Annotated in this window: 42 protein-coding genes; 6 read left to right on the top strand and 36 right to left on the bottom strand. The window is 38.6% G+C overall.

What is annotated here, in order from left to right:
- From tnpA to BM398_RS15905, 21 genes are all read right to left on the bottom strand, one after another.
- On the bottom strand, positions 1-196 hold a 196-nt coding region (gene tnpA, locus BM398_RS16005), incomplete at its 3' end, for an IS66 family insertion sequence element accessory protein TnpA (protein WP_442857308.1).
- A gap of 144 nt (positions 197-340) precedes the next feature.
- Positions 341-1,423, bottom strand: a complete 1,083-nt coding sequence (locus BM398_RS16000; protein WP_092339183.1) for a RiPP maturation radical SAM C-methyltransferase — start codon at positions 1,421-1,423, stop codon at positions 341-343.
- A gap of 80 nt (positions 1,424-1,503) precedes the next feature.
- Complete coding sequence (locus BM398_RS15995) at positions 1,504-2,157, bottom strand: prolipoprotein diacylglyceryl transferase family protein (protein WP_074463460.1); 654 nt, start codon at positions 2,155-2,157, stop codon at positions 1,504-1,506.
- A gap of 81 nt (positions 2,158-2,238) precedes the next feature.
- Positions 2,239-3,381 carry a YibE/F family protein gene (locus BM398_RS15990; RefSeq protein ID WP_092339181.1) on the bottom strand — a complete coding sequence of 381 codons (1,143 nt, stop codon included), beginning with the start codon at positions 3,379-3,381 and terminating at the stop codon, positions 2,239-2,241.
- Position 3,382: 1 nt separating this feature from the next.
- Positions 3,383-10,261, bottom strand: coding sequence for a CehA/McbA family metallohydrolase (locus BM398_RS15985; RefSeq protein WP_092339179.1), 6,879 nt, complete (start codon positions 10,259-10,261; stop codon positions 3,383-3,385).
- A 160-nt stretch (positions 10,262-10,421) separates the two neighbouring features.
- The gene (gene sdaAA, locus BM398_RS15980; protein ID WP_092339177.1) at positions 10,422-11,279 is read right to left on the bottom strand and encodes an L-serine ammonia-lyase, iron-sulfur-dependent, subunit alpha; all 858 of its coding nucleotides are present in this window, start codon (positions 11,277-11,279) and stop codon (positions 10,422-10,424) included.
- 10 nt (positions 11,280-11,289) lie between these two features.
- A complete protein-coding gene (gene sdaAB / locus BM398_RS15975; protein ID WP_092339175.1) occupies positions 11,290-11,949 on the bottom strand; it encodes an L-serine ammonia-lyase, iron-sulfur-dependent subunit beta in 660 nt (219 codons plus the stop codon).
- A 9-nt stretch (positions 11,950-11,958) separates the two neighbouring features.
- Positions 11,959-13,872 (bottom strand): NAD(+) synthase, encoded by a 1,914-nt coding sequence (locus BM398_RS15970; RefSeq protein WP_092339173.1) that lies wholly within the window; start codon positions 13,870-13,872, stop codon positions 11,959-11,961.
- 302 nt (positions 13,873-14,174) lie between these two features.
- Positions 14,175-15,239, bottom strand: coding sequence for a butyrate kinase (gene buk, locus BM398_RS15965; RefSeq protein WP_092339171.1), 1,065 nt, complete (start codon positions 15,237-15,239; stop codon positions 14,175-14,177).
- Positions 15,240-15,260: 21 nt separating this feature from the next.
- Positions 15,261-16,169, bottom strand: coding sequence for a phosphate butyryltransferase (gene ptb, locus BM398_RS15960; protein ID WP_026655704.1), 909 nt, complete (start codon positions 16,167-16,169; stop codon positions 15,261-15,263).
- A 170-nt stretch (positions 16,170-16,339) separates the two neighbouring features.
- Positions 16,340-17,320 carry a hypothetical protein gene (locus BM398_RS15955; RefSeq protein WP_092339169.1) on the bottom strand — a complete coding sequence of 327 codons (981 nt, stop codon included), beginning with the start codon at positions 17,318-17,320 and terminating at the stop codon, positions 16,340-16,342.
- 17 nt (positions 17,321-17,337) lie between these two features.
- Positions 17,338-17,775, bottom strand: a complete 438-nt coding sequence (locus BM398_RS15950; protein WP_092339167.1) for a DUF4869 domain-containing protein — start codon at positions 17,773-17,775, stop codon at positions 17,338-17,340.
- 27 nt (positions 17,776-17,802) lie between these two features.
- Positions 17,803-18,246: an HI0074 family nucleotidyltransferase substrate-binding subunit gene (locus BM398_RS15945; protein ID WP_092339165.1), complete on the bottom strand. Its 444-nt coding sequence runs from the start codon at positions 18,244-18,246 to the stop codon at positions 17,803-17,805.
- Positions 18,227-19,642 (bottom strand): oligosaccharide flippase family protein, encoded by a 1,416-nt coding sequence (locus BM398_RS15940; protein ID WP_092339163.1) that lies wholly within the window; start codon positions 19,640-19,642, stop codon positions 18,227-18,229. The genes BM398_RS15945 and BM398_RS15940 overlap by 20 nt, the downstream gene beginning before the upstream one ends.
- Positions 19,626-21,902, bottom strand: coding sequence for a polysaccharide pyruvyl transferase family protein (locus BM398_RS15935; protein ID WP_092339160.1), 2,277 nt, complete (start codon positions 21,900-21,902; stop codon positions 19,626-19,628). Before BM398_RS15935 ends, BM398_RS15940 begins: the two co-directional genes overlap by 17 nt.
- 37 nt (positions 21,903-21,939) lie before the next feature.
- The gene (locus BM398_RS15930; RefSeq protein WP_092339158.1) at positions 21,940-22,764 is read right to left on the bottom strand and encodes a glycosyltransferase family 32 protein; all 825 of its coding nucleotides are present in this window, start codon (positions 22,762-22,764) and stop codon (positions 21,940-21,942) included.
- A 13-nt stretch (positions 22,765-22,777) separates the two neighbouring features.
- On the bottom strand, positions 22,778-23,908 hold the full coding sequence (locus BM398_RS15925; RefSeq protein WP_092339157.1) for an EpsG family protein: 1,131 nt from the start codon (positions 23,906-23,908) through the stop codon (positions 22,778-22,780).
- Positions 23,909-23,911: 3 nt separating this feature from the next.
- The gene (locus BM398_RS15920; protein ID WP_092339155.1) at positions 23,912-24,928 is read right to left on the bottom strand and encodes a glycosyltransferase family 2 protein; all 1,017 of its coding nucleotides are present in this window, start codon (positions 24,926-24,928) and stop codon (positions 23,912-23,914) included.
- 8 nt (positions 24,929-24,936) lie between these two features.
- The gene (locus BM398_RS15915) at positions 24,937-25,983 is read right to left on the bottom strand and encodes a glycosyltransferase (protein WP_092339153.1); all 1,047 of its coding nucleotides are present in this window, start codon (positions 25,981-25,983) and stop codon (positions 24,937-24,939) included.
- A 31-nt stretch (positions 25,984-26,014) separates the two neighbouring features.
- Positions 26,015-26,953: a radical SAM protein gene (locus tag BM398_RS15910; RefSeq protein WP_092339151.1), complete on the bottom strand. Its 939-nt coding sequence runs from the start codon at positions 26,951-26,953 to the stop codon at positions 26,015-26,017.
- 127 nt (positions 26,954-27,080) lie between these two features.
- Positions 27,081-28,388, bottom strand: coding sequence for an ATP-binding protein (locus BM398_RS15905; protein ID WP_092339149.1), 1,308 nt, complete (start codon positions 28,386-28,388; stop codon positions 27,081-27,083).
- Positions 28,389-28,705: 317 nt separating this feature from the next.
- Here BM398_RS15905 and BM398_RS15900 point away from each other — a divergent pair, with 317 nt between their 5' ends.
- On the top strand, positions 28,706-29,554 hold the full coding sequence (locus BM398_RS15900; protein ID WP_092339147.1) for an Rpn family recombination-promoting nuclease/putative transposase: 849 nt from the start codon (positions 28,706-28,708) through the stop codon (positions 29,552-29,554).
- Positions 29,555-29,631: 77 nt separating this feature from the next.
- Here BM398_RS15900 and BM398_RS15895 read toward each other — a convergent pair whose 3' ends face one another.
- The 3 genes from BM398_RS15895 to BM398_RS15885 form a co-directional block, all read right to left on the bottom strand.
- A complete protein-coding gene (locus BM398_RS15895) occupies positions 29,632-29,835 on the bottom strand; it encodes a helix-turn-helix transcriptional regulator (RefSeq protein WP_092339145.1) in 204 nt (67 codons plus the stop codon).
- A gap of 4 nt (positions 29,836-29,839) precedes the next feature.
- Positions 29,840-30,262, bottom strand: coding sequence for a hypothetical protein (locus tag BM398_RS15890; RefSeq protein ID WP_092339143.1), 423 nt, complete (start codon positions 30,260-30,262; stop codon positions 29,840-29,842).
- 157 nt (positions 30,263-30,419) lie between these two features.
- A complete protein-coding gene (locus tag BM398_RS15885) occupies positions 30,420-30,926 on the bottom strand; it encodes an acyl-CoA thioesterase (protein WP_034501062.1) in 507 nt (168 codons plus the stop codon).
- A 138-nt stretch (positions 30,927-31,064) separates the two neighbouring features.
- Between BM398_RS15885 and BM398_RS15880 the strand changes: the two genes are divergently transcribed.
- On the top strand, positions 31,065-32,093 hold the full coding sequence (locus tag BM398_RS15880) for a glycosyltransferase family 2 protein (RefSeq protein ID WP_092339141.1): 1,029 nt from the start codon (positions 31,065-31,067) through the stop codon (positions 32,091-32,093).
- Positions 32,094-32,159: 66 nt separating this feature from the next.
- Here BM398_RS15880 and BM398_RS15875 read toward each other — a convergent pair whose 3' ends face one another.
- From BM398_RS15875 to BM398_RS15865, 3 genes are all read right to left on the bottom strand, one after another.
- The gene (locus BM398_RS15875; protein WP_026667406.1) at positions 32,160-32,861 is read right to left on the bottom strand and encodes a sugar transferase; all 702 of its coding nucleotides are present in this window, start codon (positions 32,859-32,861) and stop codon (positions 32,160-32,162) included.
- Between the two features lie 231 nt (positions 32,862-33,092).
- Positions 33,093-33,785, bottom strand: a complete 693-nt coding sequence (locus BM398_RS15870; RefSeq protein ID WP_092339140.1) for a class I SAM-dependent methyltransferase — start codon at positions 33,783-33,785, stop codon at positions 33,093-33,095.
- Between the two features lie 77 nt (positions 33,786-33,862).
- Positions 33,863-34,387: a GNAT family N-acetyltransferase gene (locus tag BM398_RS15865; RefSeq protein ID WP_092339138.1), complete on the bottom strand. Its 525-nt coding sequence runs from the start codon at positions 34,385-34,387 to the stop codon at positions 33,863-33,865.
- Positions 34,388-34,871: 484 nt separating this feature from the next.
- On the opposite strand from BM398_RS15865, the gene BM398_RS15860 reads away from it, so the two are divergent.
- Positions 34,872-36,437 (top strand): flotillin family protein, encoded by a 1,566-nt coding sequence (locus BM398_RS15860; protein WP_092339136.1) that lies wholly within the window; start codon positions 34,872-34,874, stop codon positions 36,435-36,437.
- Between the two features lie 66 nt (positions 36,438-36,503).
- On the opposite strand, the gene BM398_RS15855 is transcribed toward BM398_RS15860, so the two are convergent.
- Genes BM398_RS15855 through BM398_RS15835 form a run of 5 tightly spaced genes read right to left on the bottom strand, consistent with a single transcriptional unit; the run spans position 36,504 to position 42,030 of the window.
- The gene (locus BM398_RS15855) at positions 36,504-37,526 is read right to left on the bottom strand and encodes a hypothetical protein (protein ID WP_092339134.1); all 1,023 of its coding nucleotides are present in this window, start codon (positions 37,524-37,526) and stop codon (positions 36,504-36,506) included.
- 4 nt (positions 37,527-37,530) lie between these two features.
- The gene (locus BM398_RS15850) at positions 37,531-39,069 is read right to left on the bottom strand and encodes an MBOAT family O-acyltransferase (protein ID WP_175531991.1); all 1,539 of its coding nucleotides are present in this window, start codon (positions 39,067-39,069) and stop codon (positions 37,531-37,533) included.
- Position 39,070: 1 nt separating this feature from the next.
- The gene (locus tag BM398_RS15845) at positions 39,071-40,600 is read right to left on the bottom strand and encodes an amino acid adenylation domain-containing protein (protein ID WP_092339130.1); all 1,530 of its coding nucleotides are present in this window, start codon (positions 40,598-40,600) and stop codon (positions 39,071-39,073) included.
- Positions 40,601-40,605: 5 nt separating this feature from the next.
- Entirely contained in the window at positions 40,606-40,830 is a 225-nt protein-coding gene (locus BM398_RS15840) for an acyl carrier protein (RefSeq protein ID WP_092339128.1), read from the bottom strand.
- A 33-nt stretch (positions 40,831-40,863) separates the two neighbouring features.
- Positions 40,864-42,030, bottom strand: a complete 1,167-nt coding sequence (locus BM398_RS15835) for a diaminopimelate decarboxylase family protein (RefSeq protein WP_092339126.1) — start codon at positions 42,028-42,030, stop codon at positions 40,864-40,866.
- A gap of 504 nt (positions 42,031-42,534) precedes the next feature.
- Between BM398_RS15835 and BM398_RS15825 the strand changes: the two genes are divergently transcribed.
- A complete protein-coding gene (locus BM398_RS15825) occupies positions 42,535-43,500 on the top strand; it encodes an alpha/beta fold hydrolase (RefSeq protein WP_092339122.1) in 966 nt (321 codons plus the stop codon).
- 559 nt (positions 43,501-44,059) lie between these two features.
- Here the strand turns inward: BM398_RS15825 and BM398_RS15820 are convergent.
- The 4 genes from BM398_RS15820 to BM398_RS15805 all read right to left on the bottom strand — a co-directional run bounded on the left by BM398_RS15820 (position 44,060) and on the right by BM398_RS15805 (position 46,236).
- Positions 44,060-44,725 (bottom strand): hypothetical protein, encoded by a 666-nt coding sequence (locus BM398_RS15820; RefSeq protein WP_242949837.1) that lies wholly within the window; start codon positions 44,723-44,725, stop codon positions 44,060-44,062.
- Positions 44,726-44,877: 152 nt separating this feature from the next.
- On the bottom strand, positions 44,878-45,441 hold the full coding sequence (locus tag BM398_RS15815; protein WP_092339120.1) for a GNAT family N-acetyltransferase: 564 nt from the start codon (positions 45,439-45,441) through the stop codon (positions 44,878-44,880).
- Between the two features lie 213 nt (positions 45,442-45,654).
- Entirely contained in the window at positions 45,655-45,939 is a 285-nt protein-coding gene (locus BM398_RS15810) for a hypothetical protein (protein WP_092339118.1), read from the bottom strand.
- A 12-nt stretch (positions 45,940-45,951) separates the two neighbouring features.
- A complete protein-coding gene (locus tag BM398_RS15805; protein ID WP_139233841.1) occupies positions 45,952-46,236 on the bottom strand; it encodes a hypothetical protein in 285 nt (94 codons plus the stop codon).
- 112 nt (positions 46,237-46,348) lie between these two features.
- Here BM398_RS15805 and BM398_RS15800 point away from each other — a divergent pair, with 112 nt between their 5' ends.
- Both BM398_RS15800 and BM398_RS15795 read left to right on the top strand, forming a co-directional pair.
- Entirely contained in the window at positions 46,349-46,648 is a 300-nt protein-coding gene (locus BM398_RS15800) for a transposase (protein WP_092338115.1), read from the top strand.
- Positions 46,612-47,550, top strand: coding sequence for an IS3 family transposase (locus tag BM398_RS15795; protein WP_092338113.1), 939 nt, complete (start codon positions 46,612-46,614; stop codon positions 47,548-47,550). The genes BM398_RS15800 and BM398_RS15795 overlap by 37 nt, the downstream gene beginning before the upstream one ends.
- Positions 47,551-47,598: the final 48 nt, after the last annotated feature.

Here is a 47,598-nt window from a genome sequence, read left to right as displayed (position 1 = left end):
CATGCGAGTTTCGCATCGGCTTTGGTACAGCATAAGCCTTCTGACGAAGTCGCTTGATCGCACTGTATAAAGAATACTTTTTGATGCCGTTACATAAGCACCACTGTTCATCACTAAGACCGCTCTGGCGGCATTGAGTGACGAGTTTGTACCACTCATCAAGTGTTCTACGTTGTTCTTTGCTTGAATCTGACATAATAAACCTCCGGGATGTGACACCAAAGTGTTGTCTATTAGTCTTATACATAGACCACTTAAGTGACACCAAAATGTAGTTTATAGTTCAGATTCATTATGAAGGATTAACAGGCGGTTTTATATCCGTCGAAATATTTTGCGCTTACAGTGGAACCATATCTAAAAATTCCTTCCAATCATCCGCTGAATCATTTGGAATCTCAGTCAACAGATTCCACCCAATCAACAGGCCTACGGACTTAGCATATCGCAAGAACTTAATATTTTGTTCTGCGTCAACTCCCTTATTTACCAATCTTAATAGATTTGTCGAAAGAGCTTCAATTCCTACTTGTGTATAATTTACACCAGCCATTTTTAATTTCATTACATGCTTAAAATTCAGGTCTGCTCTTTGCTCATAAAATACAGATATGCCCGGGTAGTTCTTTTTTAGTGTAAATAACAACTTATTGAAATAATTTCTAGGCATCAATGTATCAACCATTTGTATCTGTTTCACATTAGGGTGAGATTCCAACATCTCTGTTAACTCAGACAATACCTTATCTTCTGTCTTATACCTATAATGCTTGTTCCAACCATTTACTCCACAAAAAGTGCACTTATGACGCTCTCCCCACCAGCATCCTCTACTACTTTCATATAAAAAAGCCGTTTCATCCTCTTTCAGTATTTGTAAAATATTCAATTGATTGTAATAATCATAATACGTATTTTTACCGCAATGTATTTCATTGAGGTCTGTTAAAAATTCCCCCCTAATCACGCCCCTTTCAGGCATTTTATCACTCCGAAAATCACTTAGAAATTCTCTCCAACTTCTTTCACTCTCTCCAGAAAAAATATAATCAACATTTGAGCATAACGTCTTAATGCCCTCTGCCATATCGCCATCACAAGCAGATCCTCCCATGGTACATATAATATCAGGCTTTACTGCTTTTATTCTATTAATAATGGATATGGCTGCATTCGTTTGTTGATGACCTGTGGTTACTCCAACTATTTTAAAATCATATCTAAGGATTTCATCAGTCAGCTCTTTAACCCATGTATTAGCTTTCTGAGCTATATCCCTGATTTCTTCAATTGATGATAATTCCAAGAAAACATCATTAAAGTTTTCATCATATCTCCCAAAAAAATTAACACCGAGCAATGGCATATTTTCATTAGCCGCATTAGCAAATATCCTTTCACCAAGCATAGTATGCATAGACATAAGAGCAATGCGAAATGAAATACAGCGATTGACAACGCTCCCCCTGTGGCATACAGATTATCATTGATACTCTATTCCGATCATTCATCGGAATAGAGTTTTGTTGTTTTTGCTTGTCTTCTGTTTAAGAAAATAAAAAGTACAACGATAACTACGCACATTACCTGCGTAGCTGTTATGACATGATAAAGATGCGCATATCTGAGAAAATCTAAAGCAATCTTAGCTATAGCATATATGCTCGAAGCAACCAGCGGATTAAAACGCTTTTTGAAATATAAAACAATGGAAAATGCAAAAAGAAGCAGAAAAACTGCAGACTCTAACTTTTGAATCGGAAATAGATTCCCCTTGTCGGTATGGACACGCATAAATCCGTTATACGGAAGCCCTTCGCAACATCCCGCGAAAGCACATCCTATTTTTGCCACTCCGTACATCAACGGAAGGGCTACCACAAAGGATTCAAAAAATACTTCTTTATATTTGGGAGTTATCCTTGTAAATATATATGCTCCCAAAAGCATACCCAGCGCGGCACCGCTACTGTTAAGCCTGATATATTGCCCTTTTGTAAGCACAAAATTCGTTAAGAGTGAAGTGCATAAACACATTATCAATTCCAGTACAGCGAACAAAAAGACAATCTTTTTGGGAACATTTCTTTTCTGTTGCAAATATGCTATCGTGAGCAGTCCAAAGAATAATGCAGAAGCTATCATTGTCTTATACATAAATGTTCCGTCTCCTTACGTTATTATGTCATCATTTTATTGCATATACACAATTCTTTCAAATGCCGATTGTGATATTGGCTATTTGTTATTCTTATGGCCATACAAATACGCACCAATGGCTGCAACACACGGAACGGTTGATATAATGCCAACAGAGCCTGCGATTGCTCTGATAAGCTCAACAGCCACAAAGTCTGTGTTTATTAACTGGATAAAAGATACTCCATAGGAATATATAAGGATCATCATATTAAGCGCGCCGCCGACATAGGCAAGTACAAGCGTATTGGCCATTGTGCCCATGGCGTCTCTTCCGATCTTCATTCCCGATCTAAAGAGTTCTGCAAAACCTGCTTTTTCATTTGCAAGTTTAATTTCTTCTACAGCGGATGAGATTGACATCGCTATATCCATAACCGCGCCCATTGCGGCGATAAGTATTCCGCTGATGAAAAGACCTGACATCTTAAGTTCACTTGTTGATTTCACCAAAAGAAGCGCCTCAGCCTCGTCTGTCTGGAATGTCGTGACACCGCCAATCTTTGCAGCTACAGCTCCTAGAATTGCAGCTATAAGCACTCCCGCAAGCGATCCAAGTGCCGCCGACACAGTCTTTTTACCAATCCCATCAATTAGCAAAAAGCATACCGCAGAAGTTACAAATACAACCGCGATTGTGACAGGAATCGCAGAAAATCCCTTATAAACAAGCGGAAGAAGCACAAACAGAATAACAAGCACAGTATAGACAAGTCCTATAAATGCTTTTAATCCCTGCTTTCCTCCCATAAGTACCAGCACGGCAAAAAAGACTACTACAAGCCCGATTGCAAGAGGAATTCGGTTGTAGTTATAAATGCTTACGGAATACGTGTGCTCTGCCGACGTATCGATTCTTACACTGACAGTATCGCCTTCCTTTACATTAACGTTATACAGGGCGCTGAAATAGTTTGTGACTTCACAGATATCACCTTTGTAGCGGCCCGTAAGGAGCTTAACCTTAAGCTCGCTGCTGCCCTTCTTTTGATTTTCAACACTTTCATCAACGACAGTATTGTCCTCTACTACAGAAAGAACTCTGGCAGTCTCATATTCAACTCCGGAGTTCTCTGTGATAGTGTATTTAGGCCTGTCCGCATTGGCATAGATAACTACGCCAATGCTTAAGGCTATGAATACAAAGACTGATACTGCTTTTATTATCAGCTCTTTTTTCATATTATTTTTTTCCAAATAAATGTCTTAATTTTGATAACAATCCCGCAAGTTTTCCACCTGATGCAGCGGCTGCACCTGCTGCGGCCGAAGCTCCTGCTGCAGCTCCCGCAGAAACGCCTGCTGCAATATGGCTTATCACAAAGATAACCAGCGCCACAGCACCAACCGCACTGGCTCCTATTGCCACAAACTTTTTAGGTATGTTGGGCAGCTCAGGTAGCTTGAACTTTTTCTTGCCGTTATCTTCCTGCTTATCCTGCTCTGCACCGTTATCGGTCTGAGAATCTGCAGTCTGTGCAGAATCCTTGTTATCCTCATTTTCGGTGCTGCTGTTGTCTACATCTGTAGACTTAGCCTCTGTGCTGTTATCAGAAGAATCCTTCTTGTTTGAATCAGTAGCCTTTTTATCGTTGCTCTTCTTATCCGTAGCTTTATTATCGGATTTCTTCTTTTTAGCTCCGAGTACAGAATTGTCTTTCTTTGTATTGTCTGATTTCTTTTTGCCATTTACGGAATCTGACTTTTTGTTATCTGTCTTCTTGTTATCCGTATTCTTATTGTCTTTTACGGAGTCAGACTTCTTATTATCGGTCTTTTTGTTGTCTGTTTTCTTGTTATCAACTTTCTTGTTGTCTTTTGCGGAATCAGACTTCTTGTTATCTGCTTTCTTGTTGTCATTTGCAGATTCAGACTTCTTATTGTCAGTCTTCTTATTGTCCGTTTTCTTGTTATCCTTCACAGCATCAGACTTCTTGTTATTGGTCTTTTTATTATCCGTTCCCTTGTTATCCTTTACTGCGTCAGACTTTTTATTATCGTCCTTCTTATTGTCTTTTCCCTTATTGTCCTTCACTGCGTCAGATTTCTTATCATCAGTCTTATCGCCCTTCTTTGCAGAATCAGCATCAGCCTTACCTGCAAGTACGATATCGTCGCAGTTACGAACTCTGAGAACAGGTACGGAAACATCGGATTTTCCTTCCGGATGCTTATAGAGCACTCCGGCTGCGGTAACTTTGGCGTCTTTCTTTACAAACTCGCCGACAGTATTTTTGCCCGTCTTAGCGGATCTTATATAACCATCGATAAAGATTGCTGCCTCGGCTCCCGATGCATCTTTTAACCAGAACTCTGCAACCGTTCCGTCGGCATTGTAATCAACTCTTGTAACATTACCTGTTGTCTTAAGGAGCTGTCCGCCAAGCTTATCGTAATCCATTGCAGTCTTGGTATCAACCGCCTTGGGTTCCCATACTTTGGGATCAGCTTTGAGCTCTTTTGCCGAAATAACCTTAAGTTCAAGGTCGCCCTGATACTGCGCAAGATAGCCAACGATGCGCATCTTGGTACCAATCTTAAGTCCCGGTGTTGCATAAGGGAATATATCCATTCCGCCGGTCTCATCCTGAATGTAGATGGTATCAAAGAATGTTGTATTCTGATTGTCCGTTCCGGATGTAACATAGCCTTCAACCGCGAAGACTTCGTTCATCTTGCCCTTTCTGGCTTTTGCAATAGTTGTAGTCTCAAGCTCAACCGTTGAGCCTTCAAGGATATTGTTTACGATTGTATGGTTTGCATACGGAAGTGAATCATTGTTGTCCATTTCAGCTTTTACTTCAAAGTCTGAGAGGAATACACCACCCGAAACAATGATCTGACCGCCTGCCTTTGTCTTCTGACGGGCAATAAATGTTACCTTTCCGTCATTATCAAGCTTTACGCCGCTGACTTTTCCGTTCGGAAGTTTACCACCTATAGATTTTCCCGCTCCGTCTTTGCAATCAACGGAATATGTGGTTTCAAATCCGTTTACGAGCCACTCTGCCTCATCAACGAAGTTTGTAGCCTTCGCATTTGAAATATCCACAGAACATCCCGAATACTGGCTATACTTCTGACCGTCCTTTATTCCGGCAAGAAGTGCGGATTCCTTGTTGAATACGGTAGGATACATTCTGAAAACCTGTCCGCCGTTATTCGTATCATCGCAAACTTCATCGGAGCCCATACGGATTGTTGCGCCGATTGCTTCAAGAATCTTATTCTGCTCGGTTGCAGTCTGACAGTCTGTGGTATCGGAATAATCAGCAAGTCCGCATACGATCACAGATCCGCCGCCTGCCACATATTCTTTTACCATCTTGATAAAGTCATCACTGTAATGTGAAACCCTGGAACTATCTTTGTTATTCTTTCCCGGAGCTGACAATACAAGTAACTTGCAGTCTTTTAACATATCGCTTGTGAAATTGTCCTTTACTACAGTTGCACGTATGTTTTTCTTAGCGCAAAGATTTATGAACGCATTCACATTTCCGGTGTAATAACCCGAAACGTAATCATTATAGTGAGTACCGTCAATGATCACATTTGAGACCATCTTGGGAACCGCGTAATTTACGGAAATCTTATCTTTGTATATCTTTTCTATTCCGTTAAGCAAAGCGGTAACGGTAACTTCATATGTCACCTGTCCTGCTTCATTGTAAACATAGCTTGTTTTATATGATGCGGTGCCGTTTGAAGCAACCTCTGTAACTTTTGCATCTGCACCCGATACTTTGCATACAGGTACTTTTTTACCATCAACGTCGCTAAGTTCGATCGCGATGTCCTTAATCTCAAGAGGTGTCTTTTCGTTGTTGTAAAGGTCAACGTTGATATCAAAAGGCTCACCTGCTACAGGAAGTACCGTATCGGTATATAAATTGTTGATTCCGCAAGCCTCAACCTTGCCTACCCACACGGGAGCAGTTACAGCAATGTCTTTGTCATTCTGAGAAATCTTGATAAAGTAGTACGAATATGCTGAAGGCACTGTAAATGATACTGTTGCCTCGCTCTTGTCAATGTTCTGAGATGCGATCACCTTACCGCCGTTTACAATTACTTCCACTTTGCCGATTGCAGAATCCGTAGGATCCTTTATGTCAGCTTTGAGCTCGACCGTATCACCTACCGCATCCTTATCAAGGATACTACCCATCACGTTGTTATCAAGCGTGTAGTAGATTGAAAGGTCATTGTCCTCAGTCGCATATATACGATAATTTCTCATTGCATCGTATATTGCTTCTTCGCTGTTGGTATCTGCAAGCATTACGGTACGTGCAGTGTTGGCATCGCCCCAAAGTCCCTTGTGGTTATCCTGGTTGTTTGTGGGAGCCACGTGCCAGCCCTTATCAAGAGCTCTGATGTAATACTCGTATGAAGGGAAGTAACCCGAAGATCCTATCGCACCCTCACCGTTACCAACCTCTATCATTGTAATGAGTGCATCGTTCTCTTCCGAGTAATATGCAAAATCCTGGAAATCACCGAAGGTGGTACCCGGGTGATTGAACTGGCTGATAGAATCAGGAGCAGTCCTAAGCGCTGCATAGTAATTATTGAGCGCTGTTGAATATGTTGAATAATCTTTCTGTGTACGGCTCTGGAATCCCTTTGTATTAAAGGTATTCATGTGTCCGAGTCCGTTTGACCATGTCATCTCATAGCCATACGCACAGGTAAATTTATCCGTTGAATACTTCTTTACAAGATTGTGCGCATAAGTCCACTCATCATTCTCGCTTGTATCAACATTTTCCGTGATCTTTGAATTCTTTTCATTATCAATTGAATTGGAGTGATCGGTAATGATGATGAAATCAAGGTTATTAACTTTTGATGCATGAGAAAGCGCATCCTCCAAAGATCCCGCACCGTCTGAAATGTTGGTATGTGCGTGAATCTGACCGAAGTATATGTTCTCTCTTTCATTTGTACGCTTAGTAAATTTAAGCGTTGAAACCGCGCTGTCGAGGCATCCCTCTTTTACAGCCTTGACCTGAATCTGAGAAGGGAGCTCTTTTAACTCGAACGGCTGTGTATATTCTATCCAGTCGCTATGAGCTTCTTCCTTCGCTGCTTCAGCAGGCTCCTGTCCTTCTTCCGCGTTCTGCTGTTCTACAGATTCAACAACGTTTTTCTCGATTTCTTCATCTGTCATGTATCTGTAGAAAATCTTTGCGTTTTCTGTCTTTGTAGACAATGTGATCTTCTGAGTTGCCGCTATTGCTCCGCCGTTTGGAGCTGCCTTTACTGTTGCAACCTGCGCCTGAGTGTACTGATAAACGCATGTAACACTGTCTTTTAACCCCTCTTTAACCGCACGGGCACGTATTATTGCAGGAAGCTCTGTAAGTGTGATCTGATTGCCGGCGTCATACTTAACTTCTTCCGCACCGTTTATCGAATAATAAATGTCCGCACCTTCGGTTCCTGTCAAAAGAGCTATCTTAGCGCCTTTTTCAATCTCACCGCTTGCAGGATCTGCGATAACATGGCCACAGATCTTGTCTGATACTACGGGATGTCCTGTTACTATAACGGTGTCGATTCTGTTTGCTCCGCCTTTTCCTGCGTCTTTATCGCCCTTTGCAGAAAGAGTTGTCGCAGGTACAAGTCTTACATATACTTTTTCTCTGTTATTTGCACCTTCGGGAATCTTAAAGCTAAATTCCACATAGTTGGTAGGTGCCACAGAAGTCTTGGCAATACCGTCAGAAATCTGCTTACTGTCACTTACTTCTGTAGGCTTGTCGTCTCTGTAAGAAGTATATTTGTATGAATATGAACCTTCACTGAAATTCTTAAAGCTTCCATCCTCACCTGTTGTAGAATACTGAAGCTGATAAGCTCCCACTGCCGTATTTGATGAACGCATACGGAAGCTGAGATTCATGTTTGCATATCCTTCTGTAGGGAATTCCATCTGGATGTAATCGGTATTGCTTATTACACCTGTAGAACCCATATAGTAGCTTGTAGAGCCTGTTGTGCTTGACTTTGCAGATGTGTAAGGCTGAACTTTTTCGCCATTAACAACAACACTGTACTTGGCGTTTTCATCAAGCATGTCATTGGTCGAATAAAGATCGCCGTTTATGACTTTCTTGTCCGCAATTCCCGCCTCATCGTAGTTGGCATTTCCTGCCCACTGCGCAACTATAAGTTCTGTGTTGGAATCACTCTCTGTCTTTTCAACCTTCTTGCCCTCTTCGAGTGCATAGAAATTAAATTCAAAAGCTGATGTATCTGATTTGATACCATAGCTTGTAAATGCGCCACCATAATACTCAAGCGCAACCTTAAACTCTCCGTTCTTTGCCTTGTCATTTACCAGAAGGAATTTGCCGTCTTCACCTGCTTTTTGCAAATTCCAGATGCTGTATTCCTCGGCTGAATCTGCAAGTTTAAGAGCGCAAGTTGTCTTTGCGGTTATGGCATTTTTTTCAACTGTTGCAGTCAGGTATTTTCCATCTTGAGTCTTAAGTGTGCACTTTCCGTTTTCATCTACGGAAACTTTAAGAACAAGCGCATCCTTACCCGAGATATCTATTGTTCCGTCTTCTGAAGGAGCCACGTTTTCGCTTGCGAATTTGCCTGTTTTGGCACCAAGAATTGTAGTTGCCTCTTTTGCTGTCATAAGTTTCTTATCAGCCGGATAGTATATGACAACAACGTCTCCGTCATAGAACTCTCTTGTAAGGAGCTTGCCCACTGTGTTTTCTGTGAACTTGCTTCCTTTTTTCACCGTATATGCAAAAGATACTTTCTCACTGTCACCATTGTTCTTGGTGGAATATGCATTAATCGTAGTATCCTCTGTTATCTTGATAGGCTCTTTATATTCAGAGAAATTCTTTGTATCGTTCGTATTAAAATAAATCTTTGCATCTGTCGTTGCGCATGAGAGCGTAATCTCAGTGCCGATTTCAACATTTTCACCGCTCTTTACAGACGCTGTAGGAGCAAGAATAACTTCAGGTGCTTTCTTATCGGTAAGCTTGTAGAAAGCAAGAGTCTGGTCTTTTATATTATCAGCAATGGTGCCGTCACTTTTCTTAGTATAAGCTCTGAAGTCAGTTCCGCTATATACTCCCAAATATCTTACAGCGTTTTTGGAATCTTCTGTGCAAAGATATCCGTCATCAATCTTCCACTTCGCACCGACATCGTTATCAGGCTTGGAGTCTGAAATTCTAACGCCGTTATTGGCTGCGTTTGTATATAAGTAATTGTTTCCTGAAGAAATTGTATAGTATTCTTCTACAGTTGAATTTTCTTTGTCAGTAGAACCGGAAGGTTCTTCCTTCTTTGTCCCTTCATCTGTTGGAATTGCATTCTTTGCTTTATCTGCGGGCTCTGTACCTGTTTTAGCCGCATTTTCAGTCGGTGTTACATCAGTTTTTCCAACACCGTCATTATTGTCGGCTGATAACTGCTCACTGCTTTTTGCCGGTTCATCGTTGTTTCCCTTCGAACCGGTTACAGTCTTTGTGCTGTTATCCACTATATTTGCAGGTTGCTCTTCGACAGCCTTTGTATTTGTGGCTTTAGGCTTATCGTTTCCATTATTTTCTGATTCGCCGTTATCAACATTAGAAACGTCCGAATCGATTACATCAGCCTTTGCATCAGAATTCTTTGACGTATTATCTTCCGCTTTACCAGCATCCGGCTCGGCACCAGTTTCTTCCATATCCTTGGACTTTACTTCAATAGTCTTTTGAGTAATATTCCAAGCATATCCATCGTCTTCGCCTTCAGGAATGCTGAGCATATCGCCGACAACATTGGCAAGCTTTGCCTTGGGACCGCCATCTGTAGTCTTTGCATTTGGAAGCACGTATGTACCTTTATCGCTAGTCATTGTAATTGCTATGGAATCACCCGCCGATATCTCATTAAATTCGACTTTAGTCCATAAATGATTGGTTTTCGCCGAGTTATCCGCTGCATAGGACGCAATGGAAAGATCGGACACACCAACAGATAGTGCCATGTAGACAGACAGCACTAAAGAAAGCGCTTTGCGACCCGCTTTTCTCATTTCTTTTTCCTCCAACAAAAAATTCCCCTGGTTATTAATTCATCCCCTACTTATAAGCCAATCGCACAACGACAGACTACCATTTATGACACTGCCCGTCAACGTGTTTATTTCCCGATAATTTCCGCATTTATTTTCATTTTCAGATGGCAAAAAAAGCTCATTTTACCAGCATTTTTTTCGCCGACTCAGTTACAGCCAATCCTCCCTTTCCCGTCTCTTTGACATCTGCAGGCATCTCATTTCCGATTCGTCTCATGCTGTCTATGACATCATCGGGCGAAATAGCGCTCTTTATCCCTGCAAGAGCAAGCTGTGCGGACGCAGCCGCATTTACAGCTCCGTGAGAGTTTCTTTTTATACAGGGAACTTCCACAAGTCCTCCCACAGGATCACAGGTAAGCCCCAGCATATTCTTAAGAGAAAGCGCGGCTGCATTTGCAATGGCTTCATTATCACCGCCTTGCAGGTACACAAGCGCCCCCGATGCCATCGCCGAAGCCGTTCCGATCTCAGCCTGGCATCCGCCATAAGCTCCCGAAATACTCGCGTTTTCACCGATAACTTTGCCGATTCCCGCCGCTACATAGAGAGCGTGAATCAGTTTTTCTTTTGTCACGTCAAAATAATCTTTATAGCTTAGAAGCACAGCCGGCACAACTCCGCACGATCCCGCTGTCGGAGCGGCAACTATACGTCTCATGCATGCATTGGATTCGCCCATCTTGATTGCGCGCTCCATGACTTTTCCAAGAAAATCTCCGCATATGTTTTTCCCCGAAAGATTATATTCTTCCAGTAGCTTTCCATCACCGCCGCTCATTTTGCTCTGCGACCTCAGATTACCGTCGTACTTTGAATCGGCGTCCTCCATTGCTTCAAGCATCTGCTCCATTGTCCGCATGGATTCCTCCATACTTACGCACCTGCTCTCCATATCAGTTTCAAGGACAATTTCCCAGAATTCTTTATCTTTCTCTTTTGCCTGGCTTAATATATCTTCAATAGATTTATACATAACAATCTCCTTACGCGCCTTCAAAATATGTCACTTTCAGAACTCCCTCTATCTTGGTGAGCCACTTTAAGCCGTCATCGGGAATTTTCTGATCGCACTCAACGACCATAACAGCCCTTCCGCCTCTAAACGAACGGTAAAGCTGCATCGTTGCTATATTTACAAGCTTATGCGACAGCATTGATGTTACTTCGGACACATGCCCGGGCTGATCGAGGTTATGAACGATAAGCGTCGGATATTCACCCGAAAAGTTCGTATCTATGCCGTCTATCTGTGCAATGTTGATCTTACCACCGCCTATTGACTGTGCAACGATGTCTATAGATGCGCCGTCCACACCGTGAAGCACAAGCTCTACAGAATTGGGATGCGCATCAACAAGTCTGGCTTCGCCGAATGTTATCTTTATATTTTTCTCTTTTGCAATATTAAAGCTCTCCGAAATCTGGTAATCATCCGGCCTCATTCCAAGAAGTCCCGCAACAAGCGCCTTATCAGTACCATGGCCTTTTCCGGTATCTTTGAACGAACCGTATAGCAATATCTCTGCCTCTTTAATCTCCTCGCCAAGAAGCTTCCTCGCAACATACCCTATTCGCACCGCTCCCGCTGTGTGCGAACTTGAAGGTCCGACCATAACGGGACCTATAATGTCAAAAATCTCCATAAATGCACCTCATCCTAATGTTTCCAGCTCTTTTAACCACAAAGTCGCGCAAGCATCGCTAGGCATCCTAAGGTCTCCCCTCGGTGATACAGCGACTGAACCGACCTTCGGACCGTCAGGCAGACAGCTTCTCTTAAAGTGCTGGGCAAAAAATCTTTTGTAAAAAACCTTTTCCCATTTCAAAATTTCTTCGGAAGTATAGCTTCCCGCAAAAGCTATGCCTGCAAGGCGGTATATCTTTGCAGGGCTCTGCACAAGTCGCAACATGTGGTACAAAAAGAAATCGTGAAGCTCATAAGGTCCCACAAGATCTTCCGTTTTCTGCGAGATTGTGCCATTCTCAGGCGGCAAAAGCTCGGGTGATACCGGCGTATCAAGAATGTCGCGAAGTACTTCGCTTAATTTCTCATCACTGCTAGTATCCGCATAATAATCGACAAGGTGTCGAACCAACGTCTTTGGAACCGACGCATTTACGGCATACATTGACATGTGATCGCCGTTATATGTCGCCCATCCAAGCGCAAGCTCCGACAGATCTCCCGTTCCAATAACTATTCCGTTCACCTGATTGGCAATGTCCATAAGAATCTGCGTGCGCTCTCTCGCCTGGCTGTTTTCGTAGGTCACATCGTGGTTTTCGGGATCGTGAGCAATGTCTGCAAAATGTCTTTTGACCGCTTCTCCGATATTGATCTCTCTAAGCGTCGCTCCCGTCTCCTTTATGAGGCTGAGCGCATTGTCATAAGTCCTATCCGTCGTTCCAAATCCCGGCATGGTGACTGCAACGATTCCCTGCCTATCCAATTTGAGGTAATCAAATGCTTTTATGATCACAAGAAGCGCCAGCGTCGAATCAAGACCTCCCGAGATGCCGATGACGACCTTCTTGCATCCGATATGTTCAAGACGTTTTTTGAGTCCCATCGCCTGAATCGTCAAAATCTCCTCGCATCGCTCATTTCTCTCTGTTTTTGCTGACGGAACAAATGGCTTAGGCGCAATGTATCTTGAAACGCTTGTCTCCTCACTTTTTATGTTAAAAGAAATCTTTTTATACGCTTCCGTCTGTTTCGCACTGTACGTAGTCATGCGTCTTCGCTCAGCTTCGATGTATTTCAAATCAAACTCTGAAACAATCATGCCTTCGGAAAAAAGCTCCGACTCCGCTACGATACTTCCGTTTTCCGCCATAATATTGTGCCCCGAAAACACTACATCCTGCGTTGATTCATTAGGGCCTGCAGAGGCATAAATGTAGGCGCAGACAAGACTTGCTGACTGTCCGCTCACAAGATTCCTTCTATATCTGCTCTTTCCGATTATTTCATTTGATGCCGACAGATTTACCATCACTGTCGCACCAGCAAGGCAATGCTCTGTGCTTGGCGGATTCGGAACCCACAGATCCTCACAAATTTCCGCACCAATCCTGAGCGCAGGCATTTCATCGCACGTAAAAATAATCCTGCTGCCCACAGGAACTTCTTTACCTTCGATATTTATCGCCGTATTCAGCTCTTTTCCCGAATAAAAATGCCTTGCCTCATAGAATTCATTGTAGTTCGGAAGATGAATCTTAGACACAATCCCAAGAATCTTTCCCCTGTTCATCGCCGCCGCGACGTTATAGAGCTTTCCTTCTATCGCAATCGGAAGCCCAACGAAGATCATAGCGTCGATCTCTTCGGTGTACTTTTTTATCTCAATAAGCGCAGCCATTGCGCTTTCCAACAGTTCGTCCTGTAAAAAAAGATCCTGACAGCTGTAGCCTGTTATACACAGCTCCGGAAACACAATTATCTTTGCGCTTTCTTTTTCAGCTTCTTTGATCCATTTCTTAATCTCACCAATGTTATATTGGACATCGGCCACTCTCAAATTCGGCGTGATCGCCGCCACTTTAATAAATCCGTCTTTCATGTATTCACCTGTATTTCATAAGTTCCTGCTCCATAGCGGAGCAATTTTTATCTGATAGGATTTCCTATCATCAAACAAAAAAAATGCAGGCAACAGTGTTTTGTCTGACACCCTCGTCTGCATTTAATTATAATTATAATTAACTTCTTCTATGCGTCAATGAAAATCATGAATTCTTCCCTTCAAAAAATCTTAAGAAAATTCGACGGTAAATCTTAAGATTTCCTATTTATAGCACGAACCCCCGATGCCAATATAAGCATCGGGGGCTCTTATTATAATTGCCAAAGCAATTGTTTAAATCAATATTTCTTAGCTTCCTCTTCGCCGTTCATAACACGGATAGCGCCCTGTGCAAGTGCAAGAAGCTCATCCTCTCCGGGATATACGGTTACAGGAGCAATCCAGTCAACACGTTCTTTGATCTTGTCTGTGATAACCTGACCGTATGCAATACCGCCTGTAAGAATGATCTGATCAACCTTACCCTTAAGAACTGTAGCGCAAGCGCCAATGTTCTTGCAGATCTGATAGATGAATGCGTCACGGATAAGATTTGCCTTCTCATCGCCTTCTTCGCACATCTTGTTAACTTCTCTCATATCGTTGGTTCCAAGGTATGCGTTAAGTCCGCCGCCACCAACGATTTTCTTTTTCATCTCATCATATGTGAACTTGCCTGAGAAGCAAAGATCAACGAGTGCCTTAGCAGGAATACCGTTAGCTCTCTCAGGTGAGAATGCACCGTCACCGTTAAGCGCTGCGAATACGTCAACCATCTTACCGTTCTTATGAACACCTGTTGATGTGCCGCCGCCCATGTGAACTACGATCACGCTGATCTCATCATATTTTTTACCGATCTCTTTTGCATATCTTCTGGCAACAGCCTTCTGGTTAAGAGGATGATCGATTGAAACACGCTCAACTTCAGGAATACCTGAGATACGTGCAACAGGATCCATCTCGTCTACAACAACGGGATCAACGATGTATGAAGGAACACCGATCTCATCACCGATCTCTCTTGCAAGAATACCGCCGAGGTTAGATGCATGCTGTCCCTGAACACCAACCTTAAGGTCTGCAAGAAGCGCATCTGTACACTCATATGTGCCACCCGGAATAGGTCTTAAAAGTCCGCCTCTTCCTACGATTACGTTGAAAGATTTGATGTCGATGTTTTCTTTTTTAAGGAAATCAAGAATGATGTTCTTACGAAAATCCTTCTGATCGATGATTGTAGCATACTGATTGATTTCTTCAGTGCTGTGTCTTAAAGTTTCCTCTTTTACAAGTGTCTCATCCTCAAAGATGCCGACTTTTGTAGAAGTTGAACCGGGATTTATAATCAAACTCTTTATCATGGTATTTTTCCTTTCCGAAGCTTATTTATTAGCTACAACAGCTGCGAGTGCGATTGAGTTAACCTTTACCTCAACACTGTCAGATCTTGATGTAAGGATAACAGGTGCCTTTGTTCCTGTAAGGATGTTACCGTTCTTAACCTTTGCAAGACGAACGATTGTCTTGTATGTAAGGTTTCCTGCGTGGATATCAGGGAAAAGAAGGATATCGGCATCACCGACGATCTTTCTGTCAAGAGCGCCTGCCTTGTGCTGAGCAGCCTCAGGATCGATAGCAAGATCCATTGAAAGAGGTCCGTCAACGATGCAGTTCTTGATCTCGCCTGCTTCGTTCATCTTTGTGAGCTCTGCTGCCTCAACTGTAACGGGCATCTTAGGGTTAACAACTTCTACTGCTGCAAGAGGAGCAACCTTAGGGCAATCAACACCGCAAGCTCTTGCTACGTCTACTGTATATTCAATGATGACTTTTTTATCCTCAAGTGTGGGATATGGCATAAATGCAACGTCTGTAAGGAAAAGAAGACGATCGATTCCGGGAATCTCAAACACACAAACGTGTGAAAGAGGACGACCTGTACGAAGTCCAACTTCCTTATCAAGAACGCTCTTAAGGAAATCTCTTGACTCCAAAGCGCCCTTCATGTAAATATCAGCCTTTCCGTCGTGTACGAGAGAAACTGCTGTACGAGCTGCCTCGATGGTATCCTTTACATCGATGATCTCGTAGTCTGCAAGGTTCATTCCAACCTCTGCTGCCTTCTTCTCGATCTCATCCTTGTCACCAACGAGGATAGAATCAACGATTCCTCTCTCCTTAGCAACCTTTACAGCCTCGAGTACGTGTGTGTCCTGTGCAACTGCAACAGACATCTTCTTTTTCTCAGCTGTCTTAAGCTTTGCCAAAATGTCATCAAAATTCTTACTCATTTTAAAAAACCTCCAAAAATATTTATCTTAGATTAAAATATCCAAAAGCCATATGACAAAATTTTAACACTCAGCACCCATAAATGCAAGAATCGGGGCGGGTAATCTACGTAGATGTCTTATTAAAAATGACTAATTCCGAATCAGATTCGGAATTAGTCAAAACGATATTATTTTTCAAATAATTCTCGTATACTTTCGGGAAGAACTCCTATTATTGAATCTCTATTCTTTCCCTCAAGATAATATGGCTTCAGTCTGCTCTTATCATACTTTTTTACATCACTGTCCGAAGTCGATTCAATTAACAGTTGAGTAAAATATCTTTCCCAACTAAAAAATTCTCTGCTTTCGATATATCTTTCCGGTTCAGCAAGTATATCATCAATGTCCTTTATATTTATAACTCCCGCTTTCAAAATCATCCATTCAAACGATTCCGGAAAATACATTGATACATCTTTTCGGACCTTAGCCACCCCCATCACTTTTGCAATATATGCACCAAATGCAGCTCCATCAGCGATAACAACAACCTGTTTATCTTTATCTACGCTTTCAATTTTGCTGACAAAGTTTGAATTTCCGTCAACGCTTAAGCAAGCATCTTTTTCACATATCGCAGAAAAAAACTGATACCCGGATTTAGAATCCTCTACCATGACAATCACATCTTTTGGACTCTTCTCTTCCGTGTCTCCATATATCCTGTAAAACTCATTATAGATTTTCTCAGGGTAATGATATTTTCCTGTAGTCCTGATTCCATATATCTCCTGCACACTGTATGGCAAGTAGTATAATGGCTGTCTGGTGATCAAAACATAATAATTTGATGTTCCCTGTATAACATCAGCAAACTCTTTTGAATAAATGAATGAGTAATCCTCATCAATAAAAACTATGCTGTCCCGATATGTTTCCACAGCAACTTTCCAAAGACCGGCATCTCCACCAAATACAACACACTGAACATCTGACTGAAGGCGTACTCCACTATCTTTTCCATACCTTGAATATGTCTCCAGAAGTTGAACAAGCGTTGTCTTTCCTGTTGCACTGTCGCCTTGAATAACAGTGATATTTCTTCTTATATCAAATTCATATTTTAGCCGCTCTGTCTCGACAATAATATGATGTTTATTCTTCATATTCAGATTCCTCTATATCAAACATATTTCAAAGCTGTATGCACGTAATCCTTAATATTATCAATAGTTTTATCCTCATTGATAATTCTGACTTTAAAATCTCCGCAATTGTCAAAAGGCATATAGTACCTTAAATTCACAGAGACATCTATTCTTTTTCCTATCTCCAAAAGCCACTTAGCGCAGTTTTCACCACAACTGGTAGCATTAAACATGAGATCAGGTCTTTTATATATACAAATAAGCGTCTGCAAACCGCCTGACAATCTTTCCGGCGGAATCGGGCCAAGTACATCACTCTCAATCAGCTGCCCACCCTTATAATGCGATTTATCAATATCTTCCATCATCTCAGCAACAAGCGGATCTCCAAACCACTCTTCCTGAAAATTAAATCTGAACCACGACGGTCCATGCATCGCTCCTTCTGTTTCTCCAAAATAAATATTCAACATATTATTCGTCCTCAGAAAATTAAATAATCAATACCGATGGCCTCTGACAAATTCCGAATCAGAATCGGAATTTGTCAAAAACAGTTTTTTCTCCAGTATTTCCGCAAGCTTCTTGAATTTAGATACAAAACAATCCTTAATCATAACTACAAACTCTTTTTTTACTTCATCATCACAAAAGTAGATATCCTGGCTTCTCTTCTCTATCATCAGTTGCCAACTATCTGCATCTGCAATATATCCATTATCACAACCAAGCTTAATAATCTCTCTTGGAGTTGCAATCTCCGCTCCATCAACGTTACCAAATCTTAAGACTTCCTGAAGAGCTTTACATGCAAGTTCAAAAGTCTGATTAAATTTGCAGAGTACTCCCATCCTGTATATTTCATCTCTACACGCTTTATTGAAATCTGCTTGCTCAAGAGCATTTAAGCAAGTAACAAAACTATCATATTTTATTATTATCATATACCTTTACCAATAATGATTTTGCAACCGATACAATATTATGTCTTATCAAATAGATAATTGCTATTATAGGAATCCACTGCCATATATAAGCATTAAGAAACAATAATATTACTTGTACAGCTAAAAACAAATATATAGCAATTTGCTTTCCCCAATATATTGTCATTGTGATTATTCTTTTTAAACTTATTGTCCTTATTAACCATATGAAAAAATATCCTGCAGCTGTTGCAATTGCCGCTCCATATGCACTATATCGCGGAATCAACACTATATTCAAGCCGGTATTAATAATTGCACCTATAATAGTTGTTTTTGAAACCTCTTTTGTCTTCTTTGCCGCCGTAAATAGACAACCTTCAAATAACGCAAGCCCATTAAATACCGTCCCAAATATCAAAAACGGGACATATTTATATGCATCAAAAAAATCTTTTGCATACATAAGTCTAGCCAGAGGTATATCTAACGCTAATATTACAGTCGCTACAAAAACTGATACTGCACTATAGTTATCATATACCTTCCCAATAAATCCATCCGTATCATCCTTATCAAACTCTTTTATAGCCGAAACAGACCACGCGTTATAAAAAATAGCTTGTATAGTCGACAGAATGACCGGAATTTTATACGCAATGGAATATACTCCGTTTACAGCTGCTCCGCAAAACATGATTATAAAAAATCTATCACTCAAATTGTTAATCCACCATGCCAATGCATTCACAATAAGTGGTGAACTAAACTTAACCATCGATTCAAGTAGCCTTATATCAGCTATTGGATTACTTATCCTAAATTTTTTTCCAAAACAGCAAAATATTATTAAAGATATTCCCAAACCCAGAGTATATGAAATAAGATACCCATTAAAACCAAAATGAAATATCAGAAGAAATACAATATTTGAAATTGCCGAAGCAACTGCCCCAGCCAAACCGCCAACAACTATTGTTCTTACTTGTTCGCATGCTTTTAAATACATTGTAAAAATCTCATTCAAAGCACTGATAAAGCAAAGCAATACAACCCATAATAAAAATATATTGTCCTTACTTATAAATCGGAACATTTTTAAAGATACTATTATTACAATCAAAAAAAAATGTCCACACAATATAATTCCTAAACCTGTAGATAATACTTTATCCCTTTGAAGAGATTCATCAAAAGCAAATCTAAGTACTGCATCTTTTATATTTAAAGTAATAATCGGCACAATTATTAAGGACAGCGAAATAATATAATCTGCCATCCCATATTCCTTAGTACTAAGCACTGCTGTATAAAGTGGAATGAACAGAAAAGAAATAATCTTTGTCCCTATACTACTGATAGTAAATAGAACGGTATTCCCCATCAATTCCTTAACTTTACTTTTTCTTTCCATATATTCTTAATACCTTGTCGTAAAAGCTATTTTTTCTACAAACGGGATCTGCATATTTTTTTACTATCTTTTCCAAGTTACAATCCTCTTTTTGTAGTCCGTCTATAATTTCTTCATAATGTAATGGCTTCTTCAAATTGTAAACCTGCTGTGAACGATAATAATCCGATATATCTTGCTCTAAAAATATTTTCTTTTCTTCATAGTTCTTCAACATCGTTACAATCTCTTCCCCTTTAACCGAATTAGGGATTACCATACTCACACCTAATTTATCTTTACGAAATTTGCCTCCCCAGAAATCACCCAACCTCAAGTCAGCAGAGCTTTTCTCTCTCCATCTGCACTCATAACATGCACCACTATAACAAACTCCACTAATGAACATTTTAAAAAATGGATCCTTTGTATTAATGCCATGGTAAAATTTCCCATCGCTCTTAATATACATATCAGTACTCCACCCTCTTTTTTTATCTCGAAAACTAATCTTTTCAATTTCTCCAATAACTTTTTTGTTTTCTCGCAAATAATTAAGATATTTATTAAAAAGATTGTATGTAGGCACACCATGGCAAATTAATTCTATATATATAATATTCTCACGTTCAGGAAATGACTTTTTCACCGCACTTACCTGACATGGTGTACCAAACACCACAATAGGTTCATTATTCAATCCTATATACTCAAAAACATCCGCAAAGAAACTTTGAATGTATTTTGAACCTTTTAGCAGGCTTATTTTTTTTTCTTCTCTTACAACTATATGCTTAGCAATATTTCCATCGTAGTCATAGGTGCATCCTATTATAGTATATCCACGCCTTAATAATATTTCCGATATCCTATACGCTGCACCACCACTACTTGTACTTTCTAGTGTTTCATCACAATCTTGGTACGCATACAATTTATTTTTCACTAAACTATTTGCTCCAACAGCTCCAGTAAAAGGGCATACTTCAATACATTTATTACAATGGATACATTTTTCTTGATTTAATTCCGCTCTAAAAAAACCATCGTTTTCTAGCTTAATATTTATAGCATTTGTTGGGCAATTATATAAACAAGCCCCACATCCTATGCATGTACTTTTACAATCTCTGATGGAAAACTCCTTTTTTTCATTAACAATATTGCCAGCAATCTCTGACAATGAACTAAATAGAAAACTTTTTGACTGTCCAATTTTTTGCAATAAATATTCTTTTTTCTTAGAATAATCTATTTTTGAAATCTCAATATTAATATTTCCTTGAACTATTCTATCCGTCAGCATAATCGAATTTAATAAATCATAAATTCGATTATTTTGATTTAAATAATGTTTCCCCTTAAACCTCTCAAAAGCTAAGAAATCTTTTTCAAAGATTATAGAAAAAATAATTCCATGAAACGAATCCGTGCATACCAACGATGCATTTTTTATCAATTCCATAAATTTTTTCGGATCCACTTTCTTTTCTACATCCACTTTTCGCCCAAAGTCTTTTTTATATGCAGGAATTACTTTTATTTTTAGATTCTTTTTTCTAGCAAGCTCATATGCCGTTTTCCACGACTTGTTGTTTCTTCCTAAAAAAAACAGCAAAGCGTAGGATTTTTCATGAGTATCAGATTCCTTTAAGCAAAATGTATCCTCCCATACTTTTGAAGACAATAATAGTGTAGGATCTACCACTCTTATAATTTCTTTTTCAAATGCTTTTAAAAGTCGTGTACTACTTTCTTCCCTTACAGAAACATAATCAATATTATGTACCAGTTTTTTTATCTTCTCTTCATAAATATAATTTTTGAAACATCCTGCCCCCATACTCGGAGCATATGAAATAGTTTTTTTTCTCTTTTCTACAAAATCCAAAAAATAATGCGAATCAAAATTTTCTTGTGTCCATATCTGATCACTTCCACATATAAAAACATCATATTCATTAACAACATTTTTCAGATCCGACAAGTTTTCACATTCTTTTGTAAACGTTAAGAACTTATCCGCAAACGGCTCAAACAACTCATCATATCTATCATTTAATATTTGTGGATTAATAATATTCTGAACTTCTTTATAACTTCTATCTAATATCTTTAGGAAAAGCCCTCTGTCATCCGCATCTACTGCCGGCTTTTTAGGATAATATCGTATTATGTCAGCAGTATGCCCTTCGTCCTTTAATACCTGAGAAAGCGCATATGCTTGAAGTAGCGTTCCATAATTTCCATAGCTAAACCAAGTCATAATTGCAATTTTCATATATCACTTTCCTCGTATCCACTACATTCTTGTAAAATTAAAATAGTTCTTTTTTGTATAACTTGTTATACAACTTATTTCTTATATACCTACATACACCGTAGATTCCACCGTTTTTAGCTTCTTTACCAATATAAAATACATTTTTAGTGACCATAGCAGGAATTCTTCCAAACTTTTTTTCAACTACAGCTACTTTATCCATAATTCTTCGTTCATCTTTATCCAACCATGATGCACTGTAATGATGAATAGATCTCGTTTTTTCTGTAATAACAACTTCATTTGTAAAACAATTGATTGGACAAAAATATTCAGGAGGATATATGCTGATATTTCTTACCTTTTCTATCTCTCCACTTCCAACAAACCCCTCATTCCTCAGAATTTTTGTTACGCGGTCAACTACCGTATGTAGATTCATATTCCCATCCTCAATAAAATTCTGGCTCTTATAATATTCAATTATCTCTTTATATAATTCATCCCCCTTAGAAGTTCCAATTCCTAAACCAGGTGCTATTTCCATTTTTATGCCAGGTTGACACCCCATAAATGCCCCATTTGCAACGATATCATCTATTGGCTTAATCAACTCAACATCCGTATCAAAATATATTCCACCATTTTCATATAAAATAACAAACCGTGCATAATCACTAACAAAAGCCCACTTTTTCATGCTGTATGCCTGAGTCGCATATCTACAATCTGAAAAGTCAAAATTATCCTCATCCCATCGTACTATTTCATAATCCGGACAAAACTTTTTCCATGATTCAATACATTTTTGGGCTTCATCAGTTAATTCAGACTTCCCAAACCAACAATAATGAATTTTCTTTTCTATTTCATTCATCATATTGTATTTATCCTTATTTCATATTAAATAAATATGAATAATACTCCCCCGTACCTGCTATTCCCTGTTGTAATTGATAATATGTAAATGCAATTAATGGAACCAGGAAAATATACATAATAGGTTTATGTCTTCCATCAAGATTAGCCAGAACATTGGATAATAGCACAATTATAAACAAGAACAAAATACTAGCCATCCTGTTGAACATAATAACTTTTGAGTAGAACATATATAACATTGTTGCTATCGAAACGATAACCATCATTCTTTGCATTATTTGCAACGAATGATCATCTATTTCATTCTTGCTTTTTATTTCTTCTCCAAATACAACCAGCCGTATTTTCTTATACTTCCAAAAAATCCAATACATTCCAAGAATAATCGTCACTTCTCCATAGAGACTGTATAACATAGATGATCTTCCTTTAGAAGAGTAGCTGGCACTAAATAAATACTTCCTTATCCATTCATATTGTGGCAAAATTCTTACAAATATACTAACTGCTATCGGAACTATAATATTTAAGAAATGAATTCCCAATGTTGTAAAGAGCGTTAATTGAGGTGTCCATTTTATTACTGAAACTACAACGCATAATGCAACACATGGTAATGCAGCGCTGTGAACTCCAACTGCTAATGCCCCGATAATCATCGCAAAAAAATATTTTTTTATATCAAAAAGATAAAAGAATATCAAAGTTAGTGACATTGCCAAGTACTGTCTTGCCGTATTTAATGAATTAAAATAAAAATACAAAAACACAAACAGCCAAATACTTAAATAGTAATTTTTTGAGTATTTATAAATAAAAAAAGCCACCATAACTAATAGCGGAACTGATGTAACTACTACATATCCATTAATACCAGGTAAAATTTTAGTACAAGCTTTAAGATATGCTATAAATGCCTTTGAATTACTCATTGCATGCCAATACAATCTAGAGTGACCGGCTAAATATTTGTAAGCTTTTGCATAATAAAATGTATCCGTTCCAACATTCACACTTCTAAAAGCACTTACAAGTATTAAGTGTATCGTTGCCAGGATTAAAAAAGTCTTTTCCCTTCCTCGCATTCTTGCTATAACTAAATAAGCAATAAAAAAATAAAAGTTTAATATCCAAAAAAACATATTTCATCCCCATCTCATAACGCTTATTCTCATCTTCATTTTTTTAATTGCGGAAAATGTCAATAACACACTGCGGAAAAATCCTTCCCCTCCATATGACATCAATGCCAATATTCTTTCATATACATTCACATTTCTATTCTTAATTACACTTTTTCTATATTTCGATATATATACATATATTTTTTTTGAATAATCTGATTGAAAAGGAGTTTGCGCATAAATTATTCTATTAATTCTGAATATGCTACAAAAAACTGCATTTTTTATACTTTCATCAGCATATAAAAAGTCCTGTTCCATCTGCTTTGAAATCCATATACAATCCATTTTTCTTTCATTAAACTTCTGATTCATAATACTATTTGAGCGAATTCTATATGCATAATATTTATCTTTTACAAAAGCAATTACATTTGCAGCTTGCATAAATTTATAAGTTGTTGCAAGATCTTCAAAATACCTTGCCTCAGGGAATTCAATATTATCAAATAAGTTCTTTCTATATAACTTTAAATACGCTCCGGTAAATGATGGTTTCTGATAGAACAGCCTTAACAATGCCTCCTTTCTATCTGCTATTCGATATTTTGGAGAATCATGCCCCATACGATTTATTATTTTTTGAGCTTTATCATCATCTCCGTCAACAAAAGAAAATGATTCGCTACATACATAATCTGCATCTGTTCTTTCAGCAACTATTAAAAAATGCTCTATAAGATTATCTGCAATAAAGTCGTCTCCATCAACAAAGAAAACATACTCCCCATTACACTTTTTTATTCCTAAATTCCTTGCACTGGATAATCCACCATTTAATTTATTTAAAACTCGTATCCTACTATCCTTATCTGCATATGCATCCAGTATCTTACTGCTATTATCAGTACTTCCGTCATTTACAATAATTATTTCTATGTTTTTATATGTCTGCCTACAAATACTATCAATACATCTATCAATATATTGCTCGACGTTGTAAACAGGAATTATTACACTTACCAATCTTTTTGACATATAATTATTTACCCATATATACTTTTATACTTTCTACACATTACAGCTAACGAATACTCATCGTTTATTACTATTTTCGCACTATTCCCAAATGTTTTTTCAGCACTTATTGCACTATAAGCAGCTTCTATATTTTTGTATAGATACCCTGTCTCTCCATCTTTTATAAGCTCATTATTCCCTTCAACATCGGAAACAACACACTTCTTTCCCATATACATGGCTTCCATAAGTGCTATGGGAAGACCTTCCCACAAACTGGTAGACAGATAGCAATCGTAGTTCTTCGCTCTCTTTATAACATCTCTCCTGCTTAACAGCCCCGTCACCTCGATGTTTGTACTTGTAAGAAGGTTTCTATCCTCACCTTCTCCAATCCACACAAACTTGTAATCAGGCAGATTAGAAGCAATTTCATTAAACAGCTTGGGATTCTTTTGAGGTCCTATTCTGCCGGCCGTATAAACAGTATACTTATGTTCTTTTTCTTCTTTTAATTCTTCCTCAGCCAGTGCTTTATCCACAAATTCTGTATCCAATCCGTTTTCTATCAACACGGCTTTTGTGGAAATCTTTTTTGCAACTTCATATTCATACTTTCCACAAGCTATAATTCCATCGCACATCTTGGCCAGCGTCTTTTCCATTGTTTTTAAGATAAAACGCTTAATGTTATTTTGATCTTTTCTCAAAAAGCAGAATCCATGCGGTGTATAGTATTTAGTCACTTTACATCCAAGTAGTCCGACTCTTGCGTCAATGCCTGCCTTTGTTGAATGGATATGTATTATATCCGGCTTCTCATCCTTTACACATCGTCTTATTTCTTTTATCGCTGACAGATCATCTTTTAATGACATCTTGAGCTTTAATGATGGCAAATAGATAAGCTTCACTCTAGAATCAAAAATCTCATTCAAATTCTTAGGAACATCATCTCTATCCCCATAAATAACAACGAATCTGTACATATCACACAATCCGTTGCAAATACCTGATATTACCGGAAGCACTCCGCCTGAAAGAACTTCCGTTACATGTAGTATTGTCTTCATCTGTATCCTCAATACATTCAAAAAACTGCTCTTATTGCTTTCCTATATTTTCTCTCCATTTTTCAACCTGATTCCTATCCCGTATCTGCTCTGCAGGCGGAATCGGTCTGTATTCATCGGTTCCTTCATCGCAGTAATTACATGCAAGAAATCCTTTGCGTTGATTTAATTCATAAATCTGTTTTCGCAATTCGTTTTTATCCGCTGAGCAGGTAAAGTCAACATAGTCTTTTGGTGGATTCGGAATTCCAAGAAGTGTTCCAAATGATGCTCTTGGGCAAAAATATAGTTTTCCATTCTGAAAACTTCGACATATTCCCGCACATCTTTTCAACTGAGTTTTTATATTCGCTGCAACCTTACCTCTGAAATGCAGATCCCCGGCGCTAAACCAGTTCTTATCCGCCATACTTCGAATTACACATTTTATCCCACGCTCCTCGCACGCTTTCTGTAATTCATTTTTCTTATACGAAATATCTCCGTAATCACTAATCTGGACTGTCAATCTGGGATTTTTCAAAGCATCCATTACTTTATCTGATGGAACCAACGTTCCGTTTGTGACAACATCAACAGTCTTTACCTTATTACACGCCAATGCCTTACTGATTATTTTATCCAACTCTTTATATACAAAAGGCTCTCCACCCAGTATTCGAAAAATTTGAATCGTATCAACACATTCAAACAGCCTGTCCATATATGTAAGCAGATTATCAACTTCGTAGTCTTTTGGATGTTCAAAATATGGCATCATAAAACTACAATCTTTACATTTAAGTGTGCATCTTTGAGTAACAGGAATTTCCACATGATATAGATAGACTTGCTTAAAGATTTTATATTCAACGCGACAAAATAAGCGATATAAAGGAAAAAAGCCTGCTTTTAGCTTTTCTCTGTTTATACCTATCTTTTTCCCTTTTTCCGCAACAAAAAAAATAGCTTCCTGAAAAACTTTTTTCATCTCCCCAAACCCATACAATCAGCATTAACTGCATATTTTTTCACTGTTATTATAACCTATATATAGTATTTTGTCATAGAAAAAGACGCAGATTTTGTGGCAATCTGCGCCTAAATTCTATCTATATTTACTTTATAAACCTAAGCAAGAAATCCGTTATACCAATAATTGTAAATCCGCGCTCGTCGCGAGTCTCCTTTATCGGTTTGTTGACCACAATAACTTTCTGAATCTGATCGTTAATCAAGATATATGGTCTTATCTCTCTTTCCTTGGTCGTTTCATTGGAAATATCCGCTGTCACCTGGATGTAATATGAGCGGATGCCCTTTGTTGCGTAGAAATCCACTTCATTGTTTTTCCTAACAGATTTCCCTGCTTTATTCTTTTCAACTGTATCAAAAGTACCGACGTTTACGGAATATCCGTTGTAGCGTAGCTCATTATACACGATGTTTTCCAACATCTGACCTTCATCGGGAAATGCAAAATTTAATCTGGCATTTCTAAGCCCTGTATCTGCAAAGTAATACTTTCTCAGTGCTCCGATTTCTTTTCTTCCCTTAATGTCGAACCTACGAGCCTCTCTAAGAAGAAACGCATCTATAAAGTAACCTATGTAGTTCTCAATTGTAGACTTGTCTATTTTTAATTTCCTAACACTTAGAAATGTATTTGCTATCTTTTCGGAATTAAGAAGCTCCCCGGTAAAAGAACTTATGATATTGCAGAGTTCTTCAAGTTCCTCACCTCTCCTTAATCTGTTTCTTTCAAGAATATCGCTAAAATATGTTGTCTCAAATAATCCCTTGAGATACTCTTTTTTATCATCATCCTTTTTCAAAACAGCAAGCGGCATTCCGCCATACTGCATATATTCGTACAGTGCTTCTGTTTCATATCCTCCCACATATACATAAAATTCCTCAAATGAAAGCGGAGCCAGATTTATGTTCGTCGCCTTATCTCTAAACTCAGTCACTATGTCCGATGAAAGCATTTTTGAGTTGGAACCGGTCACATACAGATCAATATTTTTTTCGCAAGATAAACCCAAAACTACGTCCACAAACGATACCGTATCTGTGTCTTTCTTTTTGGCAGGAACATGCTTACCACCTGTCAGATTCGGATTCTTTATCGTATACACTTTCTGAATCTCATCCACAAAAACATAATGCTTTTCTGAATCCGTGCAGATTCCCCGAACATATTCGCCAAGCTTTATCGGATCTCTGTACTCTATGTTCCTATCGTCATCAAGCTCAATAACATGAATATGAGAATAGTCAACGCCCTCATCAAGCAAATAGCCTTTATAAATTTCTTTTAGTAAAAAAGATTTTCCGCATCGTCTTATTCCGGTAATAACCTTAGGAAAACCGTTTTCTCTTGCTTCGAGTAATTGATTTAAATATTTATCTCTTTTTATCATTTCTATTCTCCAAAAGTGTAGAATTCTACATTTTTTCTTGTTAAATTTTACCACTAACCCTCATTTTAATCAACAAAAGTGTAGAATTCTACATTTTTTCTTATTAAAAAAGCGCAGATTTTGTACCTTCCTTTGTACTTACCCTGCGTTCTTGATATTTCTTTTCCATACTACAAAAAATCTTAAGATTTTTCGACGGTATTTCTTAAGATTTATCTGATATCATAAGACAAGTCAGCAGTCTTTCAACGACAATTCCAAGCTGATTAATGGCAAATTGCCAATTCTATTTTTTCTATTAGAAAGGAAATATCTAAATGACCAAGTCAAAAGACAAATCTAAAAAGCTCACCTACGAAACTGCGACAGGTGAAATCGAATTTACTCTTATGAGCGACATGATGTTCCATTACGTCATGCAGCAATCCGAAAAAGCATTAACAGGTCTTGTTTGTGCCCTAAAAGGGCTTTCACCTGATGATGTACAAGACATCCATGTCGAAAATCCAATTGATCTTAACAGCGCAGGTAAGGAAACAATCATGGATATTAAGCTCACTCTCAACAGCAATGAGATTCTCAACATCGAGCTCCAAGTATATCCCGATAAGTATTGGATATCACGCTCAATACTCTATCTATGCAGAGTATATGACAACATTGGCAGCGGTGATAATTATTCTCTCATCAAACCTACAACGCTATTCTGCATCACGGATCAGACCCTCATCCCAAAAGCAGCAAAAGAATTCTATGCCAGATACCGTCTTACCAATATAAAAAGCCACCACTTATATACTGATAAATTCGGTATAAATGTGCTACAATTAAACCACACAGACCTTGCTACACAAGAAGATATCAACCACAATCTTGTGTACTGGGCGAGTCTTTTTAAAGCAACCACTTGGGAAGAATTTAAAAATCTTGCCAAGAATCATCCTGATATCGAGGAGGTGGGAAATTTGATCTTCGAACTTAATTATGACAATCAGGCTAAAGAGCTTCTTGAAGGCCAGCGCCGTTACAGAGAACAAATGAATTCTCAGTATACAGCCGGCTATACTGATGCAGAAGAAAAATATGAATCCGAACTTGCCAAAAAGGATGCCACCATTGCAGAATTACAAGCAGAACTTGAAAAATACAAAAACATAAAGAAATGAAATTCTACATTTTTTCTATATAAAAACAAAGACGCAGATTTACATCAATCTGCGCCTTTCTCTTCTCTATTCTCTTATCAATCTTCCGTAAATTCGAACAGTTCCTCAACGGTGGTGCCAAATACCTTGGCTATATCCATCGCAAGCTTAAGTGACGGGTTGTATTTGCCGTTCTCGAGGTGGACGATTGTTTCGCGTCTTGCGCCGACCATCTCGGCGAGCTCGCTCTGCTTGTAGCCGGCTTTTTCACGGTATTCTTTTACCTTAGTGATAAGTGCCATGGGCTTATTCTCCTTTTTTATCGATGGCAGAATACAGGATTACTCTCACGATTGAAACAACTACAAGTGAGATTACGAGGATCCAGCCGATAACATCCGTTCCAAAAGATTCGGTATGTCCTACTATTGCAGCCGCAAAAGCAAGTGCAACCATAATAACTGCCATAATCTTGTAGCAAATAGCATTGCATTTATTTAAGTTTCTCTCAGCAAGCTCATCAAAGCATTCCTTTTTATACTTTCTTTCTCTTGAATAAAGCATGTAATAAAAAACTGCAAGAAAAGCGCCGACAGAACTTTGAATCATAGAGTACGACTCCTTATAATCTGTTCTTGCCCACATCCAGAAATATACCGCAATAGCAATATTTCTAACTACCTTTGAAACCAAAATGTCCTTTAATGTTACCTTCTTGTCCTTGTTCATCTTCATGCCTCCATAATGTCTGAAATCAAAAGTGATATATTTATAACTTGATTTGATGTTATAAATATATCACTCGTATTTTCTCATGTCAATATAAAAAGTGAAAAATATATCACATTAATTTTTCGACCACTATGAAGCGCATAAATCCACTCTATCAGAATCCTTCCATCCTGCGCTTTTTCCTAAGTATTATCCTCTTCTCCGCGCCTTCCCACTCAGCGCGCTCATTCTCTGTTTTGATATTGATCCCGTAAGGAACCAGAACCGGAGTGTCATCATCGTCGATGCACACTTCTGTCAGGTACGCTCTGTTAAGGACGTGCCGCATACCGTTACGCCTGTCCTCAACGTAAGTATCAACCCGTATTTCCATCGAGGTCCTGCCAACATACGTTATCTTTCCGATTATAACAAGTATATCATCGAGCTTCGCGCCCTGTTTGAACTGCATGTTGTCGACAGCCGCTGTGATCACGGGATTGCCGGAATGCCGCAGCGCAACTGTTCGCGCAACTTCATCTATCCACGACATAAGTTTGCCGCCAAAAAGCCTTTTTTCGCTGTTAATATCACTGTATTCAACTACTTTGGTCCACTCTGTGACCGAATCTTCTACATTCTTCTTATCTATCTGATGATCTACATGAAAAACTTTACCCATACGCCCTTTCCTCCTAGATTTTTTGTTACTATTAATTTTACCTCAAATACACTGACGTTTCTATCACATTTTGACACGCACACTCAGTCGCTGATAAGATAGTTTGTAGAATTTAATTCAATTCAGAAGGGAAAAGAAATGTCACAACCCAAGATCAGTGTAATCATCCCGGTTTATAACACCTCCAAATATATGGACGAGTGCCTTGAAAGCGTACTCACACAGACTTTCAAGGAGTTTGAGGTAATCCTCGTTGACGACGGTTCCACAGACGGCGTAAGTCCTGCAAAGTGCGACGAATATGCCGCAAAAGACGATCGCGTCATCGCAGTCCACAAGCCTAACGGCGGCCTCATATCCGCCTGGACGGAAGGGGTAAAAAGAGCCTGCGCAGACTATCTTTGCTTCCTCGACAGCGACGACTGGGTTGATACCGATATGCTTGAGAAGCTCTACGCTCTCACCGATCCGTCTTTTTCCGACAGTGAGATAATCTCAGGAAACTATATCGTTGAAAAAAATAACGAAAGAAGGAAAGAAACTCAGGGACTTACCCCCGGCATCTACACCGGCGATTCCCTTGATAAGATAAAGGAAAACATCCTTGGAAACGAAGTCCGTCCCATTACCATGTCAAGATGCATGAAGCTCACATCCAGAAAGCTTCTTCTTGATAACATCAAATACTGCGACACTTCGATCGTAATGGCTGAGGACGTAAACATAATGCTTCCCACCATCTGCGACGCCAAAAGACTCGTAATCGCCAAAGACAGCTATTTCTACCACTACAGGCTCGTCGGCGATTCCATGGCTCACGGCTACAACAAGAAGCTCTTGTCGAACCTTGAGCTCAACGACAAGACTTTCAGGGCAATCCTTAGGGATAAAAAAATATCCACCTCAGAAACGCAGATGGACCGTGAATTTGTCATTATGCTCTTTGTCGTTATGAAGAGCGAGCTTCGCTATAATGCTCCGAACGTAACATCAAGAGTACGCTCTATTTTCCTACGGGATGATATCCGCAAAAAAATAATGTCCACTCATGTAGACATTTCTTCAAAAGCTAACAAGCTCTTATATTTTTGCATGAAGCACCCTGTTTTCCCTGTAGTCTGGGCTACGCGCTTCATTCTTTTATCCTATGACAAAAAAACCAACTAAACTCGCCAAGTGCTCTGTTCAAAGAAAAGCTGCCACCTTCAACTCTGAAAGTGACAGCTTTGATTTTTAATATGCTCCGTCCTGTCCGAATACCGCGGGGAATGTTCTGATGATAAGCTCTATATCTTTCTTTATACTCATGTCCTGAATATATTTAAGATCAAGCTCTACCCATTGATCCCACTTAATCTTGGCTCTGCCGCACACCTGCCAATAACAGGTAAGACCGGGCTTAACGATGAGCCTCTGCTTTTCATAAGCGTTGCACTCTTCCATCTGCTCGTAGAGAATCGGCCTTGGGCCTACAACACTCATATCGCCCTTGATTATATTAAACAGCTGAGGCAACTCATCGATTGAATATCTTCTTATGAATTTTCCAACGTGAGTTACTCTCGGATCGTCTTTAATCTTAAAAGCATGTCCCGTCTGCTCGTTCTGTTCCTGCATCTTCTCAAACAAATCTTCTGCATTCTTGTACATACTTCTAAATTTATAAATCGTAAAGCTCTTCATATCTTTACCTGCTCTTTGCTGGGTAAAGAAAATCGGACCTCCGTCTTCAACGAAAATAGCAATTGCAGTTAAAAGGAAAACCGGAGACAGTAAAATAAGCGCCACGCATGCAGCTACCACATCAAAAGCTCTTTTGACCCACTTATAGATATTTGCTTTGTGATCGTAAATCTCCCAATAGTTTAGCTCAATAATCTTTCTGCCTTTGAAATTTACGACTCTGTCAGCCGTAACTACATTAGTTCTCGCCATATCGTCCCCTCTCGTGACTTTGTTTATAAGGAACAATTACCATCAGTATATGTACCCAATTGATGTATCGGCATAAAGGCATAATTATTTTATAGAAAATTTGCGTATTTTTTAAATAATTTTAGCACAGTAGTCGTTGTTACCTTTATCATCAACAACTTTATTATAAACTAAATAATGCACATTGTCACAAGAAAGCGCAGAAATAAGTGCTTTTTTATAAAAGTTTTATTACTTCTTCCTGCAAATATACAGAAGATGCGTCGAACTTCCAAGAAGTTCTCTTTTCTCCGAAAACGCCAGATACCACTTTTTAAGCGACTCAAAGTCCTCATCTGACATTTCAAATTCAGAGCTCTTCTCCATAGCAAGAATAAATCCGTCAACTCCGGTTGTCGTGATATATTCTGTTTTCTTTCCGGTAAAAAGATCTTCAAACTCCGTAACATCATAGCCCGTAAACATCTGCTCTTTAAAATGCCTTACTTTATAGTCCTCCGTAAAGTTCTCTTTTTCCCCGTTCTTCCAGTTTCCGTCCAGGTGGTTTGCATACGCGAACGCAAAAACCGAAATAAAGGCAAACATTATTGTTCCGCCGGGCTTTGTTACCCTGATTGCCTCATCTATAGCTTTGTCCACATCTTCCCTGTCGTACAGATGATACATAGGTCCGAGAATCATCGTCACATCAAAGCTGTCATCTTCAAGATCTGTAAGTTTAGTCGCATCGCCAAGCATAGGATGAATGTTTTTGATTCCCTCGCTGTTTTTCTTTAATATCTCAATGTTCTTTTCAACAAGATCTACAGCTGTAACATCAAAGCCTTCTTTTGCAAGTGCTATTGAATATCTTCCCGTTGCCGCGCCGACTTCAAGAATCTTAGACTTTTTATCTAAATCCGCAAATCTGTGAATATAGTGCATTGTTGTCGCATACTCAAGCTGTCCGTGTCTTGTTTCATCAAGCCTGCCATCCTCATCTGTCTGGTTGTAATAGTCACTTACAATTTTTCCCTGCTGTCAGACTCGCTTATCGCATTTATCCTTGTGAAATACTGAGTATCATCCTCATGGTGAATATATGCCCCGTTATTCAGCTGTGCCTTTAAACTTCCGATGTTATCCTTGTTTACAGAAAGATAAGCTTCATGAATCCCGAATTCTCTCGCCTTTCCAAGTGCAAGTTTAAGCCCTGCCGTAGCATATCCTTTTCTTCTATATTTCTTGGATATGCCATAGCCGATGTGGCCCGGACCGTTTCTTAGGAAGTCATTCAGATAATGCCTTAAGTTAAAGACGCCGACATACTCCCCGTCAACCGAAAGCACAAAAGCTGTATCAGCCACATAGCCTTCTGGAAGCTCTTTGCCCAGCGACCAGTTTCTTTTCATCTCGATCCATTCAAGAAACCTGTCATAATCATAGCCGTAAACGCTGTTGACAAAGCCGTTCTCATCCTCATCGAAAGTCATATACAGCTCATACGCCTTCCTGTAATCCGAATCCTGCACTCTTATTAGTTCCATAACAATTCTCCTCCTTTTTTGTAAAAAAATAGAACCTCACCAAGTTTTTCCAGCTTGATGAGGCTCTTATTATCTCTTTAATTTCTTTTTTTATTTCAGATATGACTTATCCGAAAAACCTCATCAAATATAACACTAATAGTCCCCTGATTATTGGTCACGGGATTGGGGTTGGTATTAGTATTATTATTGATGAGCATAAATTCTCTCATATCCATATCTTCTTTCTGAAAATTATTAGTACTGATTATAATTGTCGAATTTTTCTGTGTCAACAACAAATCTTCAATCCCGTAAAATTTCTAATTCGCTTTTTTTACAAAATAGACGGTAATATTCCCTCAAAGTCAGCATTTATCAGGGATGCGCCATAGATTATATTAAATGCATAACAAATCAATCACGTACATCAGACAAACGAATATCGTTTAAAACAAAGGATGTACCCGCGACTGAGCATTCTCAGTCAGAATGGAGGAGAACTATGACAGCTATTATTGGCGCTGCAATTACAGCTTTGGTTGTAATACTTATTTTTGCTATGGGTTATGTGAAGGCTCCTCCGGATCAGGCATTTATCATTTCCGGTCTTCGCAAAGAACCCAGAATCCTTATAGGAAGAGCCGGGGTTAAGATTCCTTTCTTCGAAAGAGTCGATAAACTCTACCTCGGACAGATGACCGTAGATATAAAAACTGAACAATCCGTTCCTACAAACGACTTTATCAATGTTGACGTTGACGCCGTTGCAAAGGTTCGTATCGCAACAGACAGGATCATCAACATCGGTACTGAGGACTCACCTGTAAAGGTAAAAGGAATCCTTCTTGCTTCAAAGAACTTCCTTAACAAGGCTCCCGCGCAGATTGCACAGGAACTTAAAGATTCCCTTCAGGGTAACATGCGTGAGATCATCGGTACTCTCGATCTTCGCACGATCAACACCGACAGAGATTCATTCTCAGATCAGGTTATGCTCAAAGCTTCAAAGGACATGGATAAGCTCGGTATCGAGATTATATCCTGCAACATCCAGAACGTAACCGATGAGAACGGCCTTATCAGAGATCTCGGTGCTGACAACACAGCAAGGATCAAAAAAGATGCTGCTATCGCAAAGGCACAGGCCGACAGAGACGTAGCAATCGCTCAGGCAGAAGCCGACAGAGCATCCAACGATGCAAAAGTTGCCGCTCAGACCGAGATTGCACAGAAGAACAACGAACTTGACATAAAGAAAGCCGCTCTTAAGAAGCAGGCCGACACAGCACAGGCTGAAGCCGATGCTGCATATGAGATTCAGAATCAGGAACAGCAAAAGACAATCCAGGCAGCCACAGTTAATGCTGAGATTGCCAAGGTTGAACGCGAAGCTGAACTTAAGCAGAAAGAAGTTCTTGTAAAACAGCAGGAACTTGCCGCTGAGATTGAGAAAAAAGCCGATGCCGACAAGTATCGTGCAGAGAAAGACGCTGAAGCAAAGCTCATCCAGAGACAGCGCGAAGCTGAGGCTCGTAAGTACGAGCAGGAAAAAGAAGCTGAGGCTCAGAAAGCAAAAGCTGAAGCAATGAAGTACGCTGCCGAGCAGGAAGCTGCAGGTATCAAGGCTAAGTACGACGCAGAAGCCGCAGGTATCGCCGCAAAAGGTAGAGCCGAAGCTGAAAGCATCAAGGCACAAGGTCTTGCCGAAGCCGAAGCAATGGAGAAAAAAGCTGAAGCCTACAAGAAGTACAACGGCGCTGCTATGGCTGAAATGATGATCAAGATCATGCCTCAGATGGCTGCTGAAATTGCTAAGCCTCTTTCACAGATTGACAAGATCAACATCTACGGAACAGGCGACGGATCAAACGGCGCAAGCCAGATTTCCGGCAACATGCCCGTAGTAATGAAGCAGGTTTTTGACACAATGTCAGAAGCAACAGGCGTTGATTTCTCAGAGATCATGAAAGCCGGTACATATGATGCCAAAGTCAATAAGAACGTAAACATCACCGGACTTAACGATGTCGAAATTAAGGCAACACCTAAGAAAGACAGCGATAAGTAATATATAAAAAGTGGGCAGGTTATGTCATCTACATAATCTGCCCACAAATCTATTTAGCTATATGCTTTATTCCTCTTCTTCCTCTTTCACAGTCATAGGAACTCCGTCATTTTCAGCTCTATACTCTTCATAAAAAGTATCCCATTCCTTATAAGACGCATCTCCCGCATGACTTTTGAGGTCATAGTTACTCATAAGGTATTCCCCTATATAATGAGTCAGCTTGGTTGCCCCTTGTATGTTCGCATGATCTGCATCCGACAGGTCTGTTGCATAATCAACCACAGAATCTTTCATAACAGTAAAATCAATAAAAGGAACATTGTATTTCTCAGCTGTAACAGATGCCGCATTTATCCTTGCCTGCTTCTCTTCGGTGTTTACTTCAGGTGAATGAACAAATACTACCTGTATACCTTTTTCCTGAAGTTCCTCCACAGTTTTTTCCAAGTACATAACACCTTCCGTCTTCGGAGCAGCTTCGTCTATACGAAATTCATATTCAGGCCTCTCAAAAGCTGTATACTCATGACTTGTGGCATATCCCATAGATTTTGAATAATCTTTTGAAAAATCTGCCGGCGTCAACTCTTTCCATCTGTCATGATAAAGAATCATATCAAATAAAAGTTCATATCTCGGATCCGAAGGACTAAGTACATCATAAACCGCTTTTATTTTTGTTAAAGAAATCGGAAATCTGTCCCACGCAAGATGTACACTGTACATATCTTTATATTTTTCCTCTTGTCCATATTGGCTGATTTCAATGACAACCACTTTGGGACTTGTATATTCAAGCGCGTTCTTTATTGTCCAATATGTCACAGGTAATCTTTCGGAAGTATTTCCAAAATTGTACGAAGTAATACCACACTCATTCCATAGTTGAAGCGGATTCACCATAAGCTGCATGTTACTGCTTCCAAAAAATAAAACATCAAAATCATTTTTCTCTCTGAAAAAAGCTTCATACTTTACATAAGCGTCTTTTCTCTCGAGAACCTTTGATGCATATAAGACCATCATCGCAAATAGCAGTACTCCCACCACTACTTGTACAAAAGTCTTTAACGATTTTGATTTCATATTTTTAAAAACCTCCATAAATGAAGTCAGCAGCATTATATGATGATCCGTAAACTCCAAAGATCAAAGTTATCATTATAACACCTGCGGTGAGCAAATATCTGAAAAGCCAAGGCTGAGCAGCGATATGCTCGCGTATCTGCATACCTTCTTCCTGTCTTACGCTGACTACATACCAAATGATCACGCCAATGCCAACCACAAAAAAGTCTTTGTAAGTAAGGCTGTACATCTCAATATCTGTAACGATCCTATACCAGTTAAAATTATGAAAGATCTGATAAACGAGCCTTAGGAAGCCCGAGAATGAACCGGTGATAGTAAACATCTCACCAATTGAAATTATTATCCAGGTACGAGCTCTTCCAAACAGCTTCATGGCATAGCTTTCTCTGTTCAAAGAAAAGCAACGATTCAAAAAGCTAAAGAACGGCTCAAAAATCTGCGCGCTCGCCATGACAAAACCATGCCAAAGTCCATACGCAATATAAGCAATACTGAATTCATGCCAAAGTCCAATCAGCAAAAATGTAAATACGGAAACCATTCCCGCCGGAACTGTTTTTCCAAAATGCGTATTTCTTTTTGAAAGCTTTGAAGAAAAACTTGCATATCTTTTAGAAAGTGCTATCGGATAAAAAACATAATCTCTTATCCAGTTACTGAGAGATATATGCCATCTATGCCAATATTCACCAATTGTCGTAGCAAAAAAAGGTCTCTTAAAATTCTCTGCCAATGTTATTCCAAAGATTTCAGAGATACCGCGAACCATATCTATTCCACCCGAGAAATCGGCATACAATTCAATATTAAACAAAAATATCGCCGTAACCACGATGGAACCTGCCGGAGCATCGGTATGCTCAGTGACCATATTTACAAATAAAGCCAGCCTGTCCGCTATCACAAGTTTTTTAAAGAGTCCCCACAAAAAGAGCCACAGGCCCGATCTTATCTGTGCAAAATCAAAATCATGCCTCTCAAAAAACTGATGATGTAATTTATCAAATCTGTTAATGGGTCCCTGAATAATCTGCGGAAAATACGACACAAAAAGTGCGTAGTGCAAGAAGTTTCGTTCTGATTTTACATCTCCCCTGTAGACGTCAATAAGATAACCAATTGACTGGAATGTATAGAAAGACATACCAAGAGGAAGGATCAACCAACTGAAAGGAAGAAATTTTTTGCACTTAAATACCATCAGCATTCCAAAAGCAACGATGGCAATTAAGGTTAAAAGAAGTCTTTTCTTTTTTGAAACAGTTGCTTTAAAGGCCTTTTTCTCTTCCTTTGTCCATTTCTCTTTATTCTCTTTTATGCTACTCTTCTGAAAATCTGCAAGTTGTTCCAACTTTATTGCACCAAAAAAAGTCATAACGGTTGTAACAACCAGAAATACCGAAAAACGCAGGTCTGTATACAAATAAAAAGCCAGACTGCCTATCAGAAGCACAATCCACTGATGATTCCTAAATATAAAGTAGTACGCAAAAAATAGCACGGTTACGAACAACAAAAAAGAAAAGGAATAAACCATTTTAAAAAATCTCCTGTTCCGCGAGTTTTTTTCTGTCAATCTTAGCATGCGCATTCATCGGAAGCTCATGCATATAAATGAACTTATTGGGAAGCATATAGGCAGGCAGGAACTTTCTGATCTGTTTGATTATGATATCATCGCATTCTGAATCGGCGCTGTAAAAGAGACATATCATCTCCTTTTCCTCTTTGTATACAGCACACGCCATTTTTATCTCATCGATAGCATTAACCACTGTTTCTATCTCGCCCATTTCGATACGATGACCCATATGCTTGATCTGATGATCTTTTCGACCGGCATAATAGAAATTACCGGATTCATCACAATATCCGATATCTCCCGTCCTGTACATCAAATCTTTGTATGCGGTCACTTCCGGGTCCTGTACAAAAGCTTTATCTGTTTGCTCAGGATTCCTATAATAACCAAGCGCAAGGCAAGATCCCTTGACACATATCTCACCTTTTTCGCCCGCTTTGCGTATTCTTTTCATTGTATCGGGATCTATCAGGAACATCTCCGTATTGGCAAAGCTTTTTCCAATGGGAATACTGTCTGTATCTTCCAAACGATCCTTTATTATATAACTACTGCAGTTACAGGTAATCTCCGTAGGTCCGTACAAGTTTACAAAGGTTGCCTCTTTCCAGTAATCCATCAGGTAATTGAGACATTTTACCGGCATAATCTCCCCCGAAAACATTACAAGAGAAATACTATCCGGCACGCATGCGTCGAACAGCTTAAAATTCTGAACAATTCTGAGTGCCGAAACCGCCCATATAAGAACATTAACCTTGTTCTCCTGTAAATAAGGGAACAAAGCCGCCGGCATAACAAAATAACTCTTAGGTACAATAACTACGGTACCGCCAAGATTCAGACTGTTATATATATCTTTTACAGAAACATCGAAATCAAACGGAGCCTGATTTGCCATAACCGGCTGATCAGGAAAAGGAAAACTCTCTGCAAATCTATGCACAAGATCAATGACACTTCTGTGACTTACAATAACACTTTTGGGAATTCCGGTTGTTCCGGATGTAAAGATTGCGTATACGGGATCTGTATCAATCGCAAATTCTCTGATTCTTTTAACTGATTCACAATAAGATTCGTCTATCTGCTCTGCCTGTTCAAGCAAAGAGTCAAAAGATTCTGCCTCAATCGGAAGTTTTCTTTTTGTAGCAGATATGCAACATACAGGCTGAAGCGTATCCAACATAGCCTGCATTCTTTCAACAGGAAGTGTCGGATCGATAGGCACATAAAAATTTCCACTATATACAACCGAAAGAAAAAGCTGCAAACTCCTTATATTTCTGTCAATAAAAACAGCAACGGGTCTGTTCTTTTCAAACGGCTCCATATGCGCATTTTTGCGTATAACAAAAGAAATCTTTTGACTTCTTAACAAAAGATCCTTATAGTTTATAGATTCATCCTTATCCTTAAAAGCTACTCGATCAGGATATTTTGCAGCGCTGCTCTCCAAAAAATCTAATACATTATACTCATTCATACATATTATTCCTGCATATTCTGGATCATTTCCCACATTGCTTTCGCACTGTTGAAATTCTCAGGCTTTAACTGAGATACATTTACCTCAATATCAAATGCTTCGTTTATGGCATTTACAATATAAATGATATCAAACGAAACAAGTATTCCGTCATCAATAAGTGCTTCTTCATTTTCAAAATCAACATCAGGTCTTGCGCCTTTTAATATTTCCATTAATTCATCCATCTTCAAATTTCTCCTCGTATTACATTTTATATACTATTTACTCAGGCAATTCGTTTCATAAGTCGGATTATCGTTTCTGAGCATCTTGCATTGTCCGTCTTCTTCCTTAGCATACACCGCCGGAAGATCTCTGCTTAAGAAAAGATATATACCCTCTGTGATTGAATATGCGCCTATATTCTTAAAAATAAGCCTGTCTCCAATCTTTGGGCTTGGTACCATAACCGCTCTGGCAATCATATCGTTAAATGAACATAAAGATCCATAAAGGTCGCAAGGAACCTCGTCATTTTCACCCTTACACTCTGACTCTATCACAGGAGTTTTCATTACCATATTCTGTCCGTAATAGCTTATATGATTTCTACCACCGTCAAGTATAAGAATCGGTGCATCAGGTGTACCTTTTACATCAGCAACAGATGTAACGTATTCACCACATGATGCAGCAAAAAATCTTCCCATTTCAAGGTTTACATGATAACTGTATTTTGCAGAAGCAATGTAGCTTACCATCTCTTCATACACAGAATAATAGTTATCAAAATCATCCCCGATAAAATAGGGCACTCCAAGTCCCGGTCCGTACTCAAGCAATTCCGGCTCAAACCCATATTTGCTCTTTAATTCGGAAAAAAACTCTTCTAACAACTTAAGCTCAGACTCAATCTTACTGAACTTCTTTTTCTGTGTACCTGTAAAATAGTGGATGCCGATAATCTTAACACCCGCACGTTTGGAACTATCGCTTATGATTTCCTCAATACAACGCTTATCCATTCCAAATTGTGCCCCATTGGATAACCTTGGAAGCAGTTGAATGTTGGTATTTGTCTCTTCGACCTGCTTCACAATCTCATTATATTGATTAACTGATTCAGCAGTAAAAAATCTTACTCCGTATTCAAGAGCATCTGCTATCATCCCCGGTTCTTTATTGACACCGGACAAAATAATTTTTTCCGGATTAACGCCGTACTGCCTGCATATTTTCAACTCGCCCCAAGAGCAAACTTCAAAATAATCTACATCTTTATCTATATACGGAACAAGAAAGGAATTCGCTTTAATAGCATAACAAAAACTCAGATCATCACTCGAGTATTTATCCCTTATTGCCTTCATCTCAGCAATGTGCCTGTGCAATATACTTGCATCAAAACAATAATATGGTGTTTTTAACTCATTATTATGTGTCAATTTAACTCCTTAAAACACTTTAAGAGTGTCGCAAATTCAACATCCTACTAAAAAAATCGCCAAGCATAGTCCCTATCCTTGGCGCTCAAAACATTATATCATTATCGTATATTTTTGTCATTATATCCGCACTTCCATCTCACCATTTGCGAATAATCGCAAAATTAATGCTTATTTCGATTTGCTTCATCATATATTTTTTTATAAATAAAAAATGGCTCTTTCCAATTTTCATAAAATTTCATTATCGAACTCATAGATGGCAATCCATTCTTAGTCAGATCTTTAAACTTAGGAATATCTTTTGCAAATTTTGACGTCGGCAAATTATTCTCCGCTTTAAGATCTTTTTCAGTTAACTTACCCTTCTTTTTTACAAAAGCTTTTCCAGCTTCAAGTACAAAGTATTGACATACCATATATACCGTAGTAATATACTACGATAGATATAGTACTACGACACACATAGTATGACAGATATAGTAAAGGAATGGAGAAAAAATCATGAAAATATTAAAAATGATAGGTAAAGTTCTTGCAATACTTCTTGGAGTCGTGATTGTTCTTTTATCGCTCACATCTATTCACTACAGGTTTAAAGTTCATAACATAATGAACCAGTTGAAAAAAAACGGATATTGTAATTTGGTATCCGCAGGAGACTATAAACTAAACACATTAAAAGTTGGAAACGAAAACGGTAAGCACAAAATAGTATGCTGTTCGGGATTGTATGACGGTACCATGAATTTTTCCTGGAGAAAAATGACAAAAAGTATCGAAGAGGATAACCAGCTTATCTTTATAGACAGAGCCGGCTATGGATTCAGTGAGGACACAAAAACTGATCGTACCGTAGAACAGATCGTGGAAGATTATAGAACGGTTCTCAAAAATATGGGAGAAGAAGGTCCTTATATTTTGCTTGCCCACTCAATCAGTGGACTTTATGTCTCTTATTGGCAGAACAAATATCCAGATGAGATTGAAAGTGTAATAATTATGGACGGAACGCTTTATGTTGACGAAGAAAGAGGAAACCATTCAAATAATCGATCACTCATATTTTATGTAGCAGAAAAAGTTGGTCTTGAATCAATTTTTATGAAATCAGTATATGGAGCTCTTGCTGATATTGATAGTATGACCAATAAAGAACTTGATATGAATGTCTATATGTTTTCAAAAACAACCGGCACTCATGCAATTATGTCTGAATCAAATTTAATATACCAAAATGCAAAAAATGTTATAGATAATTTGAAGCCAAACGATATTCCAAAAATATATATTGATGCTATAAATGCCTTCGATGAAAACCCTGAAAAAAAAGAAAAAGAATGGATTCCATATGAAGAAAAAATTGGAAATTGTGAGCTTGTTCCTTTATATGGTAAACATGCAATATACATGGATCGTACAGAAGAATGCGCAAAAATCATAAAAGACCATATTGATAGTCTAAAATAACTCAAAAAAATAAGTGTCTTCAGAATATATGTACCCTCTTTACCGGTTCATCCATTAAAGAGGGTATATATATCACTGGACTAATCATATCCTGATGCATCTCAAGCCTTCATTATGCCACCATGAAAAAAGCATTCATAAACTCTTATATTATACAATAGATTTCCTCATACCCTTGAAACCAACGAATATCTCCGGTTACATTACACTTGTATGTGTACTCGCCGATTTGCTATTTCCTTTAATAACTTTCCATATAATTATTTTATTATAACAACAAAAAGAAGCATCTCTGCTTCTCTCTAATGCCGGCGACCGGGATCGAACTTTCATTCATCTCGTAAAGCCACAAAGAAAGGAGCTTCGCCGCCACGCCATTTTTAATGGAACTCTTTATGGAACTCTTTCTAATTGGTAGTGTTATGCAAAAAAATGAATAATCACCCCTATTATTTCATTTTATCTAAATGAAAAAGAGACCCTGTGTAATTCAGAATCTCTTTTGATTAACTATTTTATTAAAATAGCTTGGTAATATAAAGGCAACTACATTATTTAGTTATGCAAGACTATCAAACATAGGCTTGTCTTCCAAATAGTCCGGTAAATCTCTCAATTCTTTAATTTCTTTTTGAGCATTTTTTACAGCACTATTATAAATAGCATAGAATTCAGCCTTTTCCTTCAATTCCGCAGGAGTCATTTCATATCCCCATCCGTAATCATCTCCTGCCAATAGTTTCACTCCGCCTCTTTCAATAACTGCTCCGTATCCACCTGTTGTCAGAATTGGACATGTAAGCGTAGCTCCACCTGCAAGTGAAAAACTTTTATCTGACAAATTTTGAGATTTGTCAGCATGCTCTAAAAAATAGAGTAATGACATTTCCCCAACTCCATGCTTTATACCTTTTGTATTTTTGCTCTGAAATTTAATAGCCTTCTCTGCTTGCTGATATAATCCCTTCCTATCAGGAGAAACATCAGATAGATAATCAGCTCGAAGTTTTAAAACCTCTCGATTTAACTGTTCTGTTTCTTTTCCATTATTAGCTTGCGCTACTCTATTTGCAAGATCTTTTATTTCAGATACCAATTGTTCCTTTGTTTTTTTGCATCTTCCTGCTGATGGAATATATGTCCAATTTGGAGTGTCATTATTCATTGGTATTGCCGTTTTGTAACTATTGACATTTCCTACTCCTAACAGTAAACCATTTAACATGTTTTATCTCCTTTGCACTTTAAAATGAAAACAGATAAATCTCTTTTAGTAATTTTATATTTCACTGTAGATAGTTCCAAATGCTCTAATATGTATATCGACACATTACGATTTCACAATTACATCTTCTATGACAAAATGAATCTACATAATTATTTCTTTATACTCCAGTATCCATTATATGCATAATGATCATTGGTTCCAATTAAAAGCCTGTCAGATTGTTCAAAACCGAACTGCTGAAGAGCCTTAATTCTTTCTACTGCATAAATCGGTGCTTTCGTGATGATTGTATCGCACTCAAATAATTCATATGCAGGTTTTATAATAAATGAAAGAATTTCTTCTAGTATTTCAGCTTTCTCATGATGACTTCCCACATCCAATCTGAGGACACCAACACCATTAAAATCATCATCTGCCACTCTATGAAACAACTCTATTGTGCCAATTGCTTTTGACGATTCTTTATCGATTATGGCCCAACGCACAAACCACTTTGTTTCGTAAGAACTTAACCAAAAGTCAATTGCCTTTTCCATACGCTCTATTGACGAATAATAAAAATTATCGCCATCACAGTTATCACTGTTAAAAAATGGCAAGGCCTGCTTATCACTGTATACCTTTAGCAAATCGCTTGCATCATCCTTTTTCACAAACCTAAGTAAATACTTATCATTCTCTAATACTGGACAATTCTCATATACACTCATAAAAATGCTCCTCACCATATAATATTTTTTTCAGCTACTTAAGTCTTTCTTACTAACAAATATCATAAAAAGCGTCTTTTTCGAACGCATGTTCTTTATTATATCAAATAAAAAAGAGGAGCACAATATATGCTTCTCTTTACATTACTGCCGGCGACCGTGATTGAACTTTCCTGCGTCCCGCAAACATTGATGGAAAGGAGTCTGGCGTTCTCACTTATTATGAGAATTTTCTCTATCCTTCTTCATTTCCAAATATTTCTTTTTAATATCTTCCGGAACATCTAGATCTAGATCAATAAAATTCTCCATTATATAATCTTCTAATTTCTGAAATTCATCATCACTTCGAGTATCTGTCCCCAAAACGTACAATGCTATTCCAAGTTCTTTTGCGCGTTGTTCTCTTCGTTCTGTGAACTGTTTAAGTTCATCTGGGATTCTTAGAGGAGACTTATATGAACTTGTAGGTTTTGGCTTATCAACTATATTAACCATAACGAACCTCCTTTATATTTCACTGTGTACGATTCCAAAAGCTTTAATCTGCTCAATCACAGTGTCATAACTAATAAAATCTTTTTTCCAATCTAGTAATGTTTTTCTTGCTGATATAATTTCATTTGGCAAAAGATCTCTCGTCTTCTCTAATATGTATATCGCTCCATTATTGCCCAGAACAATAAGTATTGACATATTTACTGCATCAACAAATGTTTTTATATCTTTCTCAGAAAAATGAGAATTACTCGGGTGATTATGCATTACAAGAAATGCATAATCTGTACCTTTCATCTGATCAACAAGATAATCAATATCAACTCTATGTAGTGCTAGCATCTAATTAGTACATTTTAAAATGAGTTAATCCCTTAAATATCATATAATACAAGAGGAGGAACTCATTATGCCTAGAAAAAACAAGCAACATACAAAGCAGTTCAAGTTGGATGCTGTCAACTATCGCAAGGAACACCCTGATCTCACTCAGGTTGAATGTGCCAAGAATCTCGGAATAGGAACCAGCACCTTAGCAAGGTGGGAAACCCAGTTCAGAAACAATGATGGTGACATTCCTACAAGAGGATCAGGTAACTACTCTTCAGACGAAGCCAAAGAAATAGCACGTCTTAAACGCGAATTACGAGATACTCAGGATGCGCTTGAAGTATTAAAAAAAGCTATCAGCATTCTGGGGAACGATTAACGGAAATCATATACACGGAAGTTACTGCTAAGGTAGAGGCATCTAAAGTTACAAAACGCCGTGTCTCTACTTCCGGAATGCTGAAATCTCTAGGCGTGTCTAGATCTGGATACAGAGCTTTTCTCAACCGTAAAGTCTCTCCTTCCAAGCAAAGAAAAGAGGCTGTGAAAAAGCAGATCCAGCAAATCTATGATGATTCTAAACAGAACTACGGAGCGCCAAAGATAACTCAGGAACTTCGTAAATCTGGTGAGACCATTTCGGAACGCACAGTAGGTAAATACATGCGCGAAATGGGTATTAAAGCTCAGTGGATCAAACCTTGGACCACCACTACCAGAGACTCTGATTTCAGCAGTGAACTTCACAACATTCTCGACGAACAGTTTAATCCAGAGCGCCCTAACGCTGTCTGGTGCACTGATATCACATATATATGGACTCAGGACGGATTTGCATATCTCAACTGCGTTATGGACTTATTTGCCAGGAAAATCATCGCCTGGACTCTTGCAGACACAATGGATGTATCTACAGTAATTGAAACTATAAATAAAGCAAAAGCCTGTCGTAACACTGATCTGCCATTAATAATCCACAGTGACAGAGGTAGCCAGTATGTTTCAAATGCATGGAGAGAAGCTACTGAAAAGATGCAGCGCAGCTATTCTCATAGCGGTTATCCATACGATAACGCCTGTATAGAATCCTTCCATTCCTTGATTAAAAGGGAGTGGCTCAACCGCTTCACAATCTACAACTATAGCCATGCATACAGGCTTGTATTTGAGTATATAGAAACCTTCTATAACACTGTTAGGATTCACAGCCATTGTGACTACATGTCTCCTAACGAGTTTGAAAAACTTTATGAGAAAGTAATGACTTTGCCTGCAGCCTAGCAGGCAAACTTCTCATTTTAATTTGTACTATTTATTGACATAGGAGCA

This window comes from Butyrivibrio sp. M55, assembly GCF_900116865.1.
GTDB lineage: Bacteria > Bacillota > Clostridia > Lachnospirales > Lachnospiraceae > Butyrivibrio.
This window is presented reverse-complemented; position numbering and strand designations above follow the sequence as displayed.

Coding starts and splice junctions, on each gene's coding strand:
- BM398_RS16000 (WP_092339183.1), bottom strand. CDS start 1,423: ATGTCTATGCATACTATGCTTGGTGAAAGGATATTTGCTAATGCGGCT.
- BM398_RS15995 (WP_074463460.1), bottom strand. CDS start 2,157: ATGTATAAGACAATGATAGCTTCTGCATTATTCTTTGGACTGCTCACG.
- BM398_RS15990 (WP_092339181.1), bottom strand. CDS start 3,381: ATGAAAAAAGAGCTGATAATAAAAGCAGTATCAGTCTTTGTATTCATA.
- BM398_RS15985 (WP_092339179.1), bottom strand. CDS start 10,261: ATGAGAAAAGCGGGTCGCAAAGCGCTTTCTTTAGTGCTGTCTGTCTAC.
- sdaAA (WP_092339177.1), bottom strand. CDS start 11,279: ATGTATAAATCTATTGAAGATATATTAAGCCAGGCAAAAGAGAAAGAT.
- sdaAB (WP_092339175.1), bottom strand. CDS start 11,949: ATGGAGATTTTTGACATTATAGGTCCCGTTATGGTCGGACCTTCAAGT.
- BM398_RS15970 (WP_092339173.1), bottom strand. CDS start 13,872: ATGAAAGACGGATTTATTAAAGTGGCGGCGATCACGCCGAATTTGAGA.
- buk (WP_092339171.1), bottom strand. CDS start 15,239: ATGATAAAGAGTTTGATTATAAATCCCGGTTCAACTTCTACAAAAGTC.
- ptb (WP_026655704.1), bottom strand. CDS start 16,169: ATGAGTAAGAATTTTGATGACATTTTGGCAAAGCTTAAGACAGCTGAG.
- BM398_RS15955 (WP_092339169.1), bottom strand. CDS start 17,320: ATGAAGAATAAACATCATATTATTGTCGAGACAGAGCGGCTAAAATAT.
- BM398_RS15950 (WP_092339167.1), bottom strand. CDS start 17,775: ATGTTGAATATTTATTTTGGAGAAACAGAAGGAGCGATGCATGGACCG.
- BM398_RS15945 (WP_092339165.1), bottom strand. CDS start 18,246: ATGATAATAATAAAATATGATAGTTTTGTTACTTGCTTAAATGCTCTT.
- BM398_RS15940 (WP_092339163.1), bottom strand. CDS start 19,642: ATGGAAAGAAAAAGTAAAGTTAAGGAATTGATGGGGAATACCGTTCTA.
- BM398_RS15935 (WP_092339160.1), bottom strand. CDS start 21,902: ATGAAAATTGCAATTATGACTTGGTTTAGCTATGGAAATTATGGAACG.
- BM398_RS15930 (WP_092339158.1), bottom strand. CDS start 22,764: ATGATGAATGAAATAGAAAAGAAAATTCATTATTGTTGGTTTGGGAAG.
- BM398_RS15925 (WP_092339157.1), bottom strand. CDS start 23,908: ATGTTTTTTTGGATATTAAACTTTTATTTTTTTATTGCTTATTTAGTT.
- BM398_RS15920 (WP_092339155.1), bottom strand. CDS start 24,928: ATGTCAAAAAGATTGGTAAGTGTAATAATTCCTGTTTACAACGTCGAG.
- BM398_RS15915 (WP_092339153.1), bottom strand. CDS start 25,983: ATGAAGACAATACTACATGTAACGGAAGTTCTTTCAGGCGGAGTGCTT.
- BM398_RS15910 (WP_092339151.1), bottom strand. CDS start 26,953: ATGAAAAAAGTTTTTCAGGAAGCTATTTTTTTTGTTGCGGAAAAAGGG.
- BM398_RS15905 (WP_092339149.1), bottom strand. CDS start 28,388: ATGATAAAAAGAGATAAATATTTAAATCAATTACTCGAAGCAAGAGAA.
- BM398_RS15900 (WP_092339147.1), top strand. CDS start 28,706: ATGACCAAGTCAAAAGACAAATCTAAAAAGCTCACCTACGAAACTGCG.
- BM398_RS15895 (WP_092339145.1), bottom strand. CDS start 29,835: ATGGCACTTATCACTAAGGTAAAAGAATACCGTGAAAAAGCCGGCTAC.
- BM398_RS15890 (WP_092339143.1), bottom strand. CDS start 30,262: ATGAACAAGGACAAGAAGGTAACATTAAAGGACATTTTGGTTTCAAAG.
- BM398_RS15885 (WP_034501062.1), bottom strand. CDS start 30,926: ATGGGTAAAGTTTTTCATGTAGATCATCAGATAGATAAGAAGAATGTA.
- BM398_RS15880 (WP_092339141.1), top strand. CDS start 31,065: ATGTCACAACCCAAGATCAGTGTAATCATCCCGGTTTATAACACCTCC.
- BM398_RS15875 (WP_026667406.1), bottom strand. CDS start 32,861: ATGGCGAGAACTAATGTAGTTACGGCTGACAGAGTCGTAAATTTCAAA.
- BM398_RS15870 (WP_092339140.1), bottom strand. CDS start 33,785: ATGCACTATATTCACAGATTTGCGGATTTAGATAAAAAGTCTAAGATT.
- BM398_RS15865 (WP_092339138.1), bottom strand. CDS start 34,387: ATGGAACTAATAAGAGTGCAGGATTCGGATTACAGGAAGGCGTATGAG.
- BM398_RS15860 (WP_092339136.1), top strand. CDS start 34,872: ATGACAGCTATTATTGGCGCTGCAATTACAGCTTTGGTTGTAATACTT.
- BM398_RS15855 (WP_092339134.1), bottom strand. CDS start 37,526: ATGAAATCAAAATCGTTAAAGACTTTTGTACAAGTAGTGGTGGGAGTA.
- BM398_RS15850 (WP_175531991.1), bottom strand. CDS start 39,069: ATGGTTTATTCCTTTTCTTTTTTGTTGTTCGTAACCGTGCTATTTTTT.
- BM398_RS15845 (WP_092339130.1), bottom strand. CDS start 40,600: ATGAATGAGTATAATGTATTAGATTTTTTGGAGAGCAGCGCTGCAAAA.
- BM398_RS15840 (WP_092339128.1), bottom strand. CDS start 40,830: ATGGATGAATTAATGGAAATATTAAAAGGCGCAAGACCTGATGTTGAT.
- BM398_RS15825 (WP_092339122.1), top strand. CDS start 42,535: ATGAAAATATTAAAAATGATAGGTAAAGTTCTTGCAATACTTCTTGGA.
- BM398_RS15820 (WP_242949837.1), bottom strand. CDS start 44,725: ATGTTAAATGGTTTACTGTTAGGAGTAGGAAATGTCAATAGTTACAAA.
- BM398_RS15815 (WP_092339120.1), bottom strand. CDS start 45,441: ATGAGTGTATATGAGAATTGTCCAGTATTAGAGAATGATAAGTATTTA.
- BM398_RS15810 (WP_092339118.1), bottom strand. CDS start 45,939: ATGGTTAATATAGTTGATAAGCCAAAACCTACAAGTTCATATAAGTCT.
- BM398_RS15805 (WP_139233841.1), bottom strand. CDS start 46,236: ATGAAAGGTACAGATTATGCATTTCTTGTAATGCATAATCACCCGAGT.
- BM398_RS15800 (WP_092338115.1), top strand. CDS start 46,349: ATGCCTAGAAAAAACAAGCAACATACAAAGCAGTTCAAGTTGGATGCT.